This is a genomic window from Streptomyces sp. NPDC096012, from assembly GCF_040426375.1.
Lineage (GTDB): Bacteria > Actinomycetota > Actinomycetes > Streptomycetales > Streptomycetaceae > Streptomyces.
The window spans coordinates 179,711-233,435 of the sequence record NZ_JBEOTD010000007.1 but is presented as its reverse complement, the minus strand read 5'-3'; the positions used below and the strand labels follow the sequence as shown (position 1 = coordinate 233,435).

The following is a 53,725-nucleotide window of genomic DNA, read 5'->3' as shown; positions in this document are numbered from 1 at the left end:
CCACCCCCCAGGTCATCCCATCGACAGGGGGCAACAGTCATGCCGGGCCCGGAGGCCAGCGGCCCTCTTGCAGGACCACGAAGAAGATAACGGGGGTGGGGCGGGCCGGGGCGGGCCGCCCGGGGCGGTTCGCCCTGCCGGAGCGGTTCGCCCGGAGCGGCCTGCCCTGCCGGAGTGGTTCGCCCGCCGGGCGGGATCGGCCGCCGGGCCGGTTCCGCCGTGAGCGGGCTCGACGGGGGGGCCGCGCTCCGCCCTGCCGTGGCCGGGGCGTACCGAATCCGCCGTTGCGCTACTCGCCCGGCCACTGGGGCTGGCGCTTCTCGTTGAACGCCGCCACGCCCTCCGCCCGGTCCCCCGAGAACGCCACCGAGCGCCATGCCGCGTCCTCCACCTCGAGGCCGGCCCGCAGGTCCAGCCCGTGCCCCAGCCGCAGCGCCCGCTTGGCGGCCCGCAGGCCCACCGGCGAGTTCGCGGCGATCCGGGCGCCCAGGGCCAGCGCCTCCTCGCGATCGCGGCCCTCCTCCACCAGCTGGTCCACGAGCCCCAGCCCGGCCGCCTCCGCCGCCTCCACGCGCCGCGCGGAGAAGATCAGCTCGGCCGCCCGCGCCGCCCCGACCCGCCGCGGCAGCAGCTGGGTGCCGCCACCGCCGGGAATCACGCCCACCGACACCTCCGGCAGCCCCACCACGGCCGTGCGGTCGGCCACGATCAGGTCGCAGGACAGCGCCAGCTCGAAGCCGCCGCCCAGCGCGAAGCCGTGCACCGCCGCGATCGTCGGCATCGGCAGCTCCAGCACCCCGGTGTACGCCCCGCGCGCGACCGGCCGCTGCCGCACGAGGTCCGCGTCGCTGAAGGAATTACGCTCCTTCAGATCGGCCCCGACACAGAACGCCCGTTCGTGCGAAGAGGTCAGCACGACCACGCGCGCGTCCCGGTCCGCGGCCAGCGCCGCACACGCGCCCGCGAGCGAACGGGCCATCTCGGTCGAGACGGCGTTCATGGCCTTGGGCCGGTCCAGCACCAGCTCCGCGACCGGCCCGTGCCGCCGCACCAGCACGAACTCCCCGAACCGCTCCTCGCTCATGACACCCTCCCGGTTAACGCGGGTTAACTCACTGTCGGCCTGATCATCGCAGTCGTACCCGATCCCGTGAAGTCCAGGGGGCTACGCCCGTTCGAGTGACATCCCGACCGTCTCACCGCACACCGCCCACGGCAGCGCATAGCGTGCGCTCCGCCACGCGCCCGGGGGCGCGGGGCGGGGAGGGAATCCATGACACCGATACGTCCACAGTCCGGTACGGAGCGGGAGGGCGGGTCGGCCGACACGGCCGTCGGCGACACGGCCGGCGGCGACGCGGCCGGCGTACGGCGCGGGCGGCACCGCAAACCGCGCCCCCGCAAGGCGCTGCTCGCCGCGGGCGGCATCGCCCTGGCCGCGGGGGTCCTCAGCCTGGTCCGGGTCGCCCCGGATTCCGGTGCCGGCGCCCCCGGTACGGCACAGGCCGAGTCCCGGCAGGCCCCGGGCGGCGGCGCCACGGACCCGGGCCGCTCGGCGCACACCTCCGCCACCGTCGTCACCGTCCCCACCGCGCCGCCCTCGGAGACCTCCGCCATGGGCGGCAGGCATCCCGCGCCGACGGGTGCCGGCACCGGCGGCGGCGCACCGGCCCCCTCGGGGACCGCCGCCGCGCCGCCCCACGGCACCGCTGTCCCGGCCACCGGCCCGGCCGGGGTCCCGTCCGCTCCCGGCGACACCACGCCCCGGCCCTCGGCGACGGCGACCGCCCCGCGCCCGGTTCCGCCGACCCGCTCCCCGCGCCCGACGCCTACGCACACGCACGGCACGCCGAGCCCGGATCCCGGCGGGATGTGCCTTCCGGTGATCGGCCTGTGCGTCGACGGGTCCGACGTCCTCGACCGGTAGGGGCAAAGAGGCGAGGTGCAGGGCCGGGAGGACTAGGGCCGGCTGTCCCTGCGCGCGAGCAGCCAGGGCTCGACCACGCCGAGGCCGCGCACCGGGCGCTGCCACATGGGCTGGAGCGCGAAGCGGTACGACGGGGGCTCCTTGCCCTCCTTCTCGGCGGCCGCCGCGGCCTCGGCCGCCTCCGCCTCGGAGGCGGGCGCCTCGCCGGCACGGATCAGCTCCTGCGCGAAGGCGCTGTCGACCAGCACGGCGTCACGGGGCGCTATCGAGGTCAGCCGGGACGCCAGGTTCACCGTCGTACCGAACACGTCACCCATACGAGTGGTCACCGTGCCGAAGGCCATGCCGACCCGCAGCTCGGGCATGGTCTCGTCGTTCGCCAGCGTCTCGACGAGCCGCAGCGCGATGTCCGCGGCGACACCGGCGTCGTCCGCCGCGTACAGCACCTCGTCGCCCAGGGTCTTGATGAGCCGGCCGCCGCGTGCGGCCACCAGGTCGGCGGCCGTCGTCTCGAAGGCCTCGACCAGCTCGCCGAGTTCCTCCTCCTCCATGCGGCGGGTGAGCCGGGTGAACCCGACGAGGTCGGCGAAGCCGACGGCGAGCCGCCGGTCGACCATCTCCTCGTCGTCCGCCGACTGCACGACCCGGCCGGCCGAGGCGGCGAGCTGCCGCCGCCAGACGTAGACCAGGAACTCCTCCAGTTCGGGCAGGAGCAGTTCGACGATCGGGTAGGTCACCTCGGTGCGGGTCATGCCGGGCTCGGGCGGCTCGGTCAGGCCCTCCAGGAAGGAATCCATCTGCCACTCCGCCAACCGGGCGGTGGTCTGCCCCGTCGACCGGGCCACCTGCACCGCCATGGCCTCGCTGAGCAGCCCCGCCTCCACGAGGCCGGCGAGGCGGCGCAGGGCGAGTACGTCGGCCTCGGTGAGGGCCTTGGCCTGGCCTATGTCGGCGAACCCCATGGCCCGCCAGAACCGCGAGGCCAGTTCCATGGAGACACCGGCGCTGCGGGCCGCCTGAAAAGGGGTGTAGCGGCGCTCGGCACCCAGGATGAGCTGCTCGAGACGCAGGGCCAGCGGGTCGTCGCCGGAGTCGGCGGCGTGGTCGTCCCCCCGCTCCAGGGGAGGCTCCACCCGGCCGTCCGCGTCCGCGCCGGAGCCCGTGTCGTCGACGGTCACGCCTGCTGCCCTTCCGATCTGCCGCGGTCAGGATCGACCGGGCTCAACTCTACGGCAGGTGTGCGCCAGCTCACTCCGTTGGGTTGGGCCAGGTGAGCGGGGTCCGTGTCCGGGGCGGCCGGCGCGTTTCGGCCGCCGGTCCGCGCGGTCCTGGGGTGGCCGATGCGGTGCGGCCGCGGGCTCGTCGTGGTCGTTCGCGCAGTTCCCCGCGCCCCTGGAGGGGTGCGGCGCCGCCGGTTCGCACCGCCACCGGGGGCGCGACCGATGCGGTGCGGCCGCGGGCTCGTCGTGGTCGTTCGCGCAGTTCCCCGCGCCCCTGAGGGGGTGCGGCGCCGCCAGTTCGCACCGCCCCCGGGGTCGCGACCGATGCGGTGCGGCCGCGGGCTCGTCGTGGTCGTTCGCGCAGTTCCCCGCGCCCCTGAGGGGGTGCGGCGCAGCGGGTTGGCAGGGGTGCGGTGCTGCGGGGTTCGCAGGGGGCCCGGGACTTTTCTAGGCCGGGCGCAGGTGGACGATGTCTCCTGCGCCTACCGGCTGCTGGACGCCCTCCTCGGTGGCGATGACGAGGCGGCCGTCTCCGTCGAGGGCCACCGCCTCACCCACGAGGGAGCGGTCACCGGGCAGCTCGGCCCGTACGGTGCGGCCGAGCGTGGCGCAGCCCGCCGCGTACGTGTCCTGCAGGCCGCTGGCGCCCGGGTCGCCCGCCGCCTCCCGCCACCGCCCGTACCACTCCTCCAGCGACCGCAGCACGGCCCGCAGCAGCGGGTCCCGGTCCGTGGTCCGCGCCCCGGCCAGCGCCAGCGAGCCCGCCTGCGGAACCGGCAGTTCCTCCGCGCGCAGCGAGACGTTGATGCCGACGCCGACGACCACGCCGTCCTCGCCCGCCCGCTCGGCGAGGATGCCGCCCGCCTTGCGCTCCTCCCCGTCCACGGTCACCAGCAGGTCGTTCGGCCACTTCAGCGCCGTGTCCACGCCCGCCGCCCGGGACAGCCCCGTTGCCACGGCGACGCCGGTGAGCAGTGGCAGCCACCCCCAGCGGGCGACCGGCACCTCGGCCGGCCTCAGCAGCACCGAGAAGAAGAGGCCGGAGCGCGGCGGTGCCGTCCACCGCCGGTCCAGACGCCCCCGGCCCGCCGACTGCTCCTCGGCGACGAGGACGGCGCCCTCGTCGGCTTCGCGGGCGTCGGCCCGGGCGACCAGGTCGGAGTTGGTGGACCCGGTCCGGCGCACCACCTCGATGCCGCTGTAGAGCCCGCCCTCACGCACCAGGCCCCGCCGCAGCGCGGCCGCGTTCAGGGGCGGGCGGTCGAGGTCGGACCAGCGGCTGCCGTTGTCGTCTGCTGCATCTCGGGGCGTCATGCAAGCCACCCTAGGTGTGGCAAAGGACGCAGTGCTGATCTCCTGGCCCGCCACTACTCTACGGATGAGTAACCGTCCCCCCTTTTGAGCAGGCAGGGAGCCGCATCCCGATGTCCGAGCCGGAAGAGCGTCAAGAGATCCAAGGGATCGACATCCACACGACCGCGGGGAAGCTCGCGGATCTCCAGCGCCGCATTCATGAAGCGACGCACGCCGGCTCGGCACGTGCCGTCGAGAAGCAGCACGCGAAGGGCAAGCTGACAGCCCGTGAGCGGATCGAACTGCTTCTCGACGAAGAGTCGTTCGTCGAGCTGGACGAGTTCGCCCGGCACCGCTCCACCAACTTCGGGCTGGAGCGGAACCGCCCCTACGGCGACGGCGTCGTCACGGGCTACGGCACCGTCGACGGCCGTCCCGTCGCCGTGTTCTCGCAGGACTTCACCGTCTTCGGCGGTGCGCTCGGCGAGGTCTACGGCCAGAAGATCGTCAAGGTCATGGACTTCGCGCTGAAGACCGGCTGCCCGGTGATCGGCATCAACGACTCCGGTGGCGCGCGGATCCAGGAGGGGGTCGCCTCCCTCGGCGCCTACGGCGAGATCTTCCGCCGCAACACCCATGCCTCCGGCGTGATCCCGCAGATCAGCCTGGTCGTGGGTCCTTGCGCGGGCGGCGCGGTCTACTCGCCGGCCATCACCGACTTCACGGTCATGGTCGACCAGACCTCGCACATGTTCATCACCGGCCCGGACGTCATCAAGACCGTCACCGGCGAGGACGTCGGCTTCGAGGAGCTGGGCGGCGCGCGCACCCACAACTCCACCTCGGGCGTGGCGCACCACATGGCGGGCGACGAGAAGGACGCCATCGAGTACGTCAAGCAGCTGCTGTCGTACCTGCCGTCCAACAACCTCTCCGAGGCGCCCGTCTTCCCGGAGGAGGCGGACCTCACCACCACCGACGAGGACCGCGAGCTGGACACGCTCGTCCCGGACAGCGCCAACCAGCCGTACGACATTCGCACGGTGGTCGAACACGTGCTGGACGACGCCGAGTTCTTCGAGACGCAGGCCCTGTTCGCGCCGAACATCGTCACCGGCTTCGGCCGGGTCGAGGGCCACCCGGTCGGGGTGGTCGCCAACCAGCCGATGCAGTTCGCCGGCTGCCTCGACATCGACGCCTCGGAGAAGGCGGCCCGCTTCGTGCGGACCTGCGACGCCTTCAACGTCCCGGTGCTGACCTTCGTGGACGTGCCCGGCTTCCTGCCCGGCGTCGGCCAGGAGCACGAGGGCATCATCCGGCGCGGCGCCAAGCTGATCTTCGCCTACGCCGAGGCCACCGTCCCGCTGATCACCGTCATCACGCGCAAGGCCTTCGGCGGCGCCTACGACGTGATGGGCTCCAAGCACCTGGGCGCCGACCTCAACCTCGCCTGGCCGACCGCCCAGATCGCCGTCATGGGCGCCCAGGGCGCGGTCAACATCCTGCACCGCCGCACCATCGCGGAGGCGGAGGCGGGCGGGGAAGGCCCCGAGAACGCGGAGGCGGTGCGCGCCCGGCTCATCCGGGAGTACGAGGACGCCCTCCTCAACCCCTACGTCGCGGCCGAGCGCGGTTACATCGACGCGGTGATCATGCCGTCCGACACCCGCGCCCACATCGTCCGCGGTCTGCGTCAGCTGCGCACGAAGAGGGAATCCCTCCCTCCGAAGAAGCACGGCAACATCCCCCTCTAGCCCGGCCGACCGACCGAGAGGAAGCCGCCATGACGATCAAGGTCGTACGAGGCAATCCGACCCCGGAGGAGCTGGCCGCCGCACTGGCGGTGGTCCGCGTCCGCGCCGCGGCGGCCGCGGTCGGGCCGTCCGGCGCGCCAGGCCCGAGGGACGCGTGGTCCGACCCGTCGCGCATCGCGTCCCGGCGCCTGCCGCAGCCGGGCGCGGCGACCTGGACCCGGACCTACTGGCCGAGCTGAGGGACCTCCCACGCGGGGCGCGGGCGACCGCGCCCCGCTGCGCCGCTACCGCTCCCGACCTGAGTAGGAGTACTCAGGCGCCGCACCCGGCCGGGGCCTCACGCTGGGGGGATGCTGTGGTCGGACCCCGAGGACGAGCCGCCGGAGGAACTCCGCGAGGTGCAGGAGATGCTGCGGCGGCTCGGTCTCGTGATGGCGCTGGCCATGGTCGTGGCGATGATCGTGATCGGCTTGAGGTGAGAGCGGCAGGCCCGGGTGACTAACCTGATCGCATGACCGCAACGCGCCACAGGCGACTCGTGCTCGCCTCCCAGTCCCCCGCCCGGCTCGGCCTGCTCAGGCAGGCCGGCCTCGCGCCCGAGGTGATCGTGAGCGGGGTCGACGAGGACGCCGTCACCGCGCCCACCCCGGCCGAGCTGGCGCTCGCGCTGGCCGAGGCGAAGGCCTCGGTGGTGGCGGCGCGGCCGGAGGTGCAGGGCGCCCTGGTGATCGGCTGCGACTCGGTGCTGGAGCTGGACGGGCGGGCGCTCGGCAAGCCCGCGGACACCGAGGAGGCCACCGCGCGCTGGAAGGCGATGCGCGGACGGGCCGGAATCCTCCAGACGGGGCACTGCATCTGGGACACGGAGGCCAAGCGGTACGTCTCGGCGACCGCCTCCACCGTCGTCCGGTTCGGCGAGCCGAGCGACGAGGAGATCGCCGCGTACGTGGCCTCCGGCGAGCCCCTTCACGTCGCCGGGGCGTTCACCCTGGACGGCCGTTCGGCGCCGTTCATCGAGGGCATCGACGGCGACCACGGCAACGTGATCGGCATCAGCCTGCCCCTGGTGCGCCGGCTCCTGGCGGAACTGGGTGTGGGCATCACCGACCTGTGGGCGACGGCGGAGTGACCTGAGCGGGGGCCGGGTCCTGCGGCCCCTCCTCGGCGTCCCGCCGCGCCTCGCGCTGCCCCGGGATCCCCTGGGGCGCCGCGGCCTGCTCCGGCTCGTCGCGCGCCTGCGGATCGCCGCCCGCGTCGCCGGAGGCCTCCTGTCGCGGGCCGCCGGCGCGGTCGTACGTCATCAGCAGCAGGACGATCAGCGCGAGCACCACGACCATGAACACGAACGCGCTCGGGCCGATCAGGCCCCAGGCGAACGCGCCCAGCAGGCCGTGCACCACGGCCGCGCTGATCAGCAGGATGCGGCCGAAGCCGGCCGGGGCGCGGTTCCGGACGGCGACCAGCAGGGCCACCAGGGCGCACAGGGCGAAGTAGAGCCCGAAGACGACTCCGCCGATCTTCGAGGACGTCGACATGACATCGGGGTCGAGGCCGGCCAGGGACATCTGCTGCCGGTCGACGACGACGCCGAGGAACCAGTTCACGGCCGCGATGCCGAACGCCTCGGCGAGGAGGACGACCGCCACTACCCACGCCACCGGTCTACGCACCACCGGTCCCCACCCACTCTCCAGCCAGCGATCTGTTACCCCAGGTACGTTCGAGCCATCGTGAACGCTACTAACGGGTAAACCGCGGGACAAGGGTTCGGGCCGCAGCAAAGAATCATTGGGCCATTCGTAGGGACTCCACAAAGAATCAGAGTGGCCCGCAGCACCCCGCCACAGAGACCTTGGCCACATGACAGGGCTAGGGTTTCCCGGAGGAGCCCTGCGTAGCGCGGTACGACTTGGACTTTCGCGGGTCGAGCGAGCCTCGAATCACGCTCCGTGTGGGCAAGCTCACCATTGGGGACGGGTCGAAGTGCCGTGTCGGCAGTCCCTAAACTCGGCTTGTTTCAAGGAGGGAGCCTCAATCGTGCGCAAGGTGCTCATCGCCAACCGTGGCGAAATCGCTGTCCGCGTGGCCCGGGCCTGTCGGGATGCCGGGATCGCGAGCGTGGCCGTATACGCCGACCCGGACAGGGATGCTCTGCATGTCCGCGCCGCGGATGAGGCGTTCGCCCTGGGCGGTGACACTCCGGCCACCAGCTACCTGGACATCGACAAGGTGCTGAACGCGGCCCGCGAGTCCGGCGCCGACGCCGTCCATCCGGGCTACGGCTTCCTCTCGGAGAACGCCGAGTTCGCGCAGGCGGTCCTGGACGCGGACCTGATCTGGATCGGCCCGCCGCCGCAGGCCATCCGCGACCTGGGTGACAAGGTCGCCGCCCGGCACATCGCCCAGCGCGCCGGCGCGCCCCTGGTCGCCGGTACGCCGGACCCGGTGAGCGGTGCGGAGGAGGTCGTGGCCTTCGCGAAGCAGAACGGCCTGCCCATCGCCATCAAGGCCGCCTTCGGCGGCGGCGGCCGGGGCCTGAAGGTCGCCCGGACGCTGGAGGAGGTCCCGGAGCTGTACGACTCCGCGGTGCGCGAGGCGGTCGCCGCCTTCGGCCGCGGTGAGTGCTTCGTGGAGCGCTACCTGGACCGTCCGCGGCACGTGGAGACCCAGTGCCTGGCGGACAAGCACGGCAACGTGGTCGTCGTCTCCACCCGTGACTGCTCGCTGCAGCGCCGCCACCAGAAGCTGGTCGAGGAGGCCCCGGCGCCGTTCCTCTCCGAGGAGCAGGTCGCCGAGCTGTACCGCGCCTCCAAGGCGATCCTGAAGGAGGCCGCGTACGAGGGCGCCGGCACCTGCGAGTTCCTGGTCGGCCAGGACGGCACGATCTCCTTCCTGGAGGTCAACACGCGCCTGCAGGTGGAGCACCCGGTGACCGAGGAGGTCGCCGGCGTGGACCTGGTGCGCGAGATGTTCCGCATCGCCGACGGCGAGGAACTGGGCTACGGCGACCCGGTGCTGCGCGGACACTCGTTCGAGTTCCGCATCAACGGCGAGGACCCGGGCCGCAACTTCCTCCCGGCCCCCGGCACGGTCACGAGGTTCGACGCGCCGTCCGGTCCCGGTGTCCGGCTGGACGCGGGCGTGGAGGCCGGCTCGGTCATCGGCCCGGCCTGGGACTCGCTGCTGGCCAAGCTGATCGTGACGGGCCGTACCCGCAAGGAGGCCCTGGAGCGGGCCGCCCGGGCGCTGGAGGAGTTCCAGGTCGAGGGCATGGCCACCGCGATCCCGTTCCACCGTGCGGTGGTGAAGGACCCGGCGTTCGCGCCGGAGCTGACCGGATCGGCCGACCCGTTCACGGTCCACACCCGCTGGATCGAGACCGAGTTCGTCAACGAGATCAAGCCGTTCGCCGCTCCCGCCGACGCCGAGGCGGAGGAGGAGGCCGGCGTTCGCGAGACCGTCGTCGTCGAGGTCGGCGGCAAGCGTCTGGAGGTCTCCCTCCCGGCCTCGCTGGGCATGTCCCTGGCCCGCACCGGCCTGGCGGCGGGCGCCAAGCCCAAGCGCCGCGCGGCCAAGAAGTCCGGCCCCGTCGCCTCCGGTGACACCCTCGCCTCGCCGATGCAGGGCACGATCGTGAAGATCGCGGTCGAGGAGGGCCAGGAGGTCCAGGAGGGCGACCTGATCGTCGTCCTGGAGGCCATGAAGATGGAACAGCCGCTGAACGCGCACAAGGCCGGCACGATCAAGGGCCTGACCGCGGACGTCGGCGCCTCCATCACCTCCGGCGCCGCGATCTGCGAGATCAAGGACTGACGACGCGAAACGCCCGGTGGACCGTCCCTCGGCCCACCGGGCACCCGCCTGCCCGACCCCCACCCCCCCGCCCACCGCAAAGGGCAGCCGACCCAAGGGGCGCGGGAAGCAGCCGACCCAAGGGGCGCGGGAAGCAGCCGACCCAAGGGGTGCGGGGAACGGCGCAACCGGCCACCACGAACCCGCAGCCGCAGGACGGCCCCACCCCCACCCACCCCAGGGGCGCGGGGAACTGCGCGAACAACCACAAGGAACCCGCAGCCACAGGACGGCCCCGGCACCTACGGCGAGGGCGAAGCCAACCCGCTAGCGCCGCCGCAAGTCGGCGACGCGCCCCCGCTCCGTGCCCGTCGGCTCACCCAGCCCCGCCGCCGACCGCAACGCGGACGCCCCGGGCGCATGCCCCCGCCGGGGCCCGGGCAGGGCCCGCTGCTGACGCGCCGCAGGCCCTTGCTCACCCCCCAGGCTCCCGCTCGCCCCGGCCACGGCGATCTGCACCCCCTGATCGGCGAGGGCCTGCAGCTCGGTCGCGGCCCGGTCGTCGTGGGCGGGCGGCTCATCGGTGACCAGCCGGGTGATCAGATCCGTCGGCACGGTCTGGAACATCGTGTCCGTACCGAGCTTGGTGTGATCGGCGAGGACCACGACCTCCCCGGCGGCCTGCACCAGCGCCCGGTCGACGGACGCCGAGAGCATGTTGGAGGTGGACAGCCCGCGCTCGGCGGTGAGCCCGCTCCCGGACAGGAAGGCCCGGGACACCCGCAGCCCCTGCAGGGACTGCTCGGCGCCGGAACCGACGAGGGCGTAGTTGGAGCCGCGCAGGGTGCCGCCGGTCATCACGACCTCCACCCGGTTGGCATGGGCCAACGCCTGTGCCACCAGCAGGGAGTTGGTGACGACGGTCAGTCCGGGCACGCGGGCGAGCCGGCGGGCCAGCTCCTGCGTGGTGGTACCCGCACCGACCACGATGGCCTCGCCCTCTTCGACGAGGCCCGCGGCGAGGTCGGCGATGGCCGTCTTCTCCGCGGTCGCGAGATGGGATTTCTGCGGAAAGCCGGACTCCCGCGTGAATCCGCCCGGCAGTACCGCACCGCCGTGCCGGCGGTCGAGGAGTCCTTCTGCCTCCAGTGCGCGCACGTCCCGCCGTACGGTCACTTCGGAGGTCTGGACGACGCGGGCGAGTTCACGGAGCGACACGGCACCGTTCGCTCGCACCATTTCGAGGATCAATTGGCGACGTTCAGCAGCGAACACGAAACTGACAGTAACCCCAGCGACCGTCTGCTTTCAGCAGTTTGCGCCGAATAACAGAAGTTGTTCGCATGGTGGGGCGGGAGGTGATATAGGGCCTACCCGCCCCGACTATGCCGTACGCACACGCGGCAACTCCCCGTGACCAGCGGGAAGTTGGCAAACCGTCAGGCCTCGGCGCTCGCCTTGCGCGTGTGCAGCTGCCGGGCGACCTCCGCGATCGACCCCGAAAGGGACGGGTAGACGGTGAACGCGTTCGCGATCTGTTCGACCGTGAGGTTGTTGTCGACGGCGATCGAGATCGGGTGGATGAGTTCCGAGGCGCGGGGCGCGACGACCACACCGCCGACGACGATGCCCGTGCCCGGGCGGCAGAAGATCTTCACGAAGCCGTCCCGGATGCCCTGCATCTTGGCGCGCGGGTTGCGCAGCAGGGGCAGCTTGACGACCCTCGCGTCGATCTTGCCGGCGTCCACGTCCGCCTGCGAGTAGCCGACGGTGGCGATCTCGGGGTCGGTGAAGACGTTCGAGGAGACCGTCTTCAGGTTCAGCGGGGCGACCGCGTCGCCGAGGAAGTGGTACATGGCGATCCGGCCCTGCATCGCGGCGACGGACGCGAGGGCGAAGACACCGGTCACGTCGCCGGCCGCGTAGACGCCGGGAGCGGTCGTCCGCGAGACCTTGTCGGTCCAGATGTGGCCCGACTCGCGCAGCTTGACGCCGGCCTCCTCCAGGCCGAGCCCGGCGCTGTTCGGGATGGCGCCGACGGCCATCAGGCAGTGGGAACCGGTGATGACCCGGCCGTCGGCCAGCGTCACCTCGACCCGGTCGCCGACGCGCTTGGCGGACTGCGCGCGCGAGCGGGCCATGACGTTCATGCCGCGGCGCCGGAAGACGTCCTCCAGCACGGCGGCCGCGTCCGGGTCCTCACCGGGCAGCACCCGGTCCCGGGACGAGACCAGGGTGACCTTGGAGCCCAGGGCCTGGTAGGCGCCGGCGAACTCGGCACCGGTGACGCCGGAGCCGACCACGATCAGCTCTTCCGGCAGCTCGGTGAGGTCGTAGACCTGGGTCCAGTTCAGGATGCGCTCGCCGTCGGGCTGGGCGTCGGGCAGCTCGCGCGGGTGACCGCCGGTGGCGATGAGGACGGCGTCGGCGGCGAGGGTCTCCTCGGTGCCGTCGGCGGCGGTGACGACGACCTTGCGGGAGCCGTCCAGGCCCTGCATGCCGTCCAGCCGGCCACGGCCGCGCATGACGCGGGCACCGGCCCGCGTCACGGACGCGGTGATGTCGTGGGACTGGGCGAGCGCGAGCCGCTTCACCCGGCGGTTGACCTTGCCCAGGTCCACCCCGACCACCCGGGCCGCCTGCTCCAGGGGCGGGGTGTCGTCGGCGACGATGATTCCCAGCTCCTCGTAGGAGGAGTCGAAGGTGGTCATCACCTCGGCCGTGGCGATGAGTGTCTTCGACGGCACGCAGTCGGTCAGCACCGACGCCCCGCCCAGACCGTCGCAGTCGACGACGGTCACCTCCGCGCCGAGCTGGGCGGCCACCAGGGCCGCCTCGTATCCGCCGGGTCCGCCACCGATGATCACGATCCGAGTCACGTACTCCATTGTCCCGCACGCTTCAAGGTGCTGTTGCCCGGGGGCGCACCCGAGGGGCGGCCGGGGCGGAAGTGACGCGCGTTGCCCCTGCCGTACCCTGCCTCCATGTCGTTCTATGCCGCGTACGCCGGCAACCTCGACGCGCGGCTGATGTCGCGCCGCGCACCGCACTCACCGCTGCGCGCCACCGGCTGGCTGAACGGCTGGCGGCTGACCTTCGGCGGGGAGCAGCTGGGCTGGGACGGCGCGCTGGCGACGCTCGTGGAGGACCCGCTGGCGCAGGTCTTCGTCGGCCTGTACGACCTCGCGCCCCTCGACGAGGAGTCGCTGGACCGGTGGGAAGGCGTGGGGCTCGGCCTCTACCGGCGGATGCGGGTGCGCGTGCACACGCTGGACGGCGAGGAGCCGGCCTGGGTGTACGTCCTGAACGGGTACGAGGGCGGGCTGCCCTCGGCGCGGTATCTGGGCGAGGTCGCCGACGCCGCCGAGTCCGCGGGGGCACCGCACGACTACGTGATGGAGCTTCGCAAGCGCCCCTGCTGAGCCGGCACCCGAGCCGGACCGAGCGACCTCCGGGCCGCACCGAGCCTGCATCCGGCCCTGTCGAGCGGCGTCCGACCCGCACCGAGCCGGCATCCACCCGGACCGAGCGACCTCCGGGCCGGACCGAGCCTGCATCCGGCCCTGTCGAGCGGCGTCCGACCCGCACCGAGTCGGCATCCGCCCGGCCCGCGCGGCGTCCGGGCCGGCCCGAGGAGGGCGTCCAAGCCGGTGTCCCGCAGGTCTTCCCGCACCTTTGGCCACCCTTTGTGGGAAACAACAGGACAACGATTGCGAACCCGTGGGCTCTGTCATCTACGCGCGTAGGCGCGGACCGGCTACCCTCGTCGGCGTGAACGCATCTCTTCTTCCGGACGACATCCAGGGCGCCGCCCCCGCAGACCCCAGGGCCGCCGCCGACGCCGCCGCCGCGCGCCTGCGCGAACTCACCGGCGCCGAGACCCACGACGTCGCCCTCGTGATGGGCTCCGGCTGGGCTCCGGCCGTCGACGCGCTGGGCACACCCGAGGCCGAGTTCCCGGTCACCGAGCTGCCCGGCTTCCCGCCGCCGGCGGTGGAGGGGCACGGCGGCAAGGTCCGCTCGTACTCCTTCGGCGGCAAGCGCGCCATCGTCTTCCTGGGCCGCACGCACTACTACGAGGGCCGCGGCGTCGCCGCCGTCGCGCACGGCGTGCGCACCGCCGTCGCCGCCGGCTGCAAGACCGTGGTCCTCACCAACGGCTGCGGCGGCCTGCGTGAGGGCATGCGTCCCGGCCAGCCGGTGCTGATCAGCGACCACATCAACCTGACGGCGACCTCCCCGATCGTCGGCGCGAACTTCGTCGACCTGACGGACCTGTACTCGCCGCGCCTGCGCGCCCTGTGCAAGGAGATCGACTCCACCCTCGAAGAGGGCGTCTACGCGCAGTTCCCCGGCCCGCACTACGAGACTCCGGCCGAGATCCGCATGGCCCGGGTCATCGGCGCGGACCTGGTCGGCATGTCCACGGTCCTCGAGGCGATCGCCGCGCGCGAGGCCGGCGCCGAGGTGCTGGGCATCTCCCTGGTCACCAACCTGGCCGCGGGCATGACCGGCGAACCCCTCAACCACGAGGAGGTCCTCCAGGCCGGCCGCGACTCGGCGGCCCGCATGGGCCAGCTGCTGGCGCGGGTGCTGGACAAGATCTGATCCGACCGCGCGCACGGCACACGCGCCGTGCCGCGCCACCGGGCCACGGGTCCGCCGCGGCCCGAGCGGCCCCAAAAGCCCCGCAAGCACGCCCAGCCGAACGCCCCGGGAAGTCCCGGACGCACGCCCAGCCGTACGCCCCCGGAGCCCGGCCGCACACCACCGGACGAATCGCGGCCCGGCTTCACGGGCACGGGACGGCGGGCCGGACTCGTGGAGTGCCCGGTGGGGCGCCGCAGGCGATGGGTGCCCGGTGGGGCGGCGCAGGCGGTGGGTGCCCGGTGGGGTGCCGCAGGCGATGGGGTGCCGCAGGCGGTGAAGTGCCGCAGGCGGTGAAGGCCCCGGTGGGGCGCCGCACGCGGTGGGTGCCCGGTGGGGCGCCATGGGTGTGGGTGGCCGTGCGGGCGGGGGTGGGGCTCCGGTCGTTTGCGGCCCGGCCGAGCGGGTCGGGCGGGCGGCCGGGCAGAAGAACCGGTGACCGGGGCGGAGCCCCCGGCCGGAGCAGGCAGACACAGGAGAGGTTGATCCCAAGGTGCACGACGATCTCATCGCCCGGGCCAAGACATGGCTCGCCGAGGACCCCGACACGGAGACCCGTGACGAACTCGCCGAGCTGATCGACGCCGGCGACACGAAGGAACTGTCGGCCCGCTTCTCCGGCACGCTCCAGTTCGGCACCGCCGGTCTGCGGGGCGAGCTCGGCGCCGGCCCCATGCGCATGAACCGCAGCGTCGTCATCCGCGCCGCCGCCGGCCTCGCCGCGTACCTGAAGAAGAACGGGACCCCCCACGGGGACGACGACGCCGGCCTCGTCGTCATCGGCTACGACGCCCGCCACAAGTCCGCCGACTTCGCGCGGGACACCGCCGCCGTGATGACCGGCGCGGGCCTGCGCGCGGCCGTACTCCCGCGCCCCCTGCCCACCCCCGTCCTCGCCTTCGCCATCAGGCACCTGGGCGCGGTCGCCGGTGTGGAGGTCACCGCCAGCCACAACCCGCCGCGGGACAACGGCTACAAGGTGTACCTCGGCGACGGTTCCCAGATCGTGCCGCCCGCCGACGCGGAGATCGCCGCCGAGATCGACGCGATCGCCTCCCTGCACGACGTACCCCGCCCGGACGCCGGCTGGCAGACCCTGGACGACGCGGTCCTGGACGCCTATCTGGCGCGTACGGACGCCGTCCTGGACGCCGGCTCCCCGCGCACCGCCCGCACGGTCTACACGGCGATGCACGGCGTCGGCCGGGACGTGCTGCTCGCCGCCTTCGCCCGGGCCGGTTTCCCCGAGCCGGAGCTGGTCGCCGAACAGGCCGACCCCGACCCGGACTTCCCGACCGTCGCCTTCCCCAACCCGGAGGAGCCGGGCGCGATGGACCTGGCGTTCGCGCGGGCCCGCGCCACCGACCCGGACCTGGTCATCGCCAACGACCCGGACGCCGACCGCTGCGCGGTCGCGGTGCGCGACGGCGGCGACTGGCGCATGCTGCGCGGCGACGAGGTCGGCGCCCTGCTCGCCGCCCACCTCGTGCGGCGCGGGGCGAGGGGCACGTTCGCCGAGTCGATCGTCTCGTCCTCGCTGCTCGGCCGGATCGCCGAGAAGGCGGGCCTGCCGTACGAGGAGACCCTGACCGGCTTCAAGTGGATCGCCCGGGTGGAGGGCCTGCGCTACGGCTACGAGGAGGCCCTCGGCTACTGCGTGGACCCGGAGGGCGTGCGCGACAAGGACGGCATCACGGCCGCGCTGCTGATCACCGAGCTGGCCTCCGTGCTCAAGGAGGAGGGCCGCACGCTGCCCGACCTCCTCGACGACCTCGCCGTGGAGCACGGCCTGCACGCCACCGACCAGTTGTCGGTCCGGGTCGAGGACCTCTCGCTGATCGCCGACGCGATGCGCCGCCTGCGCGAACAGCCGCCGACCGAGCTGGCCGGTCTCGCCGTCACCCGGGCCGAGGACCTGTCCCGGGGCACGGACAGACTGCCGCCCACCGACGGCCTGCGCTACACCCTCGACGGCGCCCGGGTCATCGTCCGCCCGAGCGGCACCGAGCCCAAGCTCAAGTGCTACCTGGAGGTGGTCGTACCGGTCGCGTCCCCCGCCGGCCTGCCGGCCGCCCGCGCCCGCGCGACCGAGCTGCTGGCGTCCGTCAAGCGGGACCTGTCGGCGGCCGCCGGCATCTGAGTCCCACGTCCGGGCACCGGGCGACCGCGGCTCCCGCGACCGCCCGGTGCCTTCGGCGGGTGAGGCCGTCCGCCCGGTGCCGGCGGGTGAGACGCCTGCCTGATGCCGGCGGGTAGATCGTTGACCCAGTGGTTTCGGCGGTGAGACGCCCGCCCGATGCCGACGCGGGTGAGGCAGTCCGCCCGGTCCCTTCGGCGGGTGAGGCGCCCGCCCGATGCCGACGCGAGTAAAGCCCTCCGCCCGGTACCTTCGCCCGGTGACGCGCCCACCCGATACCGACGTGAATGAAGCCGTCCACCCAGCGCCTTCAGCGGGCGAGACGCCCACCCGATACCGACGCGAGTGAAGCCGTCCGCCCCAGTGCCTTCAGCGGGTGAGACGCCCGCCCGGTGCCGGACGTGGCGCGCCCGGGGTCGTGCCCCGTCGCACCGCCCCCTCGGACCGGGGCCGCGGCGAGTCCTCCCTGCGGCTCAGCCCACCGCCAGCAGGACCGCCAGCAGGATCGCGCCGGCCACCGCCGGGGCGATGACCTCGTACGTCCAGCGGACGGTCGGCTCGCCCTGGGCGGTCTCCGCCTGCCCGCGCCGCTCCAGCAGCTCGCGCAGGTCGTCCATGACCCGGTCGGTGTCCGCCCGGGCCGGCCCCGTCTCCGGGCCGCGCAGGCCGAAGCCGCCGAGGCCGAGGCCGCTCGGCTCGAGTCCGCCGAGCCGTCCGCCCGGCGTCGTACCCCGCGCCGCGTCCGCCGCCGCCCGCTGCTGCCGGCGTGCCGCCTTCTTGCGGGCCCGCAGCGAGACCGGTACGGCCCACAGCTGGTACTTGGCGCCGGACTCGGCCACGACCTCGTTGGAGAAGCCCGAGCGCAGGCCGGAGACCGCGCCCCAGGGCAGGGTGATCATCCGGAAGGGGTTGCGGATGCGCAGCCGGTCCTCGTTCGCGAAGACCGCGGGCCGCAGCGTGAAGGCGACCACCAGCGGAATGGCCAGGATCATGCCGGCGAGCGCCAGCCAGGGGGCGCGGTCGTGGCCCTTGACCAGCGCGTCGATGCCGAGCCAGCAGACGACCACGAGCAGCAGCACACCACCCGCCAGGGCCATGGGCGAGCGGTAGATCCGGTCCTTGGCGCCGGGCACCGGAGGCCGGGACGCGGATGACTGGTGGTCGGGGGTCGTCATGGCCCCGATTCTGCCCTACGCCCCCGGCACCCGGCCGAGCCGCCCGGGCACCGCGAGCCGCCACCCGGCCCGGCCCCGGTCCCGGTTCCCGCGCTCCACCCGACCCCGTCCCCGGGGTATACATTCGCTACGCGCGTAGATATGCTCGTCTGGTGACCATGCCCACCACTGCACCCACAGCGCACTCTCCCACGGCTCAGCACGTGGGCGGGGCCCCCCTCGCAGATGTCACCGCGTCCGACAGCACCCTGCGCCGCTTTCTGCACGGGCTGCCCGGCGTCGACGCGGTCGGCCTGGAGGCGCGCGCCGCGTCTCTCGGCACCCGTTCCATCAAGACCACCGCGAAGGCGTACGCCATCGACCTCGCCATCTCGATGGTCGACCTGACGACGCTGGAGGGCGCGGACACCCCGGGCAAGGTCCGGGCGCTCGGCGCCAAGGCGACCCACCCCGACCCGACGGACCGGACGACCCCGACCACGGCGGCCGTCTGCGTCTACCCGGACATGGTGGCAGTCGCCAAGGAGGCCGTCGCCGGCTCCGGCGTCAAGGTCGCCTCGGTCGCCACCGCCTTCCCGGCCGGCCGCGCCGCCCTCGAGGTGAAGCTGGCCGACGTGCGGGAGGCCGTCGCCGCCGGCGCCGACGAGATCGACATGGTCATCGACCGGGGCGCGTTCCTCGCCGGCAAGTACCTGAAGGTGTACGAGGAGATCGTCGCCGTGAAGGAGGCGTGCGGGGACAGCGCCCGGCTGAAGGTCATCTTCGAGACCGGCGAGCTGTCGACGTACGACAACATCCGCCGCGCCTCCTGGCTCGGCATGCTGGCCGGCGCCGACTTCATCAAGACCTCCACCGGCAAGGTCGCCGTCAACGCGACCCCCGCCAACACCCTGCTGATGCTGGAGGCGGTGCGCGACTTCCGCGCCCAGACCGGCGTCCAGGTCGGCGTGAAGCCCGCCGGCGGCATCCGCACCACCAAGGACGCCGTCAAGTTCCTCGTCCTGGTCAACGAGACCGCCGGCGCGGACTGGCTGGACAACCACTGGTTCCGCTTCGGCGCCTCCTCGCTGCTGAACGACCTGCTGATGCAGCGCCAGAAGCTGGCCACCGGCCGCTACTCCGGCCCCGACTACGTGACGGTGGACTGATCACCATGGCTTCCGTGTTCGAGTACGCACCGGCGCCCGAGTCCCGCTCGGTCGTCGACATCGCCCCTTCCTACGGCCTGTTCGTCGACGGCGAGTTCGTCGAGGCGGCCGACGGCAAGGTCTTCAAGACGGTCAGCCCGTCCACCGAGGAGGTTCTCTCCGAGGTCGCGCGGGCCGGCGCCGAGGACGTGGACCGGGCCGTCAGGGCCGCCCGCAAGGCGTTCGAGAAGTGGTCGGCCCTGCCCGGCTCCGAGCGCGCCAAGTACCTGTTCCGCATCGCCCGGATCATCCAGGAGCGCAGCCGTGAGCTGGCCGTCCTGGAGACGCTGGACAACGGCAAGCCGATCAAGGAGACCCGCGACGCGGACCTCCCGCTGGTCGCGGCGCACTTCTTCTACTACGCGGGCTGGGCGGACAAGCTCGACCACGCCGGCTTCGGCGCGAACCCGCGTCCGCTGGGCGTGGCCGGCCAGGTCATCCCGTGGAACTTCCCGCTGCTGATGCTGGCGTGGAAGATCGCCCCGGCGCTGGCGACCGGCAACACGGTCGTGCTGAAGCCCGCCGAGACGACCCCGCTCTCCGCGCTCTTCTTCGCGGACATCTGCCGCCAGGCGGGCCTGCCCAAGGGTGTCGTCAACATCCTCCCGGGCTACGGCGACGCGGGCGCCGCGCTCGTCGGGCACCCGGACGTGAACAAGGTGGCCTTCACCGGCTCCACGGCGGTGGGCAAGGAGATCGCCCGTACCGTCGCCGGCACGCGCAAGAAGCTCACCCTGGAACTGGGCGGCAAGGGCGCCAACATCGTCTTCGACGACGCCCCGATCGACCAGGCCGTCGAGGGCATCGTCACCGGCATCTTCTTCAACCAGGGCCAGGTCTGCTGCGCGGGCTCCCGCCTCCTCGTCCAGGAGTCGATCCAGGACGAGCTGCTGGACTCCCTCAAGCGCCGGCTGTCCATGCTCCGCCTGGGCGACCCGTTGGACAAGAACACCGACATCGGCGCGATCAACTCCGCCGAGCAGCTGGCCCGGATCACCGCGCTCACCGAGCAGGGCGAGGCGGAGGGCGCCGAGCGCTGGTCCCCGGCCTGCGAACTGCCCTCCGCCGGTTACTGGTTCGCGCCGACGCTGTTCACGAACGTCACGCAGGCGCACACCATCGCCCGCGACGAGATCTTCGGCCCGGTGCTCTCGGTCCTCACCTTCCGCACGCCGGACGAGGCGGTCGCGAAGGCGAACAACACCCAGTACGGCCTGTCGGCCGGCATCTGGACCGAGAAGGGCTCGCGGATCCTGGCCGTCGCGAACAGGCTCCGGGCCGGTGTCGTCTGGTCCAACACCTTCAACAAGTTCGATCCGACCTCGCCGTTCGGCGGCTACAAGGAGTCGGGCTTCGGCCGCGAGGGCGGCCGCCACGGCCTGGAGGCTTACCTCGATGTCTGACCGTCTGAGCGTCTTCAAGACCTACAAGCTGTACGTCGGCGGGAAGTTCCCGCGTTCGGAGAGCGGCCGGGTGTACGAGGTGACCGACTCGAAGGGGAACTGGCTGGCCAACGCGCCCCTGTCCTCCCGCAAGGACGCCCGTGACGCGGTCGTGGCCGCGCGCAAGGCGTTCGGCGGCTGGTCCGGCGCGACGGCCTACAACCGCGGCCAGGTCCTCTACCGCGTCGCGGAGATGCTGGAGGGCCGCCGCGAGCAGTTCGTGCGCGAGGTGGCCGCGGCCGAGGGGCTGTCCAAGTCGAAGGCGGCGGCGGTCGTGGACGCCACGATCGACCGCTGGGTCTGGTACGCGGGCTGGACCGACAAGATCACCCAGGTGGTCGGCGGCGCCAACCCGGTCGCGGGACCGTACTTCAACCTCTCCTCCCCGGAGCCGACCGGCGTGGTCGCCGTCGTGGCCCCACAGGAGTCGTCCTTCCTGGGCCTGGTCTCGGTGCTGGCCCCGGTGATCGCCACCGGCAACACCGCGGTCGTCATCGCCTCCGAGAAGGCCCCGCTGCCCGCTCTCTCGCTGGGCGAGGTGCTGGCCACCTCGGACGTGCCGGGCGGTGTGGTCAACATCCTGACCGGCCGTACGGCGGAGATCGCCGCGCCGCTGGCCGCGCACCAGGACGTCAACGCGATCGACCTCGCGGGCGCCGACGAGGCGCTGGCGAAGGAGCTGGAGATCGCGGCTGCGGACAACCTGAAGCGCGTGCTGCGTCCACAGGCTGTGGATCACTTCGAGGCGCCGGGGACCGGCCGGATGACGGCGTTCCTGGAGACCAAGACGGTCTGGCACCCGACGGGGTCGCTGGGCGCGTCCGGTTCGTCGTACTGAAGCACCTCGGCGCGGTGGGCCGGGTCGCCGTACCGGATCCCGTCGTCCTACCCGGGTGAACGTCCTGCCCGGGTGACGTCGGATCAGGTGACGTCGGACCGGGTCGCGTCGGACCGGGTGGCGTCCTGGCGGCTCGCCGGGCAGCGGCGGGGAACTGCGTCGGGCTGCCGGCCGCGGCTCGTTCGTGGCCGGCAGCGCAGTTCCCCGCGCCCCTTCGGGGCGCGTTCAGCGGCCCGGCGCTCCCAGCGCCTGGCCCAGGACCGGCACACTCCCCACCGAGGGCGCCTGCGCCAGCGGGCGCGTCAGCATCTGGGAGGACAGCGGCTTGAAGTCGCCCAGCTGGGTGGCCACCCCGTTGTCGAGCGGGTCGACTCCCGTGCCGGCCAGCGGGTTGGGCTTGAGCCCGGCGACCGGGCCGGTCACGTAGCCCACCATGCCGGTCACGGCGCCGGCGCCCGCCTGCGGGTCCACGTGGCCGAAGTTCAGGGGCCGGTAGGAAAGGCCCAGGGCGGGGATCGATTCGGCGGACGCCGTCGCCGCCCCCGCACCGAGGGCTGCTCCGGCGGTCGCCAGGGCGATCAGTACGCGCCGTGCCGTGGGGTGCTGGGAAGAGGTGTGTCGGGCCATCGCTGGTGCCACCTTCTGGTGCGCAGGGTGATGAGTTCGACACGAAGGGTAGTTGAGGCCTGTCTCACGCTCAAAAGCCGACCCGCGGGGTCGGCAGACGGCCCCCCATACGTCAAACTGGTGTTCCGTGAGCATTCATCCCCCGCCCCCCGCCCGCGTCGTGCTGCTGTGCGGCCCCTCGGGCTCGGGCAAGTCCCTCGTCGCGGCCCGCTCCGGGCTCCCCGTCCTGCGCCTGGACGACTTCTACAAAGAGGCCGACGACCCGACCCTGCCCGTGGTGGAGGGGAGTTCGGACATCGACTGGGACCACCCCCGGTCCTGGGACGCGGACGCCGCCGTCGAGGCCATCGCCCGGTTGTGCGCCTCGGGGTGCACACCGGTGCCGGTGTACGACATCTCGCTGAGCGCCCGTACCGGCGAGGAGACGCTGCACATCGGCCGTACCCCGCTGTTCATCGCCGAGGGCATCTTCGCCGCGGAGATCGTCGGGCGCTGCCGGGAGCGGGGCCTGCTCGCGGACGCGCTGTGCCTGACGCGCGGTCCGGTCACCACCTTCCGGCGGCGCTTCCTGCGTGATCTGAAGGAGGGCCGCAAGTCGGTGCCGTTCCTGCTGCGCCGCGGCTGGCGGCTGATGCGCTCGGAACGGTCGATCGTGGCCCGCCAGACGACGCTGGGCGCCTACCCGTGCGACCGTGACGAGGCGCTGGGCCGGCTGGCGGCGGCCGCGGCCGGCCGCAGCACGCCCCGGCAGACGGTGGCCTGACCCGTCACCGCGGCCCGCCCGCGAAAGCGGCCGCACGCACGGGCAGACGGCGGCCCGACCGGCGTGGCCCCCCGCCCGCGAGAGCGGCCGCACGCGAAACGGGACTGGTCGGACCCCCCGGCCCACCAGTCCCGTTCCTCTGTGCTCCCCCGTGCTCCCCCGTGCTCCCCCGTGGGATCCCACCCCCCAGTGGTCCCCCGTCTCCCCGTCCCCCCGGAGTCACCCCCCGGTGACTCCTGCCTTCAGGCGACCAGTTCGCCGAAGGCGCTCTCCTCGTCACGGCCGAAGCTGAGGACCTCGTCCTCGCGCAGCCGGCGGAGCGACCGCCAGATGCTGGACTTCACCGTGCCGACACTGATGCCGAGGATCTCGGCGATCTCCGGGTCCGTGCGGCCCTCGTAGTAGCGCAGGACCAGCATGGTGCGCTGCGGTTCGGGCAACCGGGACAGCGCCTGCCACAGCACCGCGCGCAGCTCGGTGCCGCGCATCGCGTCCGTCTCGCCCGGCGTCTCCGGCAGTTCCTCGGTCGGGTACTCGTTGAGCTTGCGGCGCCGCCAGGCGCTGATGTGCAGGTTGGTCATCGTGCGCCGGAGGTAGCCGCCGACGGCCGCCTTGTCGCTGATCCGGTCCCAGGCCCGGTACGTCGAGAACAGCGCGCTCTGCAGCAGGTCCTCGGCCTCGAAGCGGTCACCGGTCAGGTGGTAGGCGGTGGCGTACAGGGAGGCGCGGCGCTCCTGGACGTAGGCGGTGAACTCCGCCTCCGACAGCGAACGACGCTCCCCCGGGTCCTCCCCGTACGCGGATCCCCCGTGCTCCTGCTCCGTGCGGGCGTCCACCACCGTCATGTAGGCGGTGTGCTGACGCCCGGTGCCGCGAGCGCACCCCCGCGGGCTCACGGCACCGGACTTCTCGGAACCCCGGTGCACGTCGTGCAGACGCGTGACAACTGCGCTGGTGCTGATGCTGTGCAGCGTGTTCATCTCGCGCTCCCCGTCGTGGACTTCCGGTGATTCGGTCTGGCTCCGGGCCGTTCCGGCTCGTCGCCGTGCCCGTGACCAGAAGACTGCCGGGGCCACTTCATGGCCGTGTCCGTCGACTGTCACAGACCTGTCACAGGGACCCGCCACACCCCCGTCACACAGGGCACACACGTGGTGGCCGTGCGCGGGGATCGGTCCCACAGGTCGTCCGCCACCCCCTCCATGGGCCAGAATGAGCCCCGTGCCTTCCCTGTTGCTGATCGAGGACGACGACGCCATCCGCACGGCCCTGGAGCTCTCACTGACGCGCCAGGGACACCGGGTGGCCACCGCTGCCAGCGGCGAGGACGGTCTGAAGCTGTTGCGCGAGCAGCGGCCGGACCTGATCGTGCTGGACGTGATGCTGCCCGGCATCGACGGCTTCGAGGTGTGCCGGCGCATCCGGCGCACCGACCAGCTGCCGATCATCCTGCTGACCGCGCGCAACGACGACATCGACGTGGTGGTCGGACTCGAGTCCGGCGCCGACGACTATGTGGTCAAGCCGGTGCAGGGACGGGTGCTGGACGCCCGGATCCGCGCCGTGCTGCGCCGCGGGGAGCGTGAGTCCAGCGACTCGGCGACGTTCGGCAGCCTCGTCATCGACCGGTCGGCGATGACCGTGACGAAGAACGGCGCCGATCTGCAGCTGACCCCGACCGAGCTGAGGCTGCTGCTGGAGCTGAGCCGGCGGCCCGGCCAGGCGCTGTCCCGGCAGCAGTTGCTGCGGCTGGTGTGGGAGCACGACTACCTGGGCGACTCGCGGCTGGTGGACGCGTGCGTGCAGCGGCTGCGCGCCAAGGTGGAGGACGTGCCGTCCTCCCCGACCCTGATCCGTACCGTCCGTGGTGTCGGCTACCGCCTGGACTCGCCTCAGTGACCGACACGCAAGGGGGGCTTCGCGGCTGGACCGCGGGGCGCAGGGGCAGTCTGTCGCGGCTGCGGTTCACCAGCCTCAGGCTGCGGCTGGTCGTGGTCTTCGGTCTGGTCGCGCTCACCGCCGCGGTGTCGGCGTCGGGCATCGCCTACTGGCTGAACCGGGAGGCGGTGCTCACCCGTGCCCAGGACGCGGTGCTGCGCGACTTCCGGCAGGAGATGCAGAACCGGGCCGGGGCGCTGCCGGAGCACCCCACACAGGACGCCCTGCAGCGCGTGGCGGGCCAGATGGCCGCCGACAGCCAGCACTTCAGCGTGCTGCTGGTGGGGCGGGGCAGGGACGGCAGGACGGTGTACGGCAACTCGGGCGGCATCAACGGCTTCTCGCTGGAGGACGTGCCCGCGTCGCTGCGCGCGGCCGTGAACAAGCGGCAGAAGGCGACCGGCTCCGGCAAGGGGTCGTACCACCTGTACTGGCAGCGGGTCACGGAGGGCGGTACGCCGTACCTGGTGGCCGGCACGCGGGTGATCGGCGGCGGTCCGACCGGCTACATGGCGAAGTCCCTGGAACCGGAGGCCAAGGATCTCAACTCGCTGGCCTGGTCGCTGGGCATCGCCACCGGACTCGCGCTGATCGGCGCCGCGCTGCTCGCGCAGGCCGCCGCCACGACCGTACTGAAGCCGGTGCACCGGCTCGGGGTGGCCGCCCGGCGGCTCGGCGAGGGCAGACTGGACACCCGGCTCAGGGTCTCCGGCACGGACGAACTCGCCGATCTGTCACGGACGTTCAACCTCGCGGCCGAGGCGCTGGAGGAGCGGGTCGCGGAGATGGCGGCCCGGGACAACGCCTCGCGCCGGTTCGTGGCCGACATGTCCCACGAACTGCGCACGCCGCTGACCGCCATCACCGCCGTGACGGAGGTGCTGGAGGAGGAGCTGGAGTCGGAGGCCGGCGGCATCGATCCCATGGTCGAGCCCGCCGTACGCCTCGTCGTCAGCGAGACCCGGCGGCTGAACAACCTGGTCGAGAACCTGATGGAGGTCACCCGCTTCGACGCGGGCACCGCCCGGCTGGTGCTGGACGACGTCGACGTCGCCGACCAGATCACGGCCTGCATCGACGCCCGGGCCTGGCTGGACGCGGTCGAGCTGGACGCCGAGCGCGGCATCCACGCCCAGCTGGACCCGCGCCGCCTGGACGTCATCCTCGCGAACCTGATCGGCAACGCGCTCAAGCACGGCGGTTCGCCGGTGCGGGTGTCCGTACGGCAGGCGGACGACGAGATGGTGATCGAGGTCCGCGACCACGGTCCGGGCATTCCCGAGGACGTCCTGCCGCACGTCTTCGACCGCTTCTACAAGGCGAGCGCCTCCCGGCCGCGTTCCGAGGGCAGCGGTCTCGGGCTGTCCATCGCCCTGGAGAACGCCCACATCCACGGCGGCGAGATCACCGCCGCCAACTCCCCCGAGGGCGGCGCGGTGTTCACGCTGCGACTGCCCCGGGACGCCTCGCGGCTGACCGAGGAGGCCGACGGCGCCGAGCAGGACGACAGGGCCGGCCGGAGCGGCGGTTCGGGGAAGGAGGGGTCATGACCGTACGACGCCTGCTGGCGCTGCCCCTTCTGGGCGCGCTGCTCGCCGGCTGCGGCATCCGGGCCACGGAGGTGCCGACCGACTTCGGGGCGGCGCCCTCCCGGGCGGCGTGCTCGCTGGCCGCGCCCGACGCGGCCACGCAGTCCGGGCGCGGTGTTCCCGTGCAGGTCTTCCTGCTGTGCGGGGCCTCCCTGGTGACCGTCGACCGGACCGTGCGGGTCCCGGTCGGCACCCCGGACGCCGCGCGCCGGGTGATCGTGGCGCAGGGGCTGCTGGACCAGCTCGCCGCGTCGCCGTCGGCCGCGGAGAAGGCGGCCGGTTACACGACGTACGTGCCGGGCGGTCTGAGCGTGTCCGGGCCAGGTCCGAAGGACCCCGAGGACACCCTGCGGCTGAGCACCGTACCGAGCCGCCTCACGTCGTACGCTCTCGCCCAGCTCGTCTGCACCCTGTCCGACTCCGCCGCAGCCGAGGGCGACGGCTCGGTCATCCTGGCCGGTCCCGGCACGGAGCCGCCGCGCCGCTACGAGTGCACCGACGACGTCCGCAGCCGCCCCGGCCGCACCCGCCCACCGTCCGGCGACGTCACGGGCTGACGGGCGTCGCCGCGGCCGCACACGTCGCGGACGGCCAGGCGGTCTCCGTGGCCGCGACGGGCATCTCCGTAGCGGCGTCCGTCGCAGGCCGGCAGGCGCCGCCGTGGCCGCGCAGGTCGCGGACGGCCGGGCGGTCGCCGTGGCCGCGTCCGTCGCGGTCCGGCAGGTCGTCGGGCCTCCGTCCCGCATGGTTCCGTCCGCCCGCCGTGGTTCCGTCCGCCCGCCGTGGTCCCGTTCCCGGCCACGGCGCAGGGAACGGGTCAGGAGACCGGGCGGTATGGAACCGATCGTGCCCGGCGCTGCGTCTAGGGGGGCGTGCAGCGTCAAGGCTCCATCGGCGGCAGCGCCGCGATCCGCATCCGTGTGACGGGGGGTGTTCTCCTCGTCGCCCACCTGGCTCTCGTCGCCTGGCTGATGCTGCGACCGCTGGACGTGCCCTGGGTGATGCCCCCCAACCTGCGTCCGCTGGCGGGCATCCGGGCCGACCTGGCGCTGGGCTGGCCGGCCGCCGTCAGACCCCTCGCCGAGGGGCTGGTGCTGCTCGCCCCGCTGGGGGTGCTGCTGCCGCTGGCACACGGCAGGCTGACCGTCTCCCCGCTCGCCTCCCTGGTGCGTACGGCGGCCGCGGGCGCCCTGCTGTCCCTCGGCATCGCCCTGCTGCAGACCGGGGTCCCGGGCCGGGTGGTGGACGTCGACTCGGTGCTGCTGAACACCCTCGGGGTCCTGCTCGCCCACCTGGCGGTCGTCCCGGCGTGCCGGGCCCGGCTGCGGCGCCGCGAGGGGTCCGAGCAGGCCGAGGCGGAGCCGGTCATGGTGCCGGAGGGCCTGGCTCAGGGTCGTACCCCGACGATTCCCAGGGTCGGGATCGCCCCGTAGAGCGACGCTTCGCCCGCTTCGTCTCCGTACCGTGGAAGACAGCTGGGGACGCCACCGGGGCGGCCCCGCAGGCGGCCCGGCAGCGGGCCGGAGACCACCAAGGAGCCCTCATGACCGCGCTTGCCCGCCCCACCCAAGGCCGCGTGATCGGCGGAGTGTGCGCCGCGCTGGCCCGGCGCTTCGGCACCTCGGCGACGACGATGCGGGTGATCTTCCTGCTGTCCTGTCTGCTGCCGGGCCCGCAGTTCCTGCTCTACATAGCGCTGTGGATCCTGCTGCCCTCGGAGGACCGGGCCCGCACCACCGCCTGGTGAGCCCCGCACACGCGGACGCCGTCGGGGCGCCCCGGGACGGACCGGGGCGCCCCGACGGCGTCGCGGGGAAGCCGGGCTCAGCCGACCGGGACCCCGTTCACCGGCAGACCGTGGGTGGGCAGGCCCTTCAGCGGCAGTCCGCCCAGGAGGCCGGCGACCGGCTTGGTCGGGCCCTCGGCGATGACGCTCTCGGCGACCGGCTGCGCGGCGGCGAGACCCTTTCCGACGGCCGGCATCGCGGCCTCGGCGCCCCGGGCGGCAACGGGCTTGACCTGCTTCAGCGCACCGCTGTCGGGCAGCGCCTCGACGATCTGGGCGGGCGGCAGCGTCTTGGTGACGGCGTCCAGGGTCTGCGCGGAGTCCGGGACGGCCGGGGCCGCGGTGGCCGCGCCCGCACCGGCGGCGGCGAAGGCGGCACCGAGTGCGGCGACACCGAGGGTCTTGGCGGCAGACTGCTTCATCGTGAATGCGTCCTTGAATGCGGAGACGGGGATCAGAAAACGATCTGAGCGGTCCACGACCGTAAACATGCCGAGCCGCCCGCCGCAAACACCGAAATGCGGACGCCTTGTGACGACGCGTCCGCATCCCGTGCCGGAGATCGCCCGGGAACTAGCCCTGCCGAGCGCCAGAACCGCTGGTCGACGCCGTTTGCTGGAACAGCCATTCGGATTTCAACTCGGCGTATCCGGGCTTGATCACGTCATTGATCATCGCGAGTCGTTCATCGAAAGGAATGAACGCTGATTTCATCGCATTGACGGAGAACCACTGCAGGTCGTCGAGCGTATAACCGAACGCCTCGACGAGATGCTCGAATTCCCGGCTCATCGTGGTGTGCGACATCAGCCGGTTGTCGGTGTTCACGGTGGCCCGGAAGTGCAGTCGGCGCAGCAGCCCGATGGGGTGCTCGGCGTAGGAGGGCGCGGCCCCGGTCTGGAGGTTGGAGCTGGGGCACAGCTCCAGCGGGATCCGCTTGTCCCGGACGTAGGAGGCGAGCCGGCCGAGCCGGACCGAGCCGTCCTCGCGGACCTCGATGTCGTCGATGATCCGCACGCCGTGCCCGAGCCGGTCGGCGCCGCACCACTGCAGCGCCTGCCAGATGGACGGCAGCCCGAAGGCCTCACCGGCGTGGATGGTGAAGTGGTTGTTCTCGCGCTTGAGGTACTCGAAGGCGTCGAGGTGCCGGGTGGGCGGATAGCCGGCCTCGGCGCCGGCGATGTCGAAGCCGACCACGCCGGAGTCCCGGTAGCGGTTGGCGAGTTCGGCGATCTCCAGGGAGCGGGCCGCGTGCCGCATGGCGGTCAGCAGCGCGCCGACCCGGATCCGGTGGCCGTCCTCCCGGGCGAGCCGCTCGCCCTGCCGGAACCCCTCGTTGACGGCCTCGACCACCTGCTCCAGGGTGAGTCCGCCTTCGAGGTGCTGCTCGGGCGCGTACCGCACCTCGGCGTAGACGACCCCGTCCCGGGCGAGGTCCTCGGCGCACTCGCGCGCGACCCGGATCAGCGCCTCGGGGGTCTGCATCACGCCGACGGTGTGGCTGAAGGTCTCCAGATACCGTTCCAGCGAGCCGGAGTCGGCGGCTTCGTGGAACCAGATCCCGAGCTTGTCCGGATCGCTCTCGGGAAGCTGCGAGTAGCCGCTCTCGCGGGCGAGTTCGACGACGGTGGCCGGGCGCAGCCCGCCGTCGAGGTGGTCGTGCAGCAGAACCTTGGGCGCCCGGCGGATCTGGTCCGGCGTCGGAGCGTGCGCCGGCACATTCGCCGGGGCGGACCCGGTCGGTGCAGTCTGGCTCGTCATTTCCGCACCCTACTGCCTACGCGCGTAGAGCGTGCGGTGTACGCGGGAGTCACTTTTCCGTCGATACGCAACGGTGACCGCACGTACGGGTTTCGTACACCGCGCCTTCTGACACTGTTCTGTCATGGGACAGCAAGTGACGCCGGTCCGAACGGCCGGGCTCGGAAAGGCAGTCGGCCCGGAGCCGGCGTCGGTCGGCGGAGCGGTGCTGCTGCTCCCCGGCGGGGAGGAGGTCTCCGCCCGCAGGCCGTCCCCCGTCTGGGCGACGGCCGTCGTGCGGTCCCTGAGCCGCCGCATCGCCCGCGCCGGCCGCGAGCAGGGACTGGCCGTGCACACCGTGCACTACCGCTACCGCGGCTGGAACGGCGGCCAGGCCCATCTCGCCGCGGACGCCGAGTGGGCCGCCGACGAGGTCGTGCGCCGGTACGGGGACGTTCCGGTGTGCCTGGTCGGCGTGGACATGGGGGGACGGGCGGCGCTGCGCGCGGGCGGCCACGAAGCGGTCAACTCCGTCGTGGCGCTGGCCCCGTGGCTGCCGGAGGACGACGTCGCCGCTCCCGCGGAGCCGGTGAGACAGCTGGTGGGGCGCCGGGTGCTGATCGTGCACGGCACCAACGACGAGCGCACCGATCCCGAGCTGTCGTTCCGGTTCGCCGCCCGGGCGAAGAAGGCGAACCGGGACGTGTGCCGGTTCGAGGTGCACTCCGACGGCCATGGGCTGCACGGCCACCGGGACGAAGTGCTAAACCTGGCCTCCGACTTCGTGATGGGGGCCCTGTTCGGCTGCCCCCTGTCGCGGCCGGTGGAGGACGCGCTGGCCGCGCCGCCGCCGATCGGGCTCCGGATGCCGCTGGCCGCGGGGTTCGGCAAGTCGCTGAAGCGGTAGGGCCCGGGGCGGCGCATCGGGTGCGGCCGCGGACGCGTGAGGCCCGCCCCCGGGACAGCGCATCGGGCCCGGCCGCGGACGCGTGGGGCCCGTCGTACCCGGGGCGGCGCATCGGGTGCGGCCACGGACGCGTGGGGCCTGCCCCCCGGGACAGCGCATCGGGCCCGGCCGCGGACGCGTGGGGCCCGTCGTACCCGGGGCGGCGCATCGGATGCGGCCACGGACGCGTGGGGCCTGCCCCCCGGGACAGCGCATCGGGCCCGGCCGCGGACACGTGCAGCCCGTCGTAGCCGGGGCCGCCGGGCCGCGCGCCGGCGCGGCCCGCGCCTCGGCGGCCGGCCTCCCCTCAGGGCAGCAGGTTGCCCCTCCGGGAGAGCAGGAACTTCTTGAAGGCGGCCACCGGGGGCGTGTCCGCGCGGCCGGCCAGCCAGGCGACGCCGATCTCCCGGGCGGCCCTCGGGGCGGTGACCGTCAGTTCGACGACCCCCGGCCTCGGCACGGTCGGAGGCGGCAGGAGGGCGACGCCCAGCCCCGCCGCCACCAGGCCCCTGAGCGTCTCCGCCTCCTCGCCCTCGAAGGCGACCTTCGGGCGGAAACCCGCCTGGCTGCACAGATCGTCGGTGATGCGCCGGAGGCCGTAGCCCGGCTCCAGGGTGACGAAGGTTTCGTCGGACGCCTCGGCCAGGCGGATGCGGCGCCGGGCGGCCAGGGGGTGGTCGGCGGGGACGACCAGGCGGAGTTTCTGTTCGTCCAGGCGCCGGGTGACCAGGTCGGGGGCGTCCGGCACCGGCGAGGTCAGGCAGAGGTCCAGCCCGCCCGCCCGCAGCCGCTCCAGCATCGCCTCGCCGTAGTTCTGGAAGAGGCTGAAGCGCACGCGCGGGTGGTCGGCGCGGAAGGCGTGCAGCAGCCCGGGTACGGTCTCCGCGCCCATGGTGTGCAGGAAGCCGAAGGCGACCTTGCCGGTGGCCGGGTCGGCGTCCGCGCGGACCTCCTCGACCGCGCGCTCGACCTCGGCCAGGGCCCGCTCGACGGAGGCCAGGAAGGTCCGGCCGGCGGTCGTCAGGGAGACCGTGCGGCCGCGGCGGGCGAACAGGTCGACGCCCAGGTCCTGCTCCAGGCGGGCCATCGCGCGCGACAGGGTGGACTGGGGGACGTTCATCTCGTGGGCGGCCCGGGTGACGTGCTCGGTACGGGCCACGCCCACGAAGTTGGCGAGCCGGGGCGCGAGCAGCCTCGACATCTCGGCCATGTCTTCTGTGTCACCGGACGGTGACAGCCGCTCCTGTGACCTCTGCTGATGCACCATGGGAACGATTATGGCGATTCCATGCATTGGACGGATGAGCGGTCCGTACCTACGGTCGAAGCATGTCTCCCGCCAGTACCGGGGCGTCCACCGTCTTGGACGCCGTCACGCCCGTCCCCTCCGCCCACTCCACGAGCGAGGCCGGCGAGTCCGCGACCGACTCCCGGCTGACTCCGGGCGGCCCCGGCTACCGCCGGATGAGTTTCGCCCTCTTCCTCGCCGGCGTCGCGACCTTCGCCCTCCTGTACTCCACGCAGGCGCTGCTGCCGCTGATCTCCGGCGAGTTCGGGGTGGCGCCGAGCGAGGCCAGCTGGACCGTCGCGGCCGCGACCGGCGGACTGGCCCTCTTCGTCCTGCCCATGAGCGCCCTGTCGGAGCGCTTCGGCCGCCGTACGGTGATGACGGCCTCGCTGGCCGTCGCGGTCACGGTCGGGATGCTGGTGCCCTTCGCACCGTCGATCGGCGCGCTGGTGGCGCTGCGGGCGGTGCAGGGCGCGGCGCTGGCGGGACTGCCGGCCTCCGCGACGGCGTACCTGGCCGAGGAGGTCCGGCCCAAGGCGCTGGTCACCGCGATCGGTCTGTTCGTGGCGGGCAACAGCGTCGGCGGCATGAGCGGCCGCGTGATCACCGGCTGGGTGGCCCAGGAATGGGGCTGGCGAATCGCGGTCGGCGTGATCGGCGCGCTCGCGGTCGGGTGCGCGGTGGCCTTCCGGCTGCTGCTGCCGGCGCCGCGGCACTTCAAGGCGGGCTCGCTGCGCCCGCGCGTCCTGCTCGGCACGGTCCGCGACCACCTCTCCGACCCGCTGCTGCGCCGCCTGTACGCGATCGGCGCGCTGTTCATGACGGTCTTCGGCGGCGTGTACACGGTGATCGGCTACCGCCTCACGGAGGCGCCGTTCGGCCTGCCGCAGGGCATCGTGGGCTCGATCTTCCTGGTGTACCTGGTGGGTACGGTGTCGGCGTCCACGGCGGGCCGTCTGGTGGGCCGCCTCGGACGCCGGGGCGCGCTGTACCTGGCGGGCGGCACGACGGCGGCGGGTCTGCTGCTGTCGCTGGCCGCCTCGCTGCCCCTGGTGCTGCTGGGCCTGGTGCTGATCACGGCGGGCTTCTTCGCGGGGCACGCGGTCGCCTCCTCGGCGGTGAGCAAGACGGCCACGCACGGCCGCGCCCAGGCCTCGGCGCTCTACCAGTCCGCCTACTACATCGGCTCCAGCGCCGGCAGCACGGTCGGCGCTATGGCCTTCCACGCGAACGGCTGGACCGGCACGGTCGGCGTCGGCCTGCTCGCCGTCCTCGGCGTCGTGACGATCACCGTCCTCGGTTCGCGGGCGGCCCGGGTGGCGGCCCGCCGGGAGCCGGTCGCGGCACACTGAGCCCGAGCCCGGGCCGGCCGGGCGGCGGGCCCGGGGCCTACGCCCGCCGGCGCGCTCCGCCCGGCTCCCTGAGGCGACCCCTTCCGAGCTGCGCCTTTCCGCACTCCTGGGGCCGATGTCAGTGGGCTGCGGTAGCTTCCCAAGTGCTGGGGCGCGAGGGCGCGCCGACAGAACGGCCACAGGGGTGGGTGGACGATGGGCAACAGCACGGCGACGGCGGACCTGGACGTCGCACTGGAGAAGCACCGGACCGAGTTGACCGGGTACTGCTACCGGATGCTCGGCTCCTCCTTCGAGGCCGAGGACGCGGTGCAGGACACCCTGGTGCGCGCCTGGCGGAGCTACGACAAGTTCGAGGGCCGTTCCTCGTTGCGCTCCTGGCTGTACCGCATCGCCACGAACGTGTGCCTGGACATGCTGACGGCGGGCGGCAAGCGGGCCCGCCCGATGGACCTGACCGAGTCCACCCCGCTCGCCCGGGCGGCGCTCTCGCCCCGCCCCGACAACGTCTGGCTGGAGCCGATGCCGGACACGCGCGTGCTGCCGACGGTGCAGGACCCGGCGGAGGCGGCGGTCGCCAAGGAGTCGATCCGGCTGGCCTTCATGGCGGCGCTGCAGCAGCTGCCGCCCAAGCAGCGGGCGGTGCTGATCCTGCGCGAGGTGCTGGCGTGGAAGGCGAGCGAGGTCGCCGAGCTGCTGGACACCTCGGTCGCCTCGGTCAACAGCGCGTTGCAGCGGGCCAGGGCCACCCTCGCCGAGCGCGAGGCCTCGGGCGACGAGGGCGCCGTGTCCGACCCGCTCGACGAGGAGCAGCGCAAACTGCTGGAGCGGTACGTCAAGGCGTTCGAGGGCTACGACATGGCGGCGCTGACGGCGCTGCTCCACGAGGACGCCATCATGACGATGCCGCCGTTCGACCTGTGGCTGCGCGGCACGGCGGACATCACCGGTTTCATGACCACCATCGGCGCCTCCTGCGCCGGGTCCCGGCTGCTGCCGGTCCAGGCCAACGGCCTGCCGGGCTTCGCGCACTACAAGCCGGACCCGGACAACGGCGGGTTCAGCCCGTGGGCGGTGCAGGTGCTGGAGCTGTCAGACGGCCGGATCACCGGATTCCACTGCTTCCTCGACACCCAGCGCTGGTTCCCCCTCTTCGGGCTGCCCCTCCACCTGGAAGCGGAGTCCGACGAGGTCGAGAAGAGCGTGTAACGCGGGGTCGGGGTCCCGCAGCCGTATCCGCCCGCCGGCCCGGCGGGCGGCCAGCTGCAGCCGGGCCAGCAGGTCCACGGCCCCGAGCCCCGGCGGCCCGAGCCCGCCCACGTCGCAGACGACGACTTCGCTCTCACCGCCCTCCAGCAGCGCCCGTACCTCGGCACACAGTCCCGGCACCCGGTCACGGCTGACGGGGCCGGGCAGCACGAGCACGGCGGGAGTTCTGGCATCCACGTGCGGTAGACCGGCGGTGCGGCCGGAACTCATCGCGCCCCCGTCCACCGCCCGACGGAGATGCCGGCAGCGGTGGTGCCGGTGGGGGTGGCGGCGGTGCCGGGTCCGCCGGTCCCGTTCACCCGCACGATGAAAGCGCGGGTCAGGCGATACGCTCCAGCACCACCGGGGTGGCCTGGAAGTCGGTGCCCGGGGCCGCGACGTCGTACGACCCCGTCACCGCCTGGAGGGCGTAGTCGAAGCGCTCCGGGGTGTCCGTGTGCAGGGTGAGGAGGGGCTGGCCCTCGGTCACCGTGTCGCCGGGCTTGGCGTGCAGCTCGACGCCCGCGCCGGCCTGCACCGGGTCCTCCTTGCGGGCGCGGCCGGCGCCCAGGCGCCAGGCGGCGACGCCGATGTCGTAGGCGTCGAGACGGGTCAGCACACCGGAGGCCGGGGCCTTGACGACGTGCTGCTCCTTCGAGGTGGGCAGCTCGGCGTCGGGGTCGCCGCCCTGGGCCGCGATCATCCGGCGCCAGACGTCCATGGCCGAGCCGTCGGCCAGGGCCTTCGCGGGGTCGGCGTCCTTGATGCCGGCCGCGTCGAGCATCTCGCGGGCCAGGGCGACCGTCAGCTCGACGACGTCCGCGGGACCGCCGCCCGCCAGCACCTCGACCGACTCGCGGACCTCGAGCGCGTTGCCCGCGGTCAGACCCAGCGGGGTCGACATGTCCGTCAGGAGCGCGACCGTCCTCACGCCGTGGTCGGTGCCGAGGCCGACCATCGTGGACGCCAGTTCGCGGGCGTCCTCGATCGTCTTCATGAAGGCACCGGTGCCGACCTTCACGTCGAGCACCAGCGAGCCGGTGCCCTCGGCGATCTTCTTCGACATGATCGAGGAGGCGATCAGCGGGATCGCCTCGACCGTGCCGGTGACGTCGCGGAGCGCGTACAGCTTCTTGTCCGCGGGGGCCAGGCCGTCGCCCGCCGCGCAGATCACCGCGCCCGTGGTGTCGAGGACGTGCAGCATCTCCTCGTTGGAGAGCAGGGCGCGCCAGCCGGGGATGGACTCCAGCTTGTCCAGGGTGCCGCCGGTGTGGCCGAGGCCGCGGCCGGAGAGCTGGGGGACGGCCGCGCCGCAGGCGGCCACCAGCGGCGCCAGGGGCAGCGTGATCTTGTCGCCGACGCCGCCCGTGGAGTGCTTGTCGGCCGTCGGGCGGGAAAGCGCCGAGAAGTCCATGCGCTCGCCGGAGTCGATCATGGCCGCCGTCCAGCGGGCGATCTCCCGGCGGTTCATGCCGTTCAGCAGGATCGCCATGTTGAGCGCGGCCATCTGGTAGTCGGCGACCTCGCCGCGGGTGTACGCGTCGATGACCCAGTCGATCTGCTCGTCGGTCAGCTCGGCGCGGTCCCGCTTGCTGCGGATGACGGAGATGGCGTCCATGGCCATGGCTGATGGCTTCCTTCCGGGGAGGTGCGAAGTGCACGGCCCCCCTGAGCGGGTCAGGGGGGCCGTACGGGACTTACTGGGTGAGATGGTCCGGGCCGAAGGCCTGGGGCAGCATCTCGGAGAGCGGCAGGACCCCGGCGGGGGTGTCCAGCAACAGGCCGGCCCCGCCGAACTCGTACAGCAGCTGGCGGCAGCGGCCGCACGGCACGAGCAGGGCGCCCGTGCGATCCACGCAGGTGAAGTGCGTGAGCCGGCCGCCGCCGGTGCGCTGCAGCTGCGAGACGAGACCGCACTCGGCGCACAGGCCGAGCCCGTAGCTGGCGTTCTCGACGTTGCAGCCGGTGACCGTGCGCCCGTCGTCGACCAGGGCCGCGACGCCGACCGGGTACCCGGAGTAGGGGGCGTAGGCGTGGGACATGGCCTCCCGCGCCTCGGCGCGCAGCGCCTCCCAGTCGAACCCGGCGTCCGGGGCGGCCGTCACTTGCCCTGCCCCTTCCGGTAGCGCATGCCGTCGGCCTTGGGCATCCGCAGGCGCTGCGCGGACAGCGACAGCACCAGCAGTGTGACGACGTACGGGGTGGCACCCACGAAGTCGCTGGGGACCTCGTCGGTGAGCAGGTACCAGACCAGGACCAGCGCGGCCATGACGGCACTGACGGCGCCCTGCCACACGGCCTTCCTGTACAGCTTCCAGCCGGCCAGCAGCGCGAGCAGGACGACCAGCAGCAGGAGCAGCGCGTGGACGGTCACGCCGCCGTTGCGCAGCTGCAGCGCGTCGGAGTAGCCGAACAGGCCCGCGCCCATCGCCAGACCGCCGGGACGCCAGTTGCCGAAGATCATCGCCGCGAGGCCGATGTAGCCGCGGCCTCCGGTCTGGCCCTCCAGGTAGGTGTGGGAGGTGACCAGCGCGAGGAAGGCGCCGCCGAGGCCGGCCAGGCCGCCGGAGACGGCCACGGCCGCGTACTTGTAGCGGTAGACGTTGACGCCGAGCGACTCCGCGGCGATCGGGTTCTCGCCGCAGGAGCGCAGCCGCAGGCCGAACGGGGTCCGCCACAGCAGCCACCAGCTGCCGACGAACAGCAGCACGGCGATGAGCGTCACCACGGACAGGTTGGTCACCAGGCCGCCGAGGATGCCGGCGATGTCGGAGACCAGGAACCAGTGGTGCTTCTCCAGCGAGGCGAGGCCGTCCGAGAGCCCGGGGACGGTGATGTCCGGCAGCGAGTCGGCGGGCGGGGACTGCTTGGGGTTGCCGCCCGCCTCCGCCGCGCTGCCCCCGGCGAAGAACAGCTTGGCGAGGTACTGGGTGGTGCCGAGCGCGAGCAGGTTGACCGCGACACCGGAGACGATGTGGTCGACGCCGAAGGTGATGGTGGCGACGGCGTGCACCAGGCCGCCGAGGACACCGAAGCCGACGCCGCACAGCAGGCCGAGCCAGGGGCTGGACTGCCAGCCGATCCAGCCGGCGCCGAAGGTGCCGAGGATCATCATGCCTTCGAGGCCGATGTTGACCACGCCGGCCCGCTCGGACCACAGGCCGGCGAGTCCGGCGAGGCCGATCGGCACGGCGAGGCCGAGCGCGGCGGCGACCTGGCCCGCGGAGTCGAGCTGGTCGGCCCCGGTGATCACGCGGACCGCGGCCACGAGCAGCAGCGCACCGGCGACGATCAGCAGGATCGTGCCGAGGGAACGGGTGGAGACCTTGGGGGCGTTGCCCGCCTTGGGGGCCGCCGGCGGCGGCGCGTCGGTCATCGTGGCGGTCATCACGCCACCTCCTGCTTCTTCGTCGCGGCGGCCTGGGCGGCGAGTTCGGCGCCGACCTTCTGCTGCTGGCGCTTGAGGCCGTAGCGTCGTACGACTTCGTAGGCGATCACGACGCAGAGGACGATGACGCCCTGGATGACGCCGAGGATCTCCTTGTCGTAGCCCTGGAACTCAAGGTGGTTGGTGGTGCGCTCCAGGAAGCCCCAGAGCAGGGCGCCCAGCGCGATGCCGACCGGGTTGTTGCGGCCGAGCAGCGCGATGGCGATGCCGGTGAAGCCGATGCCGTTGGGGAAGCTGTTGTCGAACTGGTGGCTCTCGTTCAGCAGCGTGGGCATGCCGATCAGACCGGCCACCGCACCCGAGATGATCATGCTGGTGGCGACCATCTTCTTCACCGACACACCGCTCGCGGTGGCGGCGCTCTCGGACTGGCCGACCGTGCGCAGGTCGAAGCCGAACCGGGTGCGGCCGAGCACGAACCAGTACGCGAGACCGACGACGACGGCGATGACGACGAAGCCGTCCAGGACGCCGGCCGGGCCGGTGTCGATGGTGAAGAAGTACGAGGCCGACGGCAGCGGCTTGGTGGAGACGAGGGTGCCGCCCTGCTGCAGCTCGCCCAGCTTCCCGGGCTGGAGCAGATAGCCGATGATCGCGGTGGCGATCGAGTTCAGCATGATCGTCGAGATGACCTCGCTGACGCCGCGCGTCACCTTGAGGACACCGGCCACGGCCGCCCACAGGGCGCCGGTCGCCATGGCGCAGATCAGGATCAACGGGATGGCGAGCCAGCCGGGCACGGTCAGCGCGCCGCCGAGGACGGCGGCGATGAACGCGGCGAGCCGGTACTGGCCGTCGACGCCGATGTTGAACAGGTTCATGCGGAAGCCGATGGCCACCGCGACACCCGCGAGGTAGTACGTCGTCGCCTTGTTCAGGATGTAGACCTGGCTGTCGCTGGCGAAGCCGTAGGTCATCATGTCGCTGAAGGCGGCGCCGGGGTTCTTGCCGGTCGCGAGGATCACCAGGGCGGTGACGACGAGCGCGGCGACGACCGCGAGCAGCGGCGCGGCGATCCCGAGGGCCAGCCGCTCCTTGTCGATCCGTGAGGTCAGCTTCTTCATCGCGCGTCGTCCTCTGTGTGCTCCAGGTGGCCGGTGGCCGCACCCGTCATGGCGGAGCCCAGCTCTTCGGGGGTGATCGTGGCGGGGTCGGCGTCGGCGACCAGGCGGCCGCGGTACATCACCCGCAGGGTGTCGGAGAGCCCGATCAGCTCGTCCAGGTCGGCGGAGATCAGCAGCACGGCCAGGCCTTCGCGACGGGCCTCGCGGATGTAGTCCCAGATGGCCGCCTGGGCGCCGACGTCCACACCGCGGGTGGGGTGGGCGGCGATGAGCAGCTTGGGGGCGTGGCTCATCTCGCGGCCGACGATCAGCTTCTGCTGGTTGCCGCCGGACAGCGAGGCCGCGGTCACGTCGATGCCGGGGGTGCGGACGTCGTACTCCCGGACGATCCGCTCGGTGTCGGCGCGGGCCGCCTTCGTGTCGAGCAGTCCGCCGCGCGAGTTGGGCGGCTCGGAGACGTGGCCGAGGATGCGGTTCTCCCACAGCGGCGCTTCCAGGAGCAGGCCGTGGCGGTGCCGGTCCTCGGGGATGTAGCCGATGCCCGCCTCGCGGCGGTTGCGGGTCGGCGCCCGGGAGATGTCGGTGCCGTCGAGCGTGACGACGCCGGCGTCGGGGTGGCGCATGCCCATGATCGCCTCGACCAGCTCGGACTGGCCGTTGCCCTCCACACCGGCGATGCCGAGGACCTCGCCCTTGTGGATGGTGAGGGAGACCTCGTCCAGGATGATCCGCTCGATGCCGTCGAGGTCGGTCTGCGCCAGGTGCAGGCCGTCCACCTTCAGCATCGGGACGTCCGTGACGGTGGACTCCTCGGTCTCCGGCGTGGGCAGCTCGCTGCCGACCATCAGCTCGGCGAGCTGCTTGGGGGTGGTGCCCCGGGGCTCGACCGTGCCGACGGTGGTGCCGCGCCGGATGACGGTGATCTCGTCGGCGACGGAGAGCACCTCGCCCAGCTTGTGGGAGATGAAGATGACGGTGAGGCCCTCGGCCTTGAGTTCGCGCAGGTTGTCGAAGAGCGCGTCGACCTCCTGCGGCACGAGGACGGCGGTGGGCTCGTCCAGGATGAGGGTCTTGGCGCCCCGGTAGAGGACCTTGAGGATCTCCACGCGCTGGCGGTCGGCGACGCCCAGTTCCTCGACGAGGACGTCGGGGCGGACGTTCAGGCCGTACGCGTCGGAGATCTCCTTGATCCTGGCGCGGGCCCTGCCGCCGATGCCGTACAGCTTCTCCGCGCCCAGCGCGACGTTCTCGAGGACGGTGAGGTTGTCGGCGAGCATGAAGTGCTGGTGCACCATGCCGATACCGCGGGCGATGGCGTCGCCGGGGTCGTGGAAGGTGACCTGTTCACCACCGACCGTGATGGTGCCCTCGTCCGGCTGCTGCATGCCGTACAGGATCTTCATCAGGGTGGACTTGCCGGCGCCGTTCTCGCCGCACAGGGCGTGGACGGTGCCCGTGCGGACCGTGATGTCGATGTCGCGGTTGGCGACGACGCCGGGGAAACGCTTGGTGATGCCGCGCAGTTCGACGGCAGCGGGAGGGCTGGACGCGTTGATGGCGCACTCTCCTCGGGGAAAAGGGGCTGCGGGGAGGGGGCAGGCGTCGGCGACGCTAGCGCGGCAACTCCACGCTACACGCGTAGAGTTGACACATTGTTATGGCTCGGCGGGGAGCTCCGGAAGGCGCCCCCACGCCGAGCCTCAGGTCCGACGGGGACCCTCAGATCACGGGGTGGTCTTGACCTTGATCTGGCCGTCGACGATCTTCTTCTTCGCGGCGTCCAGCTTGGGCTGGATGTCGTTGATGAACCCGCCGCTCGTGGACAGCGAGACACCGTTCTTGGCGAGCGAGTAGATGTTGTTGCCGACCAGCGGCTTGCCGTCGTGGACGGACTTGATGAGGTCGTAGACGCCGACGTCGACGTTCTTGACCACCGAGGTCAGGATCGACTGCTTGTACTTGGCGAGACCCGGGATGTTGTACTGGTCCGAGTCGACGCCGATGCCCCAGGCGCCCTTCTTGCCGCTGACGGCCTCGATCGAGCCGTTGCCGGAGGAGCCGGCCGCCGCGTAGACGACGTCCGCGCCGTTGTCGAGCATGCCCTGCGCGGCCTCCTTGCCCTTGTCGGGGCTGGCGAAGCCGGAGGTGTCCGAGCCGTGCGACAGGTACTGCGCGTCGACCTTGATCTTGGAGTTGGTGTCCTTGACACCCTGCGTGAAGCCCGCCTCGAACTTCTTGATCAGCGGGACGTCCACACCACCGATGAAGCCGACGTGCTTCGTCTTGGTCTTCAGCGCGGCGGCGACACCGGCCAGGTAGGAGCCCTGCTCCTCGGTGAAGGTGATGCTGTCGACGTTCTTGCCGTTCACGACCGAGTCGACGATGCCGAAGTTGACCTTCGGGTACTTCGCGGCGACCTTGGTCATGGAGGGGGCGTAGGCGTAACCGACCGCGATGATCGGGTTGTAGCCGGCGTCCGCGAGATCCGACAGGCGCTGCTCGCGGTCGGCCTCGGTGTCGGAGGTCTTGGCGGTCAGTTCCTTGACGGAACCGCCGAACTCCTTCTCCGCCTTGTCGGCACCGCGCGCGGCGGAGTCGTTGAAGGAACGGTCACCACGGCCGCCGACGTCGTAGGCGAGGCCGATCTTGATGCCCTTGCCGCCGCCCGAGGAGGACGAGTCGTTGCCGTTGTCGGAGGAGGTGCTGCCACACGCGGTGGCAGTCACGGCGAGAGCTGCGGTGGCGATACACGCAGCGGAAAGCTTGGCTACCCGGCGCACGGGAGGCTCCTTCACCTGACCTGAGCGCCGTGTCGGCGCTTGATGGGAGCACCTTGACGGCACTCCAGCCGGGACGCCCCCATTGGCGTCGGCTTCGCGGCATCGTAACGCGCGTAGATGTCGCAAAAAACCCTCTAGGGAAGCCGTTATCGATTCGAGGCAAACAGCGTCTGAACTCGGCCTCGAACCCCTCCCACGCCACTGTTGCGCCCCGTGTACGAATGGCTCACGAGTGTGTTGCGCCGGACACACCAGCATGTTGCGCCGGACAGGGGAAGGGTTCCACGGCCCGGCGCCCGGGCCGCCGCGCGACCGCCGTGAGCACCGGCCCGGCGCCCCGGCGGCGTTACCGCCCGGCCGGGGCGGGCCGTCCGGCTCGGGCGCGGGCCGTGGCTCGGACCGGGCGGCCCGACCTGCACCGCGGACCCGTGCCTGACCTGCACCGCGGACCCGTGCCCGACCTGCCCCTCGGATCCGGGCCTGACCCGCACCGCGGACCCATGCCCGACCTGCCCCTCGGATCCGGGCCTGACCCGCACCGCGGACCCGTGCCCGACCCTGCACCCGCGGATCCGCGCCCGACCTGTGCTGCGGATCCGTGCCCGACCTGCACCCTCCGATCCGGGCCTGACCCGCACCGCGGACCCGTGCCCGACCCGCACCGCGGATCCGTCCCGTGGACCCGGTTCAGCTCTCCCCGGTGCCGGCCGCGTCCAGGAACGCCGCCGCCGTGAACATCTCCACCCCCACCGTGATCGCGTGCTCGTCCGCGTCGAAGTCGCCCTGGTGCAGGTCGCGCGCCGTGCGGTCGCCGGGGGTGCGGACGCCGAGGCGGGCCATCGCGCCGGGCACCTCCTCCAGGTACCAGGAGAAGTCCTCGCCGCCGAGGCTCTGCTCCGTGCTCTCCACGGAGCGCATGCCGCGCCGGGCGACCATGGCCCGGCGCAGCAGGTCGGTGGACTCCCGGTCGTTGACCACGGGCGGCACGCCCCGCATGTAGTTGATCTCCGACTTGGCGCGGTGCAGGGTGGCGACCTCGTCGATGGCCGCGTGCACGATGTCGGGCGCGTCCCGCCAGGCGTTCAGGTCCAGGCAGCGGACCGTGCCGGACAGCTCGGCGTGCTGCGGTACGACGTTCGGGGCGTGCCCGGACTCGATCCGGCCCCAGGTCACGGCGAGCCCCGCGCGGGTGTCGACGCGCCGGGCGACCAGCGCGGGCACGTCCAAGGCGACGCGGGCGGCGGCGGTGACCAGGTCGGTGGTCAGGTGCGGGCGGGCGGTGTGCCCGCCGGGGCCGTCCAGTGCGATCTCCAGCCGGTCGCAGGCGCTGGTGATGGGGCCGTGCCGCAGCCCGATCCGACCCGCGTCCACCTTGGGGTCGCAGTGCACGGCGAGGATCCGGCCCACCCCGTCGAGCGCCCCGTCCGCGATGGCCCCGAGCGCGCCGCCGGGCAGCACCTCCTCGGCGGGCTGGAACACCAGTCGCACCGGGCGCGACAGCAGCCCCTTGGCGTGCAGGTCGGCGAGGACGAGCCCGGCGCCCAGCACGATCGTGGTGTGCATGTCGTGGCCGCAGGCGTGGGCGCGGTCCGGGATCGTGGACCGGTAGGGGCAGTCCGTCTTGGTGTCCGGGATGGGCAGGGCGTCGATGTCCGCGCGCAGGGCCAGCACCGGCACGGCCGGGCGCTCACCCTCCGCGAGCCCGATGTCGCACAGGAGTCCGGTTCCGGTGGCGAGGACCCGGGGCCGCAGCCCTGCCCGCTCGAGCCGCTCCTTGATCGCGGCGGTCGTACGGAACTCCTGATTGCCCAGCTCGGGGTGCATGTGCAAGTCGCGACGGAAGGCGACCAGTTCGGCGTGCAGGGACTCGCTCAGCACACCGGGGAGCACATCCCCCGCGAGGCCGGCCTCGGACTCTAGGGACATCAATTGCTTCACCCTCTGAAGGGTAGGACGCCCGGCTGGTCAACTACCCCTCGATCAACAAAACTTCAGCCCGTTAGGGGAAGAAAATCTGACCGGCGGACGCATGGCGGCGGACTCTGATGGGTAAAACCACTGTTTCCTCCTTCCACGCATACCACGCCTCGGCGGAGTCACGCTCGTCATGTCCGGGAACCGGACCCCGGAGCGGCTCGGGTCCCGCTAGGGTCCGCGCTCGTGAGCGACTGGACACCGGACTTCCTGCAGACCACCCGCGCCTCCTACGACACGATCGCCAAGGAGTACACGGCCGCCTTCCCCAGCGGTCTGTCCCACCCGCTGGACCACGCCCTGGTCACCGCCTTCGCGGAGCTGGCCGCGTCGAACGGCACCGCGCCCGTGGCCGACCTCGGCAGCGGCCCCGGCCATGTCACCGCGCTGCTCCACGCGAGGGGGGCCCGGGCCTTCGGCGTCGACCTCTCCCCCGCGATGGTGGACCTGGCCCGCGCGACCCATCCTCAACTGCGTTTCCACGTGGGCTCCATGACGTCCCTCGATCTGCCGGACGGCACCCTGGGCGGCATCCTTGCGCTGTACTCGACGATCCACGTGCCCGACGACCACCTGCCACGGGCCTTCGCGGAGTTCCGTCGCACGCTGGTCCCGGGCGGTCACGCCCTGCTCGCCTTCCAGGCGGCCCAGGAGGGCGCGCCCGACCGCCTCCATCTGGCCGAACGCTTCGGCCACGGCATCGCGCTCGACTACTACTGGCGTACGCCCGAACAGGTCACCGCGGCGCTGACCGGCGCGGGCCTGGAACCGGTGGCGACGACTGTCCGGGAGCCGGCCGGGGAGGAGCGGCGCGCCCGGGCGTTCGTACTGGCCAGAAGGCCCCTGGAGGCCGGCTGAGGGTGCCGTGGGGACCGGCCGGGAGGGATGTGACCGGCCCGGCCGGCCCGCCCGTTCCCCCGATGGGAGTGCTTTCCCCGACGGGCAGGAAGAGCGAGAAAGCGAGTCGACCGTGACCGGGGGCGGCGGGTCGGGCCCGGGCGGACCCCGGCCGGGCCGCTGTGAGGCGGGGGCGGCGGGTTGGGCCGGGGGCGGACCCTGGCCAGGCCGCTGTGACGCGGGGGCGGCGGGTCGGGCCCGGGCGGACCCCGGCCGGGCCGCTGTGAGGCGGGGGCCGCGGGTCGGGCCGGGGACGCGCCCTGGCCAGGCCGCTGTGACGCGGGGGCGGCGGGTCCGTCCGAGGCCGGCGTCCCATGGTTACGCCGGTGCCACCGCCGCCAGCCGGTGTACGTCCTTGGCCGTGCCCGTGACCCCCGACAGGAAGCCCTGCGCCCGGGGCGAGGCGCTCTCGGTCAGCCACGAGGGGTCGATGTCGCAGACCGCCACGCGCACCCCGGTCCCGGCCAGCGCGAGCGGCAGGGTGTGCACGACGGTGGAGGGGAAGCTGAGGATCGTGCCGCCGATGGGGCCCCGGCGGGCGATCAGTTCCAGGGGCAGCTCGGGGCGGACGATCTCCAGGCCGGTCTCCACGGCCAGGCGGCGCAGCTTGTCCGTGCTCTCGCGGCGGTGCGCGAAGTAACGCGTGGCGCCGTGGGCCTTGGCCAGGGTGCGGACGGCGTCCAGGTAGCGGTCGCCGTCCACCACCCCGGTCTCCACCAGGGACGTGCCGACCATGTCCGCGCCCCTGGTGATGCGCGGCGGTCCGAAGCGGGCGCGGGTCCAGGAGAAGTCGTTGACGGTGACGGTGACGCCCTCGGGCGTCTCGGTCACCGGCATGGAGGAGAAGACCTCGACCCGGCGGCGGGCGCTCGGGGTGAGGCGGCGGCGGGCCGAGGAGGACACCGGCGCGAAGAGCAGGTCGCGCGCGCCGGGGCGGCCGCCCTTGCGGTGCCAGCGGACCAGGCGCTCGCCGCGGGCCAGCTGGGCGACGAACTCCATCGTCGCCGTGCCGTCGTCGACCACGACCAGATCCCTGGCCCTGGTGATCGTCAGCAGCAGTTGTACGTAGCGGGAGAAGGGGTCTCCCATGACGATCCGGTCGGCCCGGCGCAGTGGACCCGCCAGGCCGCCGATCGTGTGGAAGGGCGCGGTCGTACCGCCCCGCGCCTCCTCCCAGCGCACCCGGTACCCCTCGTCCCGCGCCAGGTCGGCCATGCGGCGCAGCTGGCCGCGGGTCATGGGGTCGGTCGGGGACAGGACGACGACGGTGAGCTCCGCGCCGGCCGCCGGGTTCCCGCCGGCCACCGTCCGCCGTATCTGCGCCGGCACGGAGGGCACGGTGTCCGGGCCGGCGCCGTGCAGGCCTCGCGGATGCGCCCACTCCAGCACGTTCAGCAGCTGGACCGGGCTCTCCACGAAGGCGAGCGTGCGGGGAGGGTGGCCGGCGTGACCGGCGCGGGGGCTCATCGGCGTACGACCGTCCCGTCGTAGGGCAATCCGTCAGTCAATCGGGGTGCTCAGACCGAGACGGGCTCGCCCGCGGCCGCGGCGATCTCCGCCTCGGCGACGACGCCGGCGACGCGGCGCAGCTTCTTCATCGGGCCGATCTCGGAGTCGTAGACCTTCTTGACGCCGTCACCGAGGGAGGCCTCGATGGTGCGGATGTCGCGCACCAGGCGGGTGAGGCCCTGCGGCTCCACGGAGGCCGCCTGGTCGGAGCCCCACATGGCGCGGTCGAGGGTGATGTGACGCTCGACGAAGGCCGCCCCGAGCGCGACCGCGGCGAGGGTGGTCTGCAGGCCGGTCTCGTGGCCCGAGTAGCCGATCGGGACGTTCGGGAACTCCTTCTCCAGCGTGTTGATCACGCGGAGGTTCAGTTCCTCGGCCTTGGCCGGGTAGGTGGAGGTGGCGTGGCACATGAGGATGTTGTCGCTGCCCAGGACCTCGACCGCGTGGCGGATCTGCCTGGGCGTCGACATGCCGGTGGAGAGGATGACCGAGCGGCCGGTGGCGCGCAGGGCCGTCAGCAGCTCGTCGTCGGTGAGGGAGGCGGAGGCCACCTTGTGGGCGGGGACGTCGAACTTCTCCAGGAAGGCGACGGCCTCGGTGTCCCACGGGGAGGCGAACCAGTCGATGTTCCGGCTCTTGCAGTACTCGTCGATCTGGCGGTACTCGTCCTCGCCGAACTCCACCCGGTGGCGGTAGTCGATGTAGGTCATCCGGCCCCAGGGGGTGTCGCGCTCGATGTCCCACTGGTCGCGCGGGGTGCAGATCTCCGGGGTGCGCTTCTGGAACTTCACGGCGTCGCAGCCGGCCTCGGCGGCCACGTCGATCAGCTTGAAGGCGTTCTCCAGCTCACCGTTGTGGTTGATGCCGATCTCGCCGCAGATGTAGACGGGACGGCCGGGGCCGACCTCGCGCGAACCGAACGTACGCAGACGGGAGTTGGTGCTCATCGGGGGATGTCCTTACTTGGGGAGGGAATCGAGAGAGGGGCCGAGGATCCAGCTGGCGATCTCTCGGATCGCGCCGTCGCCGCCGGGGACGGTGGTGACCGCGCGTGCGGCGCCGCGTACGACGTCGTGGGCGCTTCCGACCGCCACGGGCCAGCCCACGAGGGCGAAGCACGGGAGGTCGTTCACGTCGTTGCCGACGTAGAGCACGCGCTCCGGCGCGATGCCCTGCTCCTCGCACCACTGTTTGAGGGCGAGGTCCTTGCGGTCGATGCCGTGCAGCACCGGGAGCTTCAGCTTCCGGGCGCGGGCGGCGACCACAGGGTTCTGTTCCGTGGACAGGATCAGCATCTTCAGGCCGCTCCGGCGCAGCGCGGCGATGCCGAGTCCGTCCCCGCGGTGCACGGAGACGAACTCCCGTCCGTCGGAGTCGATCAGCACCCGGTCGTCGGTCTGGGTGCCGTCGAAGTCCAGTACGACCGCGTCGATGTCCGCGGCGGTCGGCAGCGAACCGGGGCGGTCCGCGTCGAAGAGGGGCGCGAGGGCCCGGGCCCGCGCCAGGTCGTGCGGGTCGTCGATCTCCAGCACCCGGGCCGGGTCGGTGCGCACCAGCTCGGTGTGGCCGAAGAAGCGGTGGTTGTGCTCGCGGAAGCCGGCCGCGTCCATCGCGTAGGCGGCGCCGGTCTCCAGCAGGTCCTGGGGGCGGTCCTGGCGGCGCGGGCGGAAGGACTTGTCGTGGTTGACGCCGTATCCGCCGGCCGTCTCCGGGGTGTTGATCCCGTCGGTGCCGTCCCGCCAGAGGAAACCGTGGAAGGCGGCGACGGTGACGGCGGTGTCGGCGCCGTTCTCGACGACCGCGGCGGCGACCCCGTCGATGTCCTCCCGGACGATGAACGGGCTGGTGCACTGCACCAGCAGGACCGCGTCGACCGCCGCGCCGTGCAGGGCCTCGTGCGCGTCCATGGCGTGCAGGACGGCGGCCTCCGAGGTGGCCGTGTCGCCGGCGATGGCGGCGGGCCGCAGCACGACCTCGGCGCCGGCCTGCCGGGCGGCGGCCGCGATGGCCTGGTCGTCGGTGGACACGACGACGTCGGTCACCAGGCGGGTGGCCCGGCACTCGCGGACCGCGCGTGCCACGAGCGGGATGCCGCCCACCGGCGCGAGGTTCTTCGCGGGGACGCCCTTGGAGCCGCCTCGGGCGGGGATCACCGCGAGCACCCGGCGCACCGAAGCGCCTTGGCCCGCTTCCGGGTCGGACATGGCTTCTCCTCCTTGGACGAAGGTCACAGCTCTCCCATCCGCCGGATCACCGGAGCGACCCGCTGCACGCCGTGGCGGTAGGCGCCGCGCGCGGCGCGGCGCACGATCTGGCGGACGGGGCCGGGCGCCTTGTCGGCGGTGGGCGCGCCGGGCAGCGGGGCGCCGTCGGGGCCGAGGTGGTGGCGGGCCAGGATTCCGGGCAGGTAGCCGGGCGCGGTCCGGGGTGTGTAGTAGGGGTTCAGGGGCGGCAGGGCGCCGGAGCGGTCCAGCAGTTCGGCGATGCGGTCGCGTGCGGTGTCGTACGCGGTGGCGTAGGTGCCTTCGCCGGAGGCGGCGGCCCCGGCTCCGACGCCCTGCCGGGCGACCCACTCCGGGTCCGGCACCGGGCGGTGCCCGGCGTCCAGCTGGTCCCAGGAGGCGAGGCACCCGGAGCCGGTGAAGTGGTGGTTGCCGAGCACCTCGCGTACCCCGAGGTCGGTCAGGACGACCGTCGGGACGCGCCGGTGCAGGGCCTCCAGGGCGGCCGTGGAGCTGACCGTGACCAGCAGGTCGGTGCGGTCGAGCACCTCGCCCATGTGACCGTAGACGAGCCGGAAGTTGGCCGGCGGGTCCATGCCCTGGACGAGCTTCTGGTAGGGCAGCTCCTCGATGTGCGTGGTGTGCTCGCCGGGCTTGGAGCGCAGCTTCAGCAGCACCTCGCGCTCGGGGTGCCTGCGGGCGTGCTCGATCAGGCGGTCGAGGAGGTACGCACGGTCCCTGCGGTTGTCCGGGACGGACGGCTGGGCCGCGAACACCACCGTGTAGGGCTCGTGTCCGCCGGTGTACGGCTGCCCGTCGAGGAAGGGCAGCGCGACCTCGGTGACCGAGGAGGCGTCGGCGCCCACGCCCTCGTACACGGCCCGGAAGCGGTCCGCGTCGTGACGGGAGTTGGCGAGGACGAGGTCCGCGCCGTGCCGCAGCAGCAGCCCGTCGGTGAGCTTCTCGTAGACGACGCCGACGTAGCCGGTGACCACGACGGGACGCCGGCCCGTACCCCAGGCGGCGCGCAGCCCGTGCAGCATCGCCTGCACACCGCCGCCGACCAGGGCGAGCACGAGGACGTCGTACGGCTCCTCGGTCATCGCGCGGAGGAACTCCACGCCGGTGACCTCGCGGAGCGAGTCCGCCCGGACGCCGACCTCCTGGAGCTGGCGGGCTGTCGGGGTGGCGCGTCCCCGCAGGAGGTAGCCGTCGAGCCGGACCTCGGCATCCGCGGGAGTGAGACGCTGCGCGGTGAGCGCGCCCCACTTCCACCGGGTGTCGGAGTCCGCGAGGACGGCGACCCGCAGGGACTTCCTTGCACTTGTTGGCACGTCCAAGACGCTAGGAAGCCATTTCGAGGTCCCGCCCAACCGGAACACAACAAACGGTTAACAGCACATCGCCGAATGGCGAATCGGCTCGTGACCACACCGGAAATAGGCCTGGTTCACAGCTTCGCCACGTGTCGTTCACCCGGTATCAAGCAGGCCGTCAAGACGAATGACGGGCTTCGCCCTAACGTCCCTGACGTGGTCAAGCTCTCCGTCATCGTGCCGTTCTACAACGTGCAGCAATACGCGCCCGACACGCTCAGGAGCCTGCGGGCGAATGCGCGTGAGGACTTCGAATTCATTCTCGTCGACGACTGTTCCCGCGACGGGACACCAGAGATTCTCGCGCGCGCGGAGCGCGAGCTGCCGGGCGCGGTGCTCGTCCGGCACGAGCAGAACGGGGGGCTGGCGACCGCGCGCAACACCGGGATCGACCGGGCGCGCGGCGAGTACCTGACATTCCTGGACGGGGACGACTGGCTCGCCCCCGGCTACTACCCGCAACTGGTCGCGGCCATCGAGGGCCTGGGCTGCGACTTCCTGCGCACCGACCATGTGCAGTGCACCGCCCGGGCGCGCAGCGTGCACCGGGTGCCCGTCGGCCGGCGGAACGTGGTGCTGGACCCGCGGGCGGCGATCCTGCCCGCCGACCGGTCCACCTCCGTGGACTACGCCTTCGCCTGGGCGGGCGTCTACCACCGGCGGCTGGTGGACAAGGGGCTGCTGCACTTCACCGACGGTCTGCGTACGGCCGAGGACCGGCCGTGGATCTGGCGGCTGCACCGGGAGGCGGAGTCCTTCGCCGCGGTGAGTCTGCTCGGCGTGTTCTACCGGCGCGGAGTCGCCTCGTCGCTCACCCAGATCGGCGATGTGCGGCAGCTCGATTTCATTCGTGCGTTCGACCAGGTCATCGCGGAAACCGCCCAGGACCCGGAGGCCGGCGAACTGCTGCCGAAGGCCGTCCGCACCTACTGCGCGATCATCTCCCATCACCTGGGATCCATCGAGAGGTTCGAGCCGGCGGTGGCGAAGAAACTGAAATCCCTGAGCGCCGGCGCCCTGCGGCGCATGCCGCAGGACGTGCTGGAGGAGGCGCTGGACTCCATGGACCTGCTGCGCGCCACGAAGCTGCGCCGGCTGCGCCGCCGGCCCGCCCCCGCGGGGGTCGCCGCGTGACCACCCAGATCTTCCAGGCGTCGACGCTGTACGGCACGGCCACGCTCGCCGCCGCCCTGGACTCCGGCTGCTTCCGCCCGGCCGACCGGCGGATCCTGCTGGTCTGCAACAACGCGGCCACCCCCGAGACCACGCCCGGCCTGGACGAGACGCCCGGCTTCGAGCGGCTGCGCGACCGGTTCGACGAGGTGCTGTCGTACAACGCGGCGATCTCCCCGTTCCACCCGGGCGGCTGGGCACCGCGCCCGGACGACCTGCCGCTCTGGGAGCGCTACCTGCGCCACGAGTGGCGGCTGGCCGACGACGACGTGGAACTGGTCGTGGAGTCCATCCAGGTCAGCCCGTCGCTCAGCCTCGCGCAGATCTTCACCGGCGCCCCGGTCACCGTCTACGCCGACGGCCTGATGAGCTACGGCCCCACCCGCAACAAGATCGACCCGCTGGTCGGCACCCGGGTGGACCGGGTGCTCCACCTGGACCTGGTGCCCGGTCTCGAGCCGCTGCTGCTCACCGAGTTCGAGGTGCCCGGCGAGGTGGTCGCGACGCAGGCCTTCACCAAGGTGCTCGCCGAACTCGCGCCGGCCGGCGACGGTCTGCCGGCGATCGAGGAGCCCGCGCTGCTGCTCGGCCAGTACCTGTCCGCGCTCGACATCCTCTCCCCCGAGCAGGAGGAGGAGCTGCACGTGCGGATGCTCCAGGGCGCGGCCGCGCTCGGGCACACCGGCGTGGTGTTCAAGCCGCACCCGTCCGCCCCGGCCCGCTTCACCCGCTCGCTGGAGCAGGAGGCGGAGCGGCTCGGGGTCGAACTGACGGTGCTGGACACGCCGGTGCTGGCCGAGGTGCTGTACCAGCGGATGCGTCCCGCACTGGTCGTCGGCTGCTTCTCCACGGCGCTGCTCACCGCGTCCGCGCTGTACGGCCTGCCGGTCGCCCGGGTCGGCACCGATCTGCTGCTGGAGCGGCTGACGCCGTTCGAGAACAGCAACCGCATCCCGGTCACCGTCGTGGACGCGCTGCTGCCCGAGCTGGGCGACCGCGCCGCCGTCGGCGAGCAGCGCGGGGCCATGGACGTGGCCGCGCTGGGCGCGCTGGTGCGTGCCGTGGGCTTCGCGATGCAGCCGAAGATCCTGCCGCGGCTGCGCCGGGAGACGGAGGCCTACCTCGCGAAGAACCTGGACCGGCGGACCCTGCGCTACTTCAAGCGCAAGCGTCTGACCTCGCTGGCGCTGCCCGGCGGGGTGCCGGCGCAGCTGTCGTTCATCCCGCGCAACGCCACGGTCCGCCGGATGGCCCGCAAGGCGCGCGGGCTGCGCCGGGTCGTACGCCGCTGAACACCCCTGGCGCCGTTCGGGGCGGGCCCGGTCACCGGGCCCGCCCCGTCGTCGTCACCGGCCCAGGACGGTCCGGATTCGGGCAGCGTCGTCCCGCGTCGCCCTCCACAGCAGTTCCCGCCGCGCCACCGGACGGGTCCGGCCGCACAGGTCGCGCCCGCGCCGGCCGCCGGGGACTTCTCGCCGTCCTGGTTCGCCGTCGGCGGGCGCGGGTGCGGCGACTCCGGCGGTGAACTCTCCTGACTCCGCCGAGCGAATACGGCCTTTACGGCCGGACGCCATGCGTTTGCCGAAACCCGGGGGTGAATGGATGAACCGGGAAGATAAAACAACGGGCAGGTTAACGAACTCGGACGGATGAGAAAACAATCGACCTGCCAAAAAGGTCATTTCCGTGATTAGCCCAGGTGCCGGCGGCACGGCCCCGCCCTCTCGGGGAATTTCACAAAAGAATCCGAGATGATCAGCCGCTCTTCGGGTAGGGGCCGAGCACCATGGCTCCTTCCTCCCCCGCCCTCGCCGCGATTCCCGCTCCCCCCGTGCCCGGGACGGCCTCCGCACCCCTGCGCGCCCGCCGGGGCCGCCTGCTCGCCCTGGACGGCCTGCGGCTCGTGGCCGCCCTGATGGTCTGCCTCTACCACTACGCCGGCCGCGGCGGCCCGGTCTCCGGGTCCTGGCACCAGACCCCGGCCGCCGTCTTCCCGACCCTCGGCCGGGCCGCCACCTACGGCTGCCTGGGCGTGCAGTTCTTCTTCGTCATCAGCGGCTTCGTCATCTGCATGAGCAGTTGGGGCCGCACCCTCGGCGACTTCTTCCGGTCCCGGGTCGCCCGCCTCTACCCCGCCTACTGGGTCGCCCTGGTGCTGGTCACCGCGGCGGCCGTCGTCCTCCCCGTGGTCGTCCACCCGGTCCGGCCGGACGAGTTCCTGGTCAACCTGACGATGCTGCAGCAGCCCATGGGCGCCACCCGCGTGCTCGGGGTGTGCTGGACGCTCTGGGTCGAGGTGCGCTTCTACGCCCTGTTCGCCCTGTTCGTCGTCCTGCGCGGCGTCACCTACCGCGGCGTCGTGCTCTTCTGCGGCGTGTGGACGCTGGCGGCGGTGGTGTGCCGCACGTCCGGCAACGAACTGACGGACCAGCTGATCATGCCGGACTACGCCCCCTTCTTCATCGGCGGTCTGGCCCTGTACCTGATCCACCGCTTCGGCGGCGACCTGCTGCTGTGGGGCATCGTCGCGGTGTCCTGGCTTCTCGGTCAGAGCACCGCCACGCGCGGTCTGTGGCATGCCGGCGCCCAGGGC

General features: G+C 72.6%; 49 protein-coding genes (1 of these 49 only partly in view). 25 read left to right on the top strand and 24 right to left on the bottom strand.

Annotated features, from left to right (window positions below; translation table 11 throughout):
• Positions 1-289: 289 nt before the first annotated feature.
• A complete protein-coding gene (locus ABVB68_RS10745; protein ID WP_353600678.1) occupies positions 290-1,084 on the bottom strand; it encodes an enoyl-CoA hydratase/isomerase family protein in 795 nt (264 codons plus the stop codon).
• A gap of 189 nt (positions 1,085-1,273) precedes the next feature.
• On the opposite strand from ABVB68_RS10745, the gene ABVB68_RS10740 reads away from it, so the two are divergent.
• Complete coding sequence (locus tag ABVB68_RS10740) at positions 1,274-1,927, top strand: hypothetical protein (protein WP_353600677.1); 654 nt, start codon at positions 1,274-1,276, stop codon at positions 1,925-1,927.
• Between the two features lie 32 nt (positions 1,928-1,959).
• On the opposite strand, the gene ABVB68_RS10735 is transcribed toward ABVB68_RS10740, so the two are convergent.
• Together ABVB68_RS10735 and ABVB68_RS10730 are read right to left on the bottom strand one after the other, a co-directional pair.
• A complete protein-coding gene (locus ABVB68_RS10735) occupies positions 1,960-3,105 on the bottom strand; it encodes an adenylate/guanylate cyclase domain-containing protein (protein ID WP_353600676.1) in 1,146 nt (381 codons plus the stop codon).
• Positions 3,106-3,594: 489 nt separating this feature from the next.
• Positions 3,595-4,461 (bottom strand): biotin--[acetyl-CoA-carboxylase] ligase, encoded by an 867-nt coding sequence (locus tag ABVB68_RS10730; RefSeq protein WP_353600675.1) that lies wholly within the window; start codon positions 4,459-4,461, stop codon positions 3,595-3,597.
• 110 nt (positions 4,462-4,571) lie between these two features.
• Between ABVB68_RS10730 and ABVB68_RS10725 the strand changes: the two genes are divergently transcribed.
• The 4 genes from ABVB68_RS10725 (at position 4,572) to ABVB68_RS10710 (ending at position 7,323) form a co-directional block, all read left to right on the top strand.
• Complete coding sequence (locus tag ABVB68_RS10725) at positions 4,572-6,194, top strand: acyl-CoA carboxylase subunit beta (protein WP_353600674.1); 1,623 nt, start codon at positions 4,572-4,574, stop codon at positions 6,192-6,194.
• A gap of 29 nt (positions 6,195-6,223) precedes the next feature.
• Positions 6,224-6,433: an acyl-CoA carboxylase epsilon subunit gene (locus ABVB68_RS10720; RefSeq protein WP_353600673.1), complete on the top strand. Its 210-nt coding sequence runs from the start codon at positions 6,224-6,226 to the stop codon at positions 6,431-6,433.
• Positions 6,434-6,544: 111 nt separating this feature from the next.
• Positions 6,545-6,673, top strand: a complete 129-nt coding sequence (gene mmpB / locus ABVB68_RS10715; protein WP_353600672.1) for a morphogenic membrane protein MmpB — start codon at positions 6,545-6,547, stop codon at positions 6,671-6,673.
• 32 nt (positions 6,674-6,705) lie between these two features.
• Positions 6,706-7,323 carry a Maf family protein gene (locus tag ABVB68_RS10710; protein WP_353600671.1) on the top strand — a complete coding sequence of 206 codons (618 nt, stop codon included), beginning with the start codon at positions 6,706-6,708 and terminating at the stop codon, positions 7,321-7,323.
• On the opposite strand, the gene ABVB68_RS10705 is transcribed toward ABVB68_RS10710, so the two are convergent.
• A complete protein-coding gene (locus tag ABVB68_RS10705; RefSeq protein ID WP_503006064.1) occupies positions 7,295-7,864 on the bottom strand; it encodes a hypothetical protein in 570 nt (189 codons plus the stop codon). The genes ABVB68_RS10710 and ABVB68_RS10705 overlap by 29 nt on opposite strands.
• Before the next feature lie 367 nt (positions 7,865-8,231).
• Here ABVB68_RS10705 and ABVB68_RS10700 point away from each other — a divergent pair, with 367 nt between their 5' ends.
• The gene (locus tag ABVB68_RS10700) at positions 8,232-10,007 is read left to right on the top strand and encodes an acetyl/propionyl/methylcrotonyl-CoA carboxylase subunit alpha (RefSeq protein ID WP_353600669.1); all 1,776 of its coding nucleotides are present in this window, start codon (positions 8,232-8,234) and stop codon (positions 10,005-10,007) included.
• Between the two features lie 306 nt (positions 10,008-10,313).
• Here ABVB68_RS10700 and ABVB68_RS10695 read toward each other — a convergent pair whose 3' ends face one another.
• Positions 10,314-11,261 (bottom strand): DeoR/GlpR family DNA-binding transcription regulator, encoded by a 948-nt coding sequence (locus ABVB68_RS10695; protein WP_353600668.1) that lies wholly within the window; start codon positions 11,259-11,261, stop codon positions 10,314-10,316.
• Between the two features lie 164 nt (positions 11,262-11,425).
• Positions 11,426-12,874, bottom strand: a complete 1,449-nt coding sequence (locus tag ABVB68_RS10690; protein WP_353600667.1) for an NAD(P)H-quinone dehydrogenase — start codon at positions 12,872-12,874, stop codon at positions 11,426-11,428.
• A gap of 96 nt (positions 12,875-12,970) precedes the next feature.
• Here ABVB68_RS10690 and ABVB68_RS10685 point away from each other — a divergent pair, with 96 nt between their 5' ends.
• The 3 genes from ABVB68_RS10685 (at position 12,971) to ABVB68_RS10675 (ending at position 16,773) form a co-directional block, all read left to right on the top strand.
• Positions 12,971-13,408: a gamma-glutamylcyclotransferase family protein gene (locus ABVB68_RS10685; RefSeq protein ID WP_353600666.1), complete on the top strand. Its 438-nt coding sequence runs from the start codon at positions 12,971-12,973 to the stop codon at positions 13,406-13,408.
• Positions 13,409-13,757: 349 nt separating this feature from the next.
• Positions 13,758-14,594 carry a purine-nucleoside phosphorylase gene (locus ABVB68_RS10680; RefSeq protein ID WP_353600665.1) on the top strand — a complete coding sequence of 279 codons (837 nt, stop codon included), beginning with the start codon at positions 13,758-13,760 and terminating at the stop codon, positions 14,592-14,594.
• A gap of 532 nt (positions 14,595-15,126) precedes the next feature.
• Positions 15,127-16,773: a phospho-sugar mutase gene (locus ABVB68_RS10675; protein ID WP_353600664.1), complete on the top strand. Its 1,647-nt coding sequence runs from the start codon at positions 15,127-15,129 to the stop codon at positions 16,771-16,773.
• 470 nt (positions 16,774-17,243) lie between these two features.
• On the opposite strand, the gene ABVB68_RS10670 is transcribed toward ABVB68_RS10675, so the two are convergent.
• Entirely contained in the window at positions 17,244-17,945 is a 702-nt protein-coding gene (locus ABVB68_RS10670) for a PH domain-containing protein (RefSeq protein WP_353600663.1), read from the bottom strand.
• Positions 17,946-18,103: 158 nt separating this feature from the next.
• Between ABVB68_RS10670 and deoC the strand changes: the two genes are divergently transcribed.
• Genes deoC through ABVB68_RS10655 form a run of 3 tightly spaced genes read left to right on the top strand, consistent with a single transcriptional unit; the run spans position 18,104 to position 21,412 of the window.
• On the top strand, positions 18,104-19,093 hold the full coding sequence (gene deoC / locus ABVB68_RS10665; protein ID WP_353600662.1) for a deoxyribose-phosphate aldolase: 990 nt from the start codon (positions 18,104-18,106) through the stop codon (positions 19,091-19,093).
• Between the two features lie 5 nt (positions 19,094-19,098).
• Entirely contained in the window at positions 19,099-20,535 is a 1,437-nt protein-coding gene (locus ABVB68_RS10660; protein WP_353600661.1) for an aldehyde dehydrogenase family protein, read from the top strand.
• Positions 20,528-21,412 (top strand): aldehyde dehydrogenase family protein, encoded by an 885-nt coding sequence (locus ABVB68_RS10655; RefSeq protein WP_353600660.1) that lies wholly within the window; start codon positions 20,528-20,530, stop codon positions 21,410-21,412. Before ABVB68_RS10660 ends, ABVB68_RS10655 begins: the two co-directional genes overlap by 8 nt.
• A gap of 225 nt (positions 21,413-21,637) precedes the next feature.
• Here ABVB68_RS10655 and ABVB68_RS10650 read toward each other — a convergent pair whose 3' ends face one another.
• Entirely contained in the window at positions 21,638-22,039 is a 402-nt protein-coding gene (locus ABVB68_RS10650) for a hypothetical protein (protein WP_353600659.1), read from the bottom strand.
• A 127-nt stretch (positions 22,040-22,166) separates the two neighbouring features.
• Between ABVB68_RS10650 and ABVB68_RS10645 the strand changes: the two genes are divergently transcribed.
• A complete protein-coding gene (locus ABVB68_RS10645) occupies positions 22,167-22,802 on the top strand; it encodes a uridine kinase family protein (RefSeq protein WP_353600658.1) in 636 nt (211 codons plus the stop codon).
• A gap of 242 nt (positions 22,803-23,044) precedes the next feature.
• Here the strand turns inward: ABVB68_RS10645 and ABVB68_RS10640 are convergent, their stop codons facing one another.
• Positions 23,045-23,782 carry a SigE family RNA polymerase sigma factor gene (locus ABVB68_RS10640; RefSeq protein WP_353600657.1) on the bottom strand — a complete coding sequence of 246 codons (738 nt, stop codon included), beginning with the start codon at positions 23,780-23,782 and terminating at the stop codon, positions 23,045-23,047.
• Between the two features lie 241 nt (positions 23,783-24,023).
• Between ABVB68_RS10640 and afsQ1 the strand changes: the two genes are divergently transcribed.
• The 5 genes from afsQ1 (at position 24,024) to ABVB68_RS10615 (ending at position 28,076) form a co-directional block, all read left to right on the top strand.
• Positions 24,024-24,701 (top strand): two-component system response regulator AfsQ1, encoded by a 678-nt coding sequence (afsQ1, locus tag ABVB68_RS10635; RefSeq protein WP_353600656.1) that lies wholly within the window; start codon positions 24,024-24,026, stop codon positions 24,699-24,701.
• Positions 24,698-26,290, top strand: a complete 1,593-nt coding sequence (locus ABVB68_RS10630; protein ID WP_353600655.1) for an ATP-binding protein — start codon at positions 24,698-24,700, stop codon at positions 26,288-26,290. The genes afsQ1 and ABVB68_RS10630 overlap by 4 nt, the downstream gene beginning before the upstream one ends.
• Complete coding sequence (locus tag ABVB68_RS10625; protein WP_353600654.1) at positions 26,287-26,886, top strand: hypothetical protein; 600 nt, start codon at positions 26,287-26,289, stop codon at positions 26,884-26,886. The genes ABVB68_RS10630 and ABVB68_RS10625 overlap by 4 nt, the downstream gene beginning before the upstream one ends.
• Before the next feature lie 315 nt (positions 26,887-27,201).
• Positions 27,202-27,762 carry a VanZ family protein gene (locus ABVB68_RS10620; RefSeq protein WP_353600653.1) on the top strand — a complete coding sequence of 187 codons (561 nt, stop codon included), beginning with the start codon at positions 27,202-27,204 and terminating at the stop codon, positions 27,760-27,762.
• Positions 27,763-27,872: 110 nt separating this feature from the next.
• Entirely contained in the window at positions 27,873-28,076 is a 204-nt protein-coding gene (locus ABVB68_RS10615) for a PspC domain-containing protein (RefSeq protein ID WP_353600652.1), read from the top strand.
• A 77-nt stretch (positions 28,077-28,153) separates the two neighbouring features.
• Here ABVB68_RS10615 and ABVB68_RS10610 read toward each other — a convergent pair whose 3' ends face one another.
• Both ABVB68_RS10610 and ABVB68_RS10605 read right to left on the bottom strand, forming a co-directional pair.
• Positions 28,154-28,537 (bottom strand): ATP-binding protein, encoded by a 384-nt coding sequence (locus ABVB68_RS10610; RefSeq protein ID WP_353600651.1) that lies wholly within the window; start codon positions 28,535-28,537, stop codon positions 28,154-28,156.
• A 151-nt stretch (positions 28,538-28,688) separates the two neighbouring features.
• The gene (locus ABVB68_RS10605; protein WP_353600650.1) at positions 28,689-29,876 is read right to left on the bottom strand and encodes an adenosine deaminase; all 1,188 of its coding nucleotides are present in this window, start codon (positions 29,874-29,876) and stop codon (positions 28,689-28,691) included.
• 124 nt (positions 29,877-30,000) lie between these two features.
• Between ABVB68_RS10605 and ABVB68_RS10600 the strand changes: the two genes are divergently transcribed.
• On the top strand, positions 30,001-30,762 hold the full coding sequence (locus ABVB68_RS10600) for a prolyl oligopeptidase family serine peptidase (protein WP_353600649.1): 762 nt from the start codon (positions 30,001-30,003) through the stop codon (positions 30,760-30,762).
• A gap of 346 nt (positions 30,763-31,108) precedes the next feature.
• On the opposite strand, the gene ABVB68_RS10595 is transcribed toward ABVB68_RS10600, so the two are convergent.
• Positions 31,109-32,068, bottom strand: coding sequence for a LysR family transcriptional regulator (locus ABVB68_RS10595; RefSeq protein WP_353600648.1), 960 nt, complete (start codon positions 32,066-32,068; stop codon positions 31,109-31,111).
• A gap of 62 nt (positions 32,069-32,130) precedes the next feature.
• Between ABVB68_RS10595 and ABVB68_RS10590 the strand changes: the two genes are divergently transcribed.
• Both ABVB68_RS10590 and ABVB68_RS10585 read left to right on the top strand, forming a co-directional pair.
• Positions 32,131-33,441 carry an MFS transporter gene (locus ABVB68_RS10590; protein ID WP_353600647.1) on the top strand — a complete coding sequence of 437 codons (1,311 nt, stop codon included), beginning with the start codon at positions 32,131-32,133 and terminating at the stop codon, positions 33,439-33,441.
• Between the two features lie 195 nt (positions 33,442-33,636).
• Positions 33,637-34,650, top strand: coding sequence for a sigma-70 family RNA polymerase sigma factor (locus tag ABVB68_RS10585; RefSeq protein ID WP_353600646.1), 1,014 nt, complete (start codon positions 33,637-33,639; stop codon positions 34,648-34,650).
• On the opposite strand, the gene ABVB68_RS10580 is transcribed toward ABVB68_RS10585, so the two are convergent.
• From ABVB68_RS10580 to ABVB68_RS10545, 8 genes are all read right to left on the bottom strand, one after another.
• Positions 34,534-34,920, bottom strand: coding sequence for an STAS domain-containing protein (locus tag ABVB68_RS10580; protein ID WP_353600645.1), 387 nt, complete (start codon positions 34,918-34,920; stop codon positions 34,534-34,536). The two genes, ABVB68_RS10585 and ABVB68_RS10580, sit on opposite strands and share 117 nt — an antisense overlap.
• A 109-nt stretch (positions 34,921-35,029) precedes the next feature.
• Positions 35,030-36,307: a thymidine phosphorylase gene (locus ABVB68_RS10575; protein WP_353600683.1), complete on the bottom strand. Its 1,278-nt coding sequence runs from the start codon at positions 36,305-36,307 to the stop codon at positions 35,030-35,032.
• 79 nt (positions 36,308-36,386) lie between these two features.
• Entirely contained in the window at positions 36,387-36,794 is a 408-nt protein-coding gene (locus tag ABVB68_RS10570; protein ID WP_353600644.1) for a cytidine deaminase, read from the bottom strand.
• On the bottom strand, positions 36,791-38,077 hold the full coding sequence (locus ABVB68_RS10565) for an ABC transporter permease (RefSeq protein WP_353600643.1): 1,287 nt from the start codon (positions 38,075-38,077) through the stop codon (positions 36,791-36,793). Before ABVB68_RS10565 ends, ABVB68_RS10570 begins: the two co-directional genes overlap by 4 nt.
• On the bottom strand, positions 38,077-39,201 hold the full coding sequence (locus ABVB68_RS10560; RefSeq protein ID WP_353600642.1) for an ABC transporter permease: 1,125 nt from the start codon (positions 39,199-39,201) through the stop codon (positions 38,077-38,079). Before ABVB68_RS10560 ends, ABVB68_RS10565 begins: the two co-directional genes overlap by 1 nt.
• A complete protein-coding gene (locus ABVB68_RS10555; RefSeq protein ID WP_503006067.1) occupies positions 39,198-40,757 on the bottom strand; it encodes an ABC transporter ATP-binding protein in 1,560 nt (519 codons plus the stop codon). The genes ABVB68_RS10560 and ABVB68_RS10555 overlap by 4 nt, the downstream gene beginning before the upstream one ends.
• A 168-nt stretch (positions 40,758-40,925) precedes the next feature.
• Entirely contained in the window at positions 40,926-41,981 is a 1,056-nt protein-coding gene (locus ABVB68_RS10550; RefSeq protein ID WP_353600641.1) for a BMP family lipoprotein, read from the bottom strand.
• 687 nt (positions 41,982-42,668) lie between these two features.
• Positions 42,669-43,907 carry an amidohydrolase gene (locus ABVB68_RS10545; protein ID WP_353600640.1) on the bottom strand — a complete coding sequence of 413 codons (1,239 nt, stop codon included), beginning with the start codon at positions 43,905-43,907 and terminating at the stop codon, positions 42,669-42,671.
• A 234-nt stretch (positions 43,908-44,141) separates the two neighbouring features.
• Between ABVB68_RS10545 and ABVB68_RS10540 the strand changes: the two genes are divergently transcribed.
• A complete protein-coding gene (locus ABVB68_RS10540) occupies positions 44,142-44,813 on the top strand; it encodes a class I SAM-dependent methyltransferase (RefSeq protein WP_353600639.1) in 672 nt (223 codons plus the stop codon).
• 357 nt (positions 44,814-45,170) lie between these two features.
• Here ABVB68_RS10540 and ABVB68_RS10535 read toward each other — a convergent pair whose 3' ends face one another.
• From ABVB68_RS10535 to ABVB68_RS10520, 4 genes are read right to left on the bottom strand one after another with little or no spacing between them, the layout of a single operon-like run.
• Positions 45,171-46,319, bottom strand: coding sequence for a hypothetical protein (locus tag ABVB68_RS10535; protein ID WP_353600638.1), 1,149 nt, complete (start codon positions 46,317-46,319; stop codon positions 45,171-45,173).
• A gap of 50 nt (positions 46,320-46,369) precedes the next feature.
• Positions 46,370-47,308, bottom strand: coding sequence for an N-acetylneuraminate synthase family protein (locus tag ABVB68_RS10530; RefSeq protein ID WP_353600637.1), 939 nt, complete (start codon positions 47,306-47,308; stop codon positions 46,370-46,372).
• A gap of 12 nt (positions 47,309-47,320) precedes the next feature.
• Positions 47,321-48,565 (bottom strand): cytidylyltransferase domain-containing protein, encoded by a 1,245-nt coding sequence (locus tag ABVB68_RS10525; protein ID WP_353600636.1) that lies wholly within the window; start codon positions 48,563-48,565, stop codon positions 47,321-47,323.
• 23 nt (positions 48,566-48,588) lie between these two features.
• Positions 48,589-49,917, bottom strand: a complete 1,329-nt coding sequence (locus ABVB68_RS10520; RefSeq protein WP_353600635.1) for a DUF6716 putative glycosyltransferase — start codon at positions 49,915-49,917, stop codon at positions 48,589-48,591.
• Between the two features lie 198 nt (positions 49,918-50,115).
• On the opposite strand from ABVB68_RS10520, the gene ABVB68_RS10515 reads away from it, so the two are divergent.
• The 3 genes from ABVB68_RS10515 to ABVB68_RS10505 form a co-directional block, all read left to right on the top strand.
• Positions 50,116-51,093 (top strand): glycosyltransferase family 2 protein, encoded by a 978-nt coding sequence (locus ABVB68_RS10515; protein WP_353600634.1) that lies wholly within the window; start codon positions 50,116-50,118, stop codon positions 51,091-51,093.
• Positions 51,090-52,424: an alpha-2,8-polysialyltransferase family protein gene (locus ABVB68_RS10510; RefSeq protein ID WP_353600633.1), complete on the top strand. Its 1,335-nt coding sequence runs from the start codon at positions 51,090-51,092 to the stop codon at positions 52,422-52,424. Before ABVB68_RS10515 ends, ABVB68_RS10510 begins: the two co-directional genes overlap by 4 nt.
• 494 nt (positions 52,425-52,918) lie before the next feature.
• On the top strand, positions 52,919-53,725 hold the 5' portion of the coding sequence (locus tag ABVB68_RS10505) for an acyltransferase family protein (protein ID WP_353600632.1). Its footprint extends 378 nt past the window's final position; only the first 807 of its 1,185 coding nucleotides appear in the window; it begins with the start codon at positions 52,919-52,921; the stop codon falls past the right edge of the window.

What these genes read in the sequence shown, in the direction of transcription:
- ABVB68_RS10745 (WP_353600678.1), bottom strand. Translation starts at nt 1,084, where the DNA reads ATGAGCGAGGAGCGGTTCGGGGAGTTCGTGCTGGTGCGGCGGCACGGG.
- ABVB68_RS10740 (WP_353600677.1), top strand. Translation starts at nt 1,274, where the DNA reads ATGACACCGATACGTCCACAGTCCGGTACGGAGCGGGAGGGCGGGTCG.
- ABVB68_RS10730 (WP_353600675.1), bottom strand. Translation starts at nt 4,461, where the DNA reads ATGACGCCCCGAGATGCAGCAGACGACAACGGCAGCCGCTGGTCCGAC.
- ABVB68_RS10725 (WP_353600674.1), top strand. Translation starts at nt 4,572, where the DNA reads ATGTCCGAGCCGGAAGAGCGTCAAGAGATCCAAGGGATCGACATCCAC.
- ABVB68_RS10720 (WP_353600673.1), top strand. Translation starts at nt 6,224, where the DNA reads ATGACGATCAAGGTCGTACGAGGCAATCCGACCCCGGAGGAGCTGGCC.
- mmpB (WP_353600672.1), top strand. Translation starts at nt 6,545, where the DNA reads ATGCTGTGGTCGGACCCCGAGGACGAGCCGCCGGAGGAACTCCGCGAG.
- ABVB68_RS10710 (WP_353600671.1), top strand. Translation starts at nt 6,706, where the DNA reads ATGACCGCAACGCGCCACAGGCGACTCGTGCTCGCCTCCCAGTCCCCC.
- ABVB68_RS10690 (WP_353600667.1), bottom strand. Translation starts at nt 12,874, where the DNA reads ATGGAGTACGTGACTCGGATCGTGATCATCGGTGGCGGACCCGGCGGA.
- ABVB68_RS10685 (WP_353600666.1), top strand. Translation starts at nt 12,971, where the DNA reads ATGTCGTTCTATGCCGCGTACGCCGGCAACCTCGACGCGCGGCTGATG.
- ABVB68_RS10670 (WP_353600663.1), bottom strand. Translation starts at nt 17,945, where the DNA reads ATGACGACCCCCGACCACCAGTCATCCGCGTCCCGGCCTCCGGTGCCC.
- deoC (WP_353600662.1), top strand. Translation starts at nt 18,104, where the DNA reads ATGCCCACCACTGCACCCACAGCGCACTCTCCCACGGCTCAGCACGTG.
- ABVB68_RS10660 (WP_353600661.1), top strand. Translation starts at nt 19,099, where the DNA reads ATGGCTTCCGTGTTCGAGTACGCACCGGCGCCCGAGTCCCGCTCGGTC.
- ABVB68_RS10655 (WP_353600660.1), top strand. Translation starts at nt 20,528, where the DNA reads ATGTCTGACCGTCTGAGCGTCTTCAAGACCTACAAGCTGTACGTCGGC.
- ABVB68_RS10650 (WP_353600659.1), bottom strand. Translation starts at nt 22,039, where the DNA reads ATGGCCCGACACACCTCTTCCCAGCACCCCACGGCACGGCGCGTACTG.
- ABVB68_RS10640 (WP_353600657.1), bottom strand. Translation starts at nt 23,782, where the DNA reads ATGAACACGCTGCACAGCATCAGCACCAGCGCAGTTGTCACGCGTCTG.
- ABVB68_RS10625 (WP_353600654.1), top strand. Translation starts at nt 26,287, where the DNA reads ATGACCGTACGACGCCTGCTGGCGCTGCCCCTTCTGGGCGCGCTGCTC.
- ABVB68_RS10615 (WP_353600652.1), top strand. Translation starts at nt 27,873, where the DNA reads ATGACCGCGCTTGCCCGCCCCACCCAAGGCCGCGTGATCGGCGGAGTG.
- ABVB68_RS10610 (WP_353600651.1), bottom strand. Translation starts at nt 28,537, where the DNA reads ATGAAGCAGTCTGCCGCCAAGACCCTCGGTGTCGCCGCACTCGGTGCC.
- ABVB68_RS10605 (WP_353600650.1), bottom strand. Translation starts at nt 29,876, where the DNA reads ATGACGAGCCAGACTGCACCGACCGGGTCCGCCCCGGCGAATGTGCCG.
- ABVB68_RS10600 (WP_353600649.1), top strand. Translation starts at nt 30,001, where the DNA reads ATGGGACAGCAAGTGACGCCGGTCCGAACGGCCGGGCTCGGAAAGGCA.
- ABVB68_RS10595 (WP_353600648.1), bottom strand. Translation starts at nt 32,068, where the DNA reads ATGGTGCATCAGCAGAGGTCACAGGAGCGGCTGTCACCGTCCGGTGAC.
- ABVB68_RS10590 (WP_353600647.1), top strand. Translation starts at nt 32,131, where the DNA reads ATGTCTCCCGCCAGTACCGGGGCGTCCACCGTCTTGGACGCCGTCACG.
- ABVB68_RS10585 (WP_353600646.1), top strand. Translation starts at nt 33,637, where the DNA reads ATGGGCAACAGCACGGCGACGGCGGACCTGGACGTCGCACTGGAGAAG.
- ABVB68_RS10580 (WP_353600645.1), bottom strand. Translation starts at nt 34,920, where the DNA reads ATGAGTTCCGGCCGCACCGCCGGTCTACCGCACGTGGATGCCAGAACT.
- ABVB68_RS10575 (WP_353600683.1), bottom strand. Translation starts at nt 36,307, where the DNA reads ATGGACGCCATCTCCGTCATCCGCAGCAAGCGGGACCGCGCCGAGCTG.
- ABVB68_RS10565 (WP_353600643.1), bottom strand. Translation starts at nt 38,077, where the DNA reads ATGACCGCCACGATGACCGACGCGCCGCCGCCGGCGGCCCCCAAGGCG.
- ABVB68_RS10560 (WP_353600642.1), bottom strand. Translation starts at nt 39,201, where the DNA reads ATGAAGAAGCTGACCTCACGGATCGACAAGGAGCGGCTGGCCCTCGGG.
- ABVB68_RS10545 (WP_353600640.1), bottom strand. Translation starts at nt 43,907, where the DNA reads ATGTCCCTAGAGTCCGAGGCCGGCCTCGCGGGGGATGTGCTCCCCGGT.
- ABVB68_RS10535 (WP_353600638.1), bottom strand. Translation starts at nt 46,319, where the DNA reads ATGAGCCCCCGCGCCGGTCACGCCGGCCACCCTCCCCGCACGCTCGCC.
- ABVB68_RS10530 (WP_353600637.1), bottom strand. Translation starts at nt 47,308, where the DNA reads ATGAGCACCAACTCCCGTCTGCGTACGTTCGGTTCGCGCGAGGTCGGC.
- ABVB68_RS10525 (WP_353600636.1), bottom strand. Translation starts at nt 48,565, where the DNA reads ATGTCCGACCCGGAAGCGGGCCAAGGCGCTTCGGTGCGCCGGGTGCTC.